Genomic DNA, 55894 nt, shown 5'->3' with positions numbered 1-55894 from the left:
AGCGGCGAGCTGTCCGCCAGCCTCGACGCCCAGCGGTTCAAGGGCCGCGTGCAGAACGGCGGCGGCCTGGACGCCACGATCGACCTGGGCAACGCGGCGGACCGGGGGCTGAGCCTCGCCGCGCGCCTGCCGGAATTCTTCCTGGGCAGCGGCAATCCGCTGGAGAAGTCCCTGGCCGACTGGCCGGGGGTGCTCAGCCTGAACAACGGCCGGGCGAGCCTCGAACTGGACTGGCGCCAGCCGCCGGGCGGCGCGCCGCAAAGCCTCGAGCTGCGGCTGCGCGGGCAGGGGCTGGACGGCGTCTACGACCGCAGCGAAGTCCACGGCCTGGACCTGCAGGCGACGGTTGCGCTGAAGGGCTCGCAACTGGAGCTGCAACTGCCGCAGCTGAAGGTCGCCGCGCTGAACCCGGGGGTGACGCTCGGGCCGCTGTCGTTGCAGGGCAGCTACAAGGCCGCGCTGGGCGCGCCGATGGCCGGCCGCGTCGACTGGCGGCAGGCGGAGCTGGCGCTGTTCGACGGCCGTGCCTGGTTGCCGGCCGGAGCGCTGGATCTTTCCGCGGCGGACCAGGGTCAGACACTGAAGCTGGAAGGGCTGTCGCTGGCGGCGATCCTCCGGGCCTATCCGGCGGAAGGGCTGTCCGGCAGCGGGACCCTCGACGGCACGCTGCCGCTGCGCCTGGAGAAGGGCCGGCTGGCCATCCGGGGCGGCGAGGTGGCGGCGCGCGGACCGGGCGTGCTGCAGTTCCGCTCGGAGAAGATCCGCTCCCTGGGCCGCAGCAACCCGGCGATGCAACTGGTGGCCAGCGCCATCGACGATTTCCGCTACGACAAGCTGAGCAGCCGCGTGGATTATGATGGATCGGGCAGGCTGCTCCTCGCCCTGAGCCTGAGCGGGAGCAACCCCGCGCTGGAGCAGGGCCGGCCGATCAACCTCAACGTCAACCTGGAGGAGAACGTGCCCAAGCTGCTCACCAGCCTGCAACTGAGCGACCGGGTCAGCGAAACCATCCGCAAGCGCGTGCAGGAACGCCTGCGCAATGACCCGGCCGCCGCGCCCTGACCGCAAGGAGAACCCCCGATGCGCCTCCGCGCCTTACTCCCGTTCCTGCTCCTGGCCGGCCTGGCCCAGGGCTGCACGCCCACCGTGCAGCTCGCGGCGCCCAAGGAGCCGATCAACATCAACCTCAACGTGAAGATCGAGCACGAGATCTATATCAAGGTCGACAAGGCGCTCGACGGCATCATCAACGAGAACAGCGGGCTGTTCTGAGAAGGAGCCTATCCATGAGATTGCACCGCAAACTGGGCGTCGCGCTGGTCGCCTTCTGCCTCAGCCTGCCGGTCATGGCGATGAGCCTGGAGCAGGCCATGTCCGCCCTCGGCGGCGCCAAGGCCCAGGGCCTGGTCGGCGAGCAGACCGACGGCTACCTGGGCGTCGTCGACAACAGCGGGCAGGCCGCCGACATCGCCGCGCAGATCAACGCCGCGCGCCGCGCCCAGTACCAGAAGGTCGCCAGCCAGAGCGGCGCCACGCTCGGCGACGTGGAAGCCCTGGCCGGCCGGAAGGCCATCGAGCGCACGCCGGCCGGGCAGTTCGTGCAGGTCAACGGCCGGTGGGTGCGCAAGTAGGCATCCAAGGGGATTTCCCTGCCTGCCGCCCTGTGCGGCGGCGGGCGGGGAGTGGATCGGCGCGGGCAGGTAAGTCGTGTCGGAATGGCTTCTGGCGAGAGAAGTTCCGGCAGACTGTTCGTTGTTCGATATTTCTTCCTGTTCCGGTGAAATTTTCGCCAAATACTCGACCATCCGGTCTTGGTCGGAAATCGCCATATTCTGGTGGATGTCCCTCCGCTGTTGCGGCTTTTGCCAGGATTTTTCGTCAAATACAGCTTTTTAAATAGTGAATATCGCTGACGCCGACTTCCTATACTGCGCGCATCTACGTTCAGAATAAGAAACGTCCGCGCCCCCGCGCGGCGTAGGAGGCAAGAATGCGTGTTCTGGTGCTTGGCAGCGGTGTGATCGGTACCGCCAGTGCTTACTATCTCGCCCGTGCCGGCTTCGAAGTGGTCGTGGTCGACCGCCAGCCCGGCCCGGCCCTGGAAACCAGCTTCGCCAACGCCGGCCAGGTGTCCCCCGGCTACGCCTCGCCCTGGGCTGCCCCGGGCATCCCGCTCAAGGCCATGAAGTGGCTGATGCAGACCCACGCACCGCTGGCCATCAAGCTGACCGGCGACCCGAGCCAGTACGCCTGGATGTGGCAGATGCTGCGCAACTGCAATTCCAAGAGCTACGCGGTGAACAAGGAGCGCATGGTGCGCCTGTCCGAGTACAGCCGCGACTGCCTCGACGAACTGCGCGCCGAGACCGGCATTTCCTACGAAGGCCGCTCCCTGGGCACCACCCAGCTGTTCCGCACCCAGGCCCAGCTGGATTCCGCCGCCAAGGACATCGCCGTGCTGGAGAGCACCGGCGTGCCCTATGAAGTCCTCGACCGCGCCGGCATCGCCCGCGTCGAGCCGGCCCTGGCCAAGGTGGCCGACAAGCTGGTCGGCGCCCTGCGCCTGCCGAACGACCAGACCGGCGACTGCCAGATGTTCACCACCAAGCTGGCCGAGATGGCCAAGGCCCTGGGCGTGGAATTCCGCTTCGGCCAGGACATCCAGCGCCTGGACTTCGCCGGCGACCGCATCAACGGCGTCTGGGTCGATGGCCAGCTGGTCACCGCCGACCGCTACGTGCTGGCGCTGGGCAGCTACTCGCCGCAGATGCTCAAGCCGCTGGGCATCAACGCCCCGGTCTACCCGCTCAAGGGCTACTCGCTGACTGTGCCGATCACCAACCCGGACATGGCGCCGACCTCGACCATCCTCGACGAGACCTACAAGGTCGCGATCACCCGCTTCGACCAGCGCATCCGCGTTGGCGGCATGGCGGAAATCGCCGGCTTCGACCTGTCGCTGAACCCGCGTCGCCGCGCCACCCTGGAAATGATCACCACCGACCTGTATCCGGAAGGCGGCGACGTCAGCAAGGCCGAGTTCTGGACCGGCCTGCGCCCGGCGACCCCGGACGGCACCCCGATCGTCGGCGCCACCCGCTACCGCAACCTGTTCCTCAACACCGGCCACGGCACCCTGGGCTGGACCATGGCCTGTGGCTCGGGCCGCTACCTCGCCGACCTGATGGCGAAGAAGCACCCGCAGATCAGCACCGAGGGCCTGGACATTTCCCGCTACGGCGACGCATCGGAGGTCCAGAATGGCGATCCTGCGCCTGCACACTAACCAGCGGATGAGCCAGGTCGTCGTCCACAACGGCACGGCGTACCTCGCCGGCCAGGTGGCGAGCGATCTCTCCGGCGGCATCGAGCAGCAGACCCGCGAGGTCCTGGCCAGCATCGAGCGTCTGCTCGAAGAGGCCGGCACCGACGTCTCGCGGCTGCTCTCGGTGACCATCTACCTGAAGGACGTCGCCGCCGATTTCGCCGGCATGAACAGCGTCTGGGACCAGTGGCTGCCGCAGGGCGTCGCCCCGGCCCGCGCCACCGTCGAGGCCCGGCTGTGCTACCCGGAGATCCTCGTCGAGATGTCGGTGGTCGCCGCGCTGCCCTGATCCTTCCCGCGTAGCCCGGCCGTGGCGCCGGGCTTTCCCGCCCGTTCCACCCGTGCACCGTTCCAGCCAAGAAGAGAGTCCCGCCATGCGTCCCGCCCGTGCCCTGATCGATCTTGCCGCCCTGCGCCACAACTACCGTCTAGCCCGCGAAGTCAGCGGCGCGCGAGCGCTGGCGGTGGTCAAGGCCGACGCCTACGGCCACGGCGCCGTGGTTTGCGCCCGCGCGCTGGAAGCCGAGGCCGACGGTTTCGCCGTGGCCTGCATCGAGGAGGCCCTGGAGCTGCGCGAAGCCGGCATCCGCGCGCCGATCCTGCTGCTGGAAGGCTTCTTCGAGGCCAGCGAGCTGGAACTGATCGACGCCCATGACCTGTGGTGCGTGGTGCACTCGGCCTGGCAGCTGGAAGCCATCGAGCGCGCCCGTCCGTCGCGGCCGCTGACCGTCTGGCTGAAGATGGACTCGGGCATGCACCGCGTCGGTTTCTTCCCGCAGGACTACGCCGCCGCCCTGGCGCGCCTGAAGGCGCTGCCGCAGGTGGCCAAGGTCGTGCTGATGAGCCACTTCGCCCGTGCCGACGAGCTGGGCTGCGCACGCACCGAGGAGCAGGTCGCCGCCTTCCAGGCCGTGCGCGAAGTCGCCGGCGCGGGCCACGAAGTCAGCCTGCGCAACTCCCCCGGCATCCTCGGCTGGCCGAGCGTGCCCAGCGACTGGGTACGTCCGGGCATCATGCTCTACGGCTCCACGCCATTCGAACAGGCACATCCGCTGGCCGACCAGATGCGCCCGGTGATGACCCTGGAATCCAAGGTCATCAGCCTGCGCGAACTGCCGGCCGGCGAGCCGGTGGGCTATGGCGCGCGCTTCGTCGCCGAGCGTCCGGTGCGCGTCGGCGTGGTCGCCATGGGTTACGCCGACGGCTATCCGCGCCATGCGCCGGACGGCACCCCGGTATTCATCGACGGCAAGCCGAGCCGCATCATCGGCCGGGTCTCGATGGACATGCTCACCGTCGATCTGACCGACCTGCCGGCCGCCGGCCTGGGCAGCCGCGTCGAACTGTGGGGGCCGAACGTCCCCGCCAGCGAGCTCGCCGCGCTCTGCGGCAGCATTCCCTACCAGCTGTTCTGCAACCTCAAGCGGGTCCCGAGGGTCTACTGCGGCGAGTGACGGATACCATCCGTAAAGTTTGCGCAGGATCGACAGGCGATCTGTTGTAAATACTGAACGGTGTTGCCATGATACGTGGCACTTGGAACCCGCTCGGCTCTAGCCGTTGGCGGGTTCTGCCTTTCAGAGCCTGTTCACGATCTCGCGAGCTAGAGCAGAACAAGGCGAAAACGTCCGAGGGAGCGGAATTTACTTTTGTAAATGAGCATCCCGAGAACGTTTTCAACGCGGTTATGCCGAAGCGCAGCAGATCATGAACAGGCTCTTGAGCCTGCCTGAACACAAGAATAAGGAGGACCCCACCCTTGGACGTCGGTGCTCGTCTGCAAGCCATCCGTAAGCTCAAAGGATTGTCCCAGCGCGAACTCGCCAAACGGGCGGGTGTGACCAACAGCACGATCTCGATGATCGAGAAGAACAGCGTCAGTCCCTCCATCAGCTCGCTGAAGAAAGTGCTGGGTGGTATTCCGATGTCCCTGGTCGAGTTCTTCTCCCTGGACCTGGAGCAGAACAGCAACACCCCGGTGGTCTACAAGGCGGACGAGCTCAGCGACCTGTCCAGCGGCTCGATCATCATGAAGCTGGTCGGCAAGGACTATCCCAGCCGCGCCATCACCCTGCTCGACGAGACCTACCCCCCGGGTTCCGACACCGGCGACGACATGTATGCCCACGAAGGCGAAGAGACCGGTGTGCTGGTCGAAGGGCGCCTGGAGCTGACCGTCGGCGACGAGACCTTCGTGCTCGAACGCGGCGACAGCTACTACTTCGACAGCACCAAGCCCCACCGTTTCCGCAATCCGTTCGATGCCCCGGCGCGATTGATCAGCGCCACCACGCCGGCAAATTTTTGAGCAGCCGGTAGGACCGGCCAGACCAGCTGCGACCTAATGCCGCAAGGCCCGGCAAGGTGGCGCAATTGTTTCGAGCTTGCGGGCTTTGCCGTTATACTGCGCCCGCCCGCGCGGCCCGAGACTGTGATGACTGCTACCGCGCCTGGGTGTGATAAGCCACGATGAGGGTGAAAGGGTGAACCTGATTAGAAAAATGCTGGCAGCCCAAGCTGCCGTGCTGGCCCTGTGGGCTGTAAGCGCTCAGGCCGCAACCAACGATGACGCCATTGCCAAGCGTCTTGAGCCAGTGGGGAAAGTCTGCGTGCAGGGTCAGGAGTGCGCGGGTGTTGGCGCCGTGGCTTCGGCCGGCGGCGGCGGTGCTCCGCGTTCGGGCGAAGAGATCGTCGGCAAGGTCTGCACCAACTGCCACGGCACCGGCCTGCTGAACTCGCCGAAAGTCGGTGACAAGGCTGAGTGGAGCAAGCGTGCGCAGGCACAGGGCGGTATCGACGGTCTGCTGGCCCACGCCATCTCCGGCTTCAACGCCATGCCGCCGAAAGGCACCTGCGCCGACTGCTCGGATGACGAGCTGAAAGCCGCGATTAAACACATGTCCGGCCTGTAATAGCCGACCTGTGTGGAAAGAGCCGCCTCCGGGCGGCTTTTTCATGCCTGCGATTCGCCCTGCGCCCGATGCGCGGGCATGAAAAAAGGCGGGCCCTTGCGGCGCCCGCCTTTTTCACGCGTGGGGCGATCAGTCCTCGAGGAACTCGACCTGACCGCTGGCCAGGGACTTCACCCGGGCCAGGGATTCCACCCGGTAGCCTTCGCTTTCCAGCAGGGCGCGGCCCTCCTGGAAGGACTTCTCGATGACGATGCCCAGGCCGGCGATGCTCGCGCCCGCCTGCTGGATCAGGTCGATCAGCGCCTTGGCGGCGTGGCCGTTGGCGAGGAAGTCGTCCACCACCAGCACGTGGTCGGCGCTGGTCAGGTGCTTGGCGGAGATGGCGATGGTGCTTTCGGTCTGCTTGGTGAAGGAGAACACCTTGGAGATCAGCAGGTCGTTCTTCAGCGTCAGCGACTGGAACTTGCGGGCGAAGATCACCGGGACGCCCAGCTCCAGGCCGGCCATGACCGCCGGGGCGATGCCCGAGGCTTCGATGGTGACGATCTTGGTGATGCCCTGGTTCTTGAAGCGCTCGGCGAACTCGTGGCCGATCTGCTTCATCAGCGCGGGGTCGATCTGGTGGTTGAGGAAGGCGTCTACCTTGAGGACCTGTTCGGAGAGAACAACGCCTTCGCTGCGAATTTTGTCTTTGAGAGTGTTCACGGGGGTGCTTCCGGAGCGGCTGCCGCTGATGAAGCGCGTAATTCTACAATGCCAGTGGCCTTCTGCGCGACGGTCCGACCAATGCAATTGCTGATCGAATGGACAGTTTTTCGATGGGCGGAGAGTAACAGGCTTCCGTAGGAGCGGACAAAGTCCGCGATAGCCGTCAGGCAGCGGCCTGCCGGCCGGATCGCGGATGAGTCCGCTCCTGCGCAAAGTCAGGGGGAGGGGTGCTTGATCTTGTAGGAGCGGAGCTTCTCCGCGATCCGCCGGTAGGCGGCCGCGCAGCCTGCATGATTCGCGGACAAGGTCCGCTCCTACAGAGAGCGGTCTAGCGCTTGAGCATCGCCCGGATATCCGCCAGCGCGGAATTGCCCTTGGCCACCTTCACCTCCTGCGGCTCGTCTTCCTGGCCTTCCCAGACCAGGTCCTCGGGCGGCAGTTCGTCGAGGAAGCGGCTGGGCGAGCAATCGATGATCTCGCCGTACTGCTTGCGCTTGGCGGCGAAGGTCATGGCCAGGTTCTTCTTCGCCCGGGTGATGCCCACGTAGGCCAGTCGGCGCTCTTCCTCGATGGTATCGGCCTCGATGCTGGAGCGGTGCGGGAGGATTTCCTCCTCCACGCCGAGAATGAACACGTAGGGGAATTCCAGCCCCTTGGAGGCATGCAGGGTCATCATCTGCACGCCCTCGGCGCCTTCTTCCTCTTCCTGCTGGCGCTCCAGCATGTCGCGCAGGACCAGCTTGGCGATGGCCTGTTCGATGGTCATGTCGCCTTCTTCGTCGCGCTCCAGGGTGTTCTTCAGCGCGTCGATGAGGAACCAGACGTTGCCCATGCGGAAGTCGGCGACCTTGTCGCTGGAGGCGTTCTGCCGCAGCCAGTTTTCGTAGTCGATGTCCATCACCATGCTGCGCAGCGCGCCGATCGGGTCGTTGCCGGCGCACTGCTCGCGGACCTTGTCGATGAAGCGCTTGAAGCGCTGCAGGCGCTCGATGTAGCGCGTATCCAGATGCTCGGCCAGGCCCATTTCGTCGATGGCGTTGAACATCGAGGCGCCGCGCTCGGTGGCGTAGTTGCCGAGCTTTTCCAGGGTGGTGGAGCCGATCTCCCGGCGCGGCACGTTGATCACGCGGAGGAAGGCGTTGTCGTCGTCCGGGTTCACCAGCAGGCGGAAGTAGGACATCAGGTCCTTCACCTCCTGGCGTCCGAAGAAGCTGGTGCCGCCCGACAGGCGATAGGGAATCTGGTGGTGCTGGAGTTTCAGCTCGATCAGCTTCGCCTGATAGTTGCCCCGGTAGAGGATGGCGAACTCGCTGTAGGGCCGCTGCGTCTTCAGGTGGATGGTGAGGATTTCCATGGCCACCCGTTCGGCCTCGGACTCCTCGTTGCGGCAGCGGATCACCCGGATCGGGTCGCCTTCGCCCATCTCGCTCCACAGCTGCTTCTCGAACACGTGGGGGTTGTTGGCGATGAGGATGTTGGCGCATTTCAGGATGCGGCTGGTGGAGCGGTAGTTCTGCTCCAGCATCACCACCTTCAGCGAGGGGAAGTCTTCCTTCAGCTGCATCAGGTTTTCCGGCCGCGCGCCGCGCCAGGCGTAGATCGACTGGTCGTCGTCGCCCACCACGGTGAAGTGCGCGCGCTGCTGCACCAGCATCTTCACCAGCAGGTACTGGCTGGCGTTGGTGTCCTGGTATTCGTCCACCAGCATGTAGCGCACGCGGTTGCGCCACTTGTCGAGGATTTCCGGGTGCTCCTGGAACAGCTTCACCGGCTGCAGGATGAGGTCGTCGAAATCCACCGCGTTGTACGCCTTGAGCGTGCGCTGGTAGTGCAGGTAGACCATCGCGGCGGTCTGTTCCTTGGGATTGCGCGCCTTTTCCAGCGCCTCTTCCGGAAGGATCAGGTCGTTCTTCCAGCTGCCGATCAGGTTCTTGATCTCGTCCAGACCGTCATCGCCGGAATACTCCTTCTGCATGATGTCGGTCATCAGCGCCTTCACGTCGCCCTCGTCGAAGATCGAGAAGCCGGGCTTGTAGCCCAGGGCCGCGTGTTCCTTGCGGATGATGTTCAGGCCCAGGTTGTGGAAGGTCGAGACGGTCAGGCCCTTGCCCTCGCCGGGACGCAGCAGGGTGCTGACGCGCTCCTTCATCTCGCGGGCGGCCTTGTTGGTGAAGGTCACGGCGACGATGTACTGCGCGCGGATGCCGCACTGCTGCACGAGGTAGGCGATCTTGCGGGTGATCACGCTGGTCTTGCCGGAGCCGGCGCCGGCCAGCACCAGGAGCGGGCCGCCGACGTAGTTCACGGCCTCTTGCTGCCGGGGATTGAGTCGGGACATGAAGGGCGGGGGAGTCTGTGGCGAAGCGGGCGCGTATTCTAGCAGGCCGTGCCGGGAGGCGGGGCGCCGCTGGGAATCGCGGCGATCTGTGACGGGATCGTGTTTCCTGGTTTTGGATAAATCCGTACATGTATTAGGCTTGTGTGAGCAATACTTGAAGAAAACTCTTAAGAGTTTCTCTGAAGTTTCGTCTGTATCCGGGGAGCCGGGTCCGGCGGAGCCTTCAAAACCGGGAGAGCGGGCACAGGGACGGCGCCAGGTTTCTTCCCATCGCATGGACACGGGGGTCGCGTGGCAGCGTCGGTCGAACCAGCGCGCCTGCTCCTGCTGGCGGAAGCGCCACAGTGGGCCCAGCTACTTCGCGGACACCTGGCCGCGTTGGGGCAGGGCTATTCGCTGATCACCGCGCCGTCCTGGCAGGCCGCCAGCAGCCTGTTCGACGAAGACCAGGTCGGCCTGGTCCTGGCCACGCCCGGCAAGCTGCCGCCCGCCCATCAGTGCCACCTGCCAGTGATCCTGCTGCTCGAACGCGAGCCCGCGCAGGAGCCGGCGGGCGTCGCCGACTGGCTGGCGGCGGAAAGCCTCAACGCCGAAGTGCTGCGCCGCTGCCTGCGCTACGTGCGCGAGCGCGCCTCGCTGCAGCACACCCTGCAGAGCCTGGCCGAGCAGGACCCGCTGACCGGCATCGCCAACCGCCAGGGCTTCCAGACCCTGCTCGCCGCCCGCCTGAGCGAATGCGGCGGCCATGGCCTGGCGCTGGGGCACCTGGACTTGGACAACTTCCGCCACGTCAACGACGCCCTCGGCCACCAGGCCGGCGACCGGCTGATCCTGCAGGTGGTCGGCCGCCTCCGGGCGCAGTTGGACAGCGGCGACCACATCGCCCGCCTGGGCAGCGACGAATTCGCCCTGCTGCTGGATACCCGGCGCGACCCGGCGCGGGTGGAGCGGATCGCCGAACGCATCGTCGAGGCCCTCGGCGAGCCCTACTGGGTCGAGGGCGAAAGCCTGCTGCTGGGCTGCAGCCTGGGCATGGCCAACGCCCGCCCCGGCGACAGCGCCGACCCGCTGCTGTGGCATGCGCACATCGCCATGCAGCAGGCCAAGGCCCGCCAGGGCTGCACCTTCCATGTGTTCGACGAACGCATCAACCGCGGCGCGCGCAGCCTCGCCGACCTTGAAAGCGAACTGCGCCGCGCCTTGCGCCGCGACGAGCTGGAACTGCACTACCAGCCGCGCCTGGACCTGCACGACGGACGCATCGTCGGCCTGGAAGCGCTGGTGCGCTGGCGCCACCCCGAACGCGGCCTGCTCACGCCGGGGGACTTCGTGCCGCTGGCGGAGGAGAGCGGGCTGATCGTGCCGCTCGGCTACTGGGTGATCTCCCGCGCCCTGCGCGACATGCAGTGGCTGCGCGGGCGCGGCCTGCCGCCGCTGCACATGGCGATCAACCTGTCGTTCCGCCAGTTCCAGGACAGCCAGCTGCTGCCGACCCTGGAGCGCCTGATCCGCGAGCGCGGCGTGGACGCCCGCTGGCTGGAATTCGAACTCACCGAAACCGCCGTGATGCGCCGCAGCGACCAGGTGCTGCAGACCATGCAGACCCTCGGCCGGCTGGGCGTGCGCTTCTCGCTGGACGACTTCGGCACCGGCTTCTCCTCCTTCGTGCACCTCAACAGCCTGCCGATCACCCTGCTGAAGATCGACAAGAGCTTCGTCGGCGGCATGCACGAGCGCCCGGAAAACCTGCAACTGGTGCGGGCGATGATCAACCTGGCGCACAACCTCAAGCTCGAGGTGGTGGCCGAGGGGGTCGAGACCGGCGAGCAGCAGAAGCAGCTGAGCCAGTTCGGCTGCGACCAGGTCCAGGGTTACCTGATCAGCCGGCCGCTGCCGCTGGCGGAGCTGGCGCGCTTCCTGGTGTTCGGCGGCAGCCGGGCGCTGCGCCTGCAGGATTCGATCAACAGCTAGCAGGCGCCGAGGGCAGCTTCAGCCTCCTGCGGCCGCAGCAACCGGGCGGTCCTGGCCTCGAACGCCAGGCACAGGCCGATCGCCGCGCAGGCCAGGCCCGAGGCCAGCCCCCACCACACGCCGCCGGGCCCCCAGCCGAGCGGGAAGGCCAGCAGCAGCGCCATCGGCACGCCGACCAGCCAGTAACCGGCCAGCCCGACCAGGAAGGTGGTGCGCGCATCCTTCAATCCCCGGATCGCGCCCATGGCGATGCTCTGGGTGCCGTCGAACAACTCGAACCAGGCGGCGATCGCCAGCAGGCTGACGGCCAGCTCCACCACGTCCCGGTTGGTCGGGTCGCGTTGGTCGATGAACAGGCCGATGACCGCTTCCGGCGCCAGCCAGAACAGCGCGGCGAAGGCGAACATGCAGGCGCCGCCGAAGCCGATCCCCAGCCGCCCGGCGCGGCGCGCCTCGACCAGCCGGCCGGCGCCGTAGTGCTGGCCGATGCGGAAGGTCACCGCGTAGGAAATCCCCACCGGCACCATGAAGGCCACGTACACCGACTGGATGGCGATCTGGTGCGCGGCCAGCGCGGTGCTGCCGATGGCGCCCATGCACAGCGTGGCCACGGTGAACATCCCCGATTCCACCGCGTAGGTGCCGCCGATGGACAGGCCCAGGCGCAGGGATTCGCCGATCACCGCGAAGTCCGGCCGCCACAGCCCGCGCAACAGCGGATAGGCGTCGTAGGCCGGGTGCCAGCGCAGGTACAGCGCGAAGATCACCGGCAGGGCGTTCATCACCAGCGTGGTCACCAGGCCGATCCCCGCCAGCCCCAGGCGCGGCAGGCCGAACAGGCCCTCGATGAAGGCGTAGTTCAGGGCGAAGTTGGCCAGCGCGCCGATCACGCTGATCGCCATCACCGGGCCGGCGCGCTCGATGGCGCTGGTGAAGCCGCGCAGCACCATGAACAGCATGTAGCCGGGCAGGGCGAAGACGATGCTGCGCAGGAAACTCATGGTCCCGGCAACGGTTTCCGGCGCCTGGCCGAAGCTCAGCAGGACAGGCTCCAGGTTCCACAGCAGCAGCCCCGCCAGCAGCGACAGGGCGAGGCCGATCCACAGGCCGGCGCGGGTCGCCTGGACTACGCCAGCGACGTCCCGCGCGCCGTGGCGGATGGCGACCAGATTGCCGGTGGCCGCCACCACGCCGACGCAGACGGTGGAGACCAGCGCGTAGCTGGACGCGCCCAGGCCGCCGCTGGCCAGCGCCTCGCGGCCGAGCCTGCCCATCATCACGGTGTCGGTGAACACCATCGCCACGTACGCCAGTTGGGCGGCAATCAGCGGGCCGGCCAGGCGCAGGATGGCGGTGAGTTCGTCGCGGTAGAGGCGTTTCATGAGTCAGGCTCAGTCAGCGGCGGCCCGCAGAGGGGCCGTCCGGATGGAAAGGTGCCCATTCTGTGGCGTCCAGCCGGCCGGGCACAAAAGGAAAAAAGCGATGCGCTTCATGAGTCATACTCATGCCTGGAAAGCCCCGGAGCCCGCGATGAACCGCCAGTTGCCGCCCCTCTATGCCCTGCGTGCCTTCGAGGCCGCCGCCCGCCATGCATCCTTCACCCGCGCCGCCGAGGAACTGGCGATCACCCAGAGCGCGGTGAGCCGGCACATCCGCACCCTGGAGGAGCACTTCGCCTGCCGCCTGTTCCAGCGCCGCGGCCGGCAACTGGCGCTGACCGAGCCGGCGCGCCTGCTGCTGCCCGGCCTGCGCGACGGCTTCGATGCGCTGGAGCGCGCCTGTTCCAGCCTGCGCGCGGAGGACGGCGTGCTGCGCCTGAAGGCGCCCTCGACCCTGACCATGCGCTGGCTGCTGGCGCGGCTGAGCAACTTCCGCCTGCGCAACAGCGACGTCGAGGTGCAGCTGACCAGCGCCTGGATGGACGTCGACCAGGTGGACTTCGTCAACGAACCCTTCGACTGCGCGGTGCTGCTCAGCGCCGGGCACTTCCCGCCGGACTGGGAAGCCACCCTGCTGTTCCCCGAGTGGCTGATCCCGGTGGGCTCGCCGGCGCTGCTCGATGACGGCCCGTGGGACGCCGGGCGGCTGGCCGGCGCCGAGCTGCTGCACCCGACGCCGGACCGCCGCGACTGGCGCCGCTGGCTGCAGCGCATGGGCCTGAGCGAGCGGATTTCGCTCAAGGGCGGCCAGGTCTTCGACACCCTGGAGCTGGGCATCGTCGCCGCGGCGCGGGGCTATGGGGTGTCCATCGGCGACCTGGTGATGGTCGCCGAAGACGCCAACCAGGGCCGGCTGGCGCTGCCCTGGCCGAGCGCGGTGGCCAGCGGCGAAAGCTACTACCTGGTCTGGCTGCGGGCGCGCCGGCAGCAGGAGCGTCTGTGCCGGCTGCGCGACTTCCTGCTGGCCGAGGTGCAGGCCATGCAGCTGCCGCCGGTCGAGCTGCTCGACTAGCGCGGGCGCGCACGGATATGTCCTGCCGCGCACGGATACGTTCTGGCGCGGATGCGATGTTCCGCGTCGACATCGGTCGTCGAGCTGCAACATGGCTTTGCTAGGGTCGGCTCTGGACTAGTCCAGGGAGAGGCCCGCCGCGGATTTGTCCCCAACCCAAACGACCACCTCGGGGGAACCCCATGAAGCCCATGCGTACTCTGCTCGCCGGCCTGCTGCTGGCCGGCCTTGCCACCACCGCCCATGCCGCCACGGAACTCAAGCACTGGCCGGAAGCGGCCGCCAAACAGCTCGACGCCCTGATCGCCGCCAACGCCAACAAGGGCGCCTTCGCGGTCTTCGACATGGACAACACCACCTACCGCTACGACCTCGAAGAGTCGCTGCTGCCCTTCCTGGAAATGAAGGGCGTGCTGACCCGCGAAAAACTCGACCCCTCGCTCAAGCTGATCCCCTTCAAGGACGTCAACGGCCACAAGGAGAGCCTCTACAGCTACTACAACCGGCTCTGCGAAGTCGACGACATGGTCTGCTACCCGTGGGTCGCCCAGGTGTTCTCCGGCTTCACCCTCAAGGAACTCAAGGGCTACGTCGACGAACTGATGGCCTACGGCAAGCCGATCCCCGGCACCTACTACGAGGGGGATGCGCTGAAGACCGCCGAGATCAGCCCGCCGAAGGTCTTCACCGGCCAGCAGGAGCTGTACAACAAGCTGATGGAGAACGGCATCGAGGTCTACGTGATGAGCGCCGCCCACGAGGAACTGGTGCGCATGGTCGCCAGCGATCCGAAGTACGGCTACAACGTCAAGCCGCAGAACGTCATCGGCGTCACCACCCTGCTGAAGGACCGCCAGAGCGGCGCGCTGACCACCGCGCGCAAGCAGATCGCCGAAGGCAAGTACGATCCCGGGGCCAACCTGGACCTGGAAGTCACGCCCTACCTGTGGACCCCGGCGACCTGGATGGCCGGCAAGCAGGCGGCGATCCTCACCTACATCGACCAGTGGAAGAAGCCCATCCTGGTCGGCGGCGACACCCCCAGCAGCGACGGCTACATGCTGTTCAACGGCACCGCCGAGAACGGCGTGCACCTGTGGATCAACCGCAAGGCCAAGTACATGGACCAGCTCAACGGCATGATCAAGCAGAACGCCGAGGCCCAGGCCAAACTGGGCCAGACGGTCACCGCCGACAGGAACTGGGTGATCGTGACGCCCGAGCAGATTCAATAACCCCAAGCCGCTCCTCGGCCAGACGCGCTCCGAGTGCGTCTGGCCAACGGAAGTCGATTGAAGTTCGAATATTTCTGACATTCAGATAAGAAATTGCCTTGGGTATTCCCGGCCATCTGCCAGGGAACTGTTTATTAGCTTCGCCCTTGATCCATCCGGCCAGGAGGTTCTGGCCGGGTATTCAGAATCAAGGAGAAGCCTTTGGTCAGCAGACGCATAATTGTCGTTGCCTGGATATCGTGCCTTGCCGGTTCGCAATATCTGGCTGCCGCAGAAGAGTTCAATAACGCAGCCGTGGGGTCATATCAGGATCCAGGCTTCAATACAGATCGAAGTTATGCGGGTAACAACCAGGTAGATAGCGTCGACCCATTCAGCGGGGCGCTCAAGATACTGGTCAGGGACTTGGTCATTCCCGGTAATGGCGGCCTTGATATCGATGTGTTGCGTAACTACCAGAGCGTCACTAACAGCGTCGGTCCCTATAGCAACGGTTATGCGGAGCGTACGCCATTCGGTACTGGTTGGGATCTGCACTTTGGCAGGGTATGGGTCTCGGACACGTACAAGACACTCAATCAGGCGGATAACAACCGTGGCTGCCAGATTGCCCAGTCTGCCTCCAACCTCAATCCGATTCTTGAGTTACCGGATGGCTCACGACAGGTATTGGCCAATGGTGATGGCAATGACTATGCCTTCATCACCAAGTCACGCTGGATCGGCCGCTGCTTGCCGAGTAGCCAGAATAAGGGGGACGGTGGCCTTCTGGTGTTTTCACCCGAAGGGAGAAAATATGTCTTCGACCTGAAAGGTACCGTTTCTCCCGATCAGCAATTGCATAGTTACTTCGTTACCCGCATCGAAGATGCGGATGGCAATGCCCTGAACTTCAGCTACAACATCACTTCCTCCAACAAGCTTGCGCCGCATCATCTGTTAAAACGAATCAGCGCATCGGATGGTCGTTCGGTCGACTTTTCATACCGCGACGAAAATGGACCTCGTGCGGTCCTGAGCAGGATTGCCGCCAATGGCCGTTACATAGACTTCGATTATGTCGATGCGAACTGGAACGCAGGGGCGAAGCCGCACTATCTGTCGACGGTCAAATACCCGGACGGTACCCGCTGGACCTACACCTATAACAATACGAACTCGCTGGTGGGAACGGTGCCGGGACGATTCTCCATGACGGCCATGACCAGTCCCTCCGGGCTGAAGACGAGCTATGACTATGACGTCCTGCAGATGGGCGTGGACGTGGCGGAAAAGCTCAATGTCATCAAACGTCGGACATTGTCGGGGGTTACCGGTGTACAGCCCTCCACTCTGGTATGGAATTACCAGTACACCAAGGGTTACTCCCCCAGGAATGACCAGACGGTGGAAAACGGTCCCTTGCAGTGCATCACCTATGAACACGTGGGCAGTAACACCATCGCCAATGGTGCCTCGGGAGTGGATCAGGGGCTCTGGAAGGTTGGCAACCTGGTACGCAAGACTGTCGCCCGCCGCTCTGGAAGCACATGCGGTGCCGCCTTGCGCACGGAGACATATACCTGGGATCGCCAGGAACTCTCCACCCAGAAGGAAATGCGTCGCTACAACCTGCTGGTTGAGAACAGCACACGGGCACCGATCCTCAAGCAGCGGGTGATTACCCAGGACGGGGGCAGATACACCACGAATTACACCTACGACAGTTATGGACAGCCCTTGACTGTCTCGGAGCAGGGCGAGGCAAACCGCACCACCAGTTACACCTACACCCGCCCTGGTGGGGCATGGATGCTGGGCAAGGTTGCAAGCAAGTCTGTATCCGGTATCCCGGGCTCGATCAGTAGCAATTATACGAACGCTGGCCGCCTGTCCCAGATGTCCCGGTATGGCGTCGTCACTCGCTACACCTATACATCCAGGGGGGATCTCGCCAGAGAAACCGACGCCAACGGAAGGGTCACCCAACATTCCGATTACTACAGGGGCATTGCGCGGCAGACGGTACAGCCCGACGGTGGGATCATTGCGCGCGCTGTCAATGCAACCGGCACCCTGGCTTCGCTGACTGATCCCTTAGGGCGGGTGACCAGCTATGCCTACGACGCGATGAACCGCGTCACCATGATCCAGCTTCCCAAGAGCAGCTTTACCCGCTACGACATCCGCTACGACTTTTCCTCGTCAGGCGTTACGGAAACGTCCACCCGGGTGGGCTATACCCGGATTCGTCAATACAACCCCCTGGGCTTTCTGACCAACCAGCAAGAGCAAGGTGGCCCTTCACCTATCGTGACGAGTGCGACCTACCAGGCCGATGGGCAAAAAGTGTTTCTCTCCCTGCCGGGGTACGGCGCTGTGAGTGACACGGGCGAGCGTTTCGAATACGACGGCCTGGGGCGCCGAAAGGCCGTTCGGCATGCGGACGGATCGGCTCGTACCCTTGCGTACGGTGGTAGCAACCTGCAAACGGAGCGTGACGAAAGAGGTAACGAGACACGGCGATACCATGTGTCGTTCGGTGATCCGGATGAGCGCAGCCTTGCGCGAATCGAACAACCGAATGGCGTCACCACCGTTGTTACCCGGGATAACCTCGGTCGCGTTACAGCCCTCGAACAGGGCGGTTTGAGGCGTACCTATAGCTATGACTCCCGGGGCTTCCTCACCAGCGAATTCAACCCGGAAACCCAGACCACCACCTACGGCTACGATGCGACGGGCAATCGCATCAGCCAGACAGTGGGGGCTGCGACCACAGATGCGTATAGCTATGACGCGATGAACCGCCTCACCGCCAAGAATCTTTCGGGCGGTCAGACGTTCACGTTCTCATATGACCTCGGTGGCCGTCTGCTGAGGCAAACGTCCTATCAGGGCACTGCCTGGACTTTCACCTACAACGCCCATGACCAGATCATCCAGGAAACCCTGACGCTATCCAGTCCACAGCGCAGCTTCAGCATTGGCTATGGCTACAACTCGCTGGATCAACTGCACACCATTACCTACCCCAGCGGCCTCCAGGTGTTCTACAACCCTGATGTCTATGGCCGTCCCACCCAGGTCGGCAGTTTTGCCAGCAACGTGACTTTCCATCCCAATGGCGCGCTGAAGTCCCTGACCTTCGCCAACGGGCGGACATTGACGATCGGGCAGGACTCGCAGCGGTTGCGTCCTACGGATCGCCGGGTAGGCGGGCTCCCCCAACTCTTCGTCCCGATGGCCCAGCGTTATACCTACGACACGGCCGGCAACCTGACGCAACTGGTGGACGAAGTCGATGGCCGCTACAACCAGACAATGAGCTACGACGGGCTTGATCGTCTGACTGGCGCCAACGGCATCTGGGGCAACGCGACCTTCGCCTACAACACCCGCAATGACCTGACGGCGCAGAGTATCGGTGGTCGCCAACTGACCTATGGCTACGACGGCCAGGGCCGTCTCTCCACTCTCAGTGGTTCACTCAACCTCGCGCTGACCTACAACAATCGCGGTAACCTCACCCAGGGCCGCTCGCGTTACGCCTATAACAACGTCAACCAGATGATGCAATTCTGCATCGATCCGCAATGGAACTGCTCCTCCCCGACCGAGAGTTACATCTACGACCCTCGCGGATACCGCAGCGTCACCACCTTCGCCAACGGCATTCAGGAACTGGCCTTGTATGGCCAGGACGGTCGGCTGCTGCGCGAGGACTTCCCCGCCGACGGAGGCTTCGTCGAGCACATCTACCTGGCCGGTGAACGCATCGCCTCGCGAATGCAGTGCGAGTTCGTCGACAGCAATGGCAACGGCGTTTCCAACTGCCAGGAGCGCCGCTATCCGGTCGGCGGACGCTCAGGGATCGCTTTCTGAACAGGGAGAACAATCATGCGTCAATGGATGAAGCTGCTTGGCCTGGGGTTGTTGCTGATCAGCGGCGCGGCCCGCTCCGCCGAAGTCTTAGTGACCTATTACCACAACGACCTGCTCGGCTCGCCCGTCGCGGCGACCGACGAAGGGGGAAATATTCTCTGGCGGGAGCACTTCCGCCCCTATGGTGAGCGGCAGGATACGCCAGCCTATCGCGGCTACGGCTCGGTGGGCTTCACCGGACATGTGCAAAGCCAGTCCAGCGAACTGGTCTACATGGGAGCGCGCTATTACGACCCGGTGATTGGGCGGTTTTTGTCGGTGGATCCGGTGAGTAGTAATCCCCAGTCGCCTATGACATTTAATAGATATTCTTATGCAAATAATAATCCGCATGGATATCTTGATCCAAACGGAGCGGAAGTTATTTCGGTTGAATCTCGCAATAATGTCAAGTTGGCGGAGATGATAAACTCCCGTGCAAATATGACTTTTAGATTTAACGGAAAAAATAAGCTAGAGGTAACGGGTGCGGCGGCGAATGGTGGGTCAGGATACTACTCGGAACGGCTTGTGCAAGCCATAAATAGTGACAAGAAAATTTACTTAGATATTCGGAGCGAGTACGTCTCTCCGACTGGGGCAAGATATAAGGTTGATGAGGAGGCGAAAGGAGGGATGACACACTATACGTATCGTGATGGTAGTAATACGGTTGTAGTTTCCGGAGGCTCGTATAATGGTCTTAAAAGTGAGGATGGCAAAGTTCTACAGGATAATGCTGCCGATATACTGGCACATGAGTTAGTCGGGCACTCCATACCTAGGGTTGTTGGTGGTGATACGGGGAATGCTGTTTCAAACGAGAATAAGGTTAGGGCTCAGAATAATATCCCGTTACGAAGATCAGAACCTATGCACTTGGAGAACTAGTATATGGCTGGCCGGTTGGTGGTGGCTTTTGTCCTTTTCTGGTTGGTTGAATGTGCTTCTGGAAATCAAGTAGAAGAGTATCGCCTTGATGAGAAGATCGATAGGTCGGAAGCTATATTAATTGGTCGTGTTGTCTCGACGTCTAGACTCCCTGTTCCTGATAAATCTTATGCTGATGTTGAATTTGCAAATGTAGAGGTTCTGCGGAGTTTTGGTGGCTTTAATGTTAGTGAAATAATTAAGGTGGCTTTCCGGTTTGGGATTTCAGAGCTGGAGCCGCACTGTTGCACAGTTGGAAGGGGTTATCTTTTCTTTGTTTCAAAGAGAGAGGATGGTTTGTACTACTCGGTGAACGGTCCTTATGGAATATATGAGGTCGGAGCTGCCGATTAGACGTTTGTTGCTGTGGCCGGCAAAATGGTGGATTTATTTTTCTATTCTAAGCTTGGTCGGTAGATCAGAATTAGATTGCAGAAATTAAACCTGCCTTTTTTTGGATGCACGGTCTCAATGGGGACCTCGAATGAACAAGATGATTATGGCGGTTATAGTGGTCTGCGGAGCTTTAGCTTCTAGCACGGGTTGGGCGTATTTGTTGAAGCATCTTTCACTGGATGAAATGGTGTCAAAGTCAGACACTGTTTTTATAGGTGGGGTTGAATTATTGCAGTCGGATGGGGATAAAAAATTGCCCTATTTAAAATTGTTCACTCTCTGAAGGGCGGGGCGGCTGAGAAGGGGTTTATTTATAAAGGTAGTGGCGTGTCAGAGAATGATGTAATTTTATGTTGTGAGGTTGGAGGAGTTTACTTGGTCTTAGGCGTAAGCGGTACGGATGGGTATTTGTATGGGGCAAACGGCCCTTACAGTACTTATAGGGCTAAGTGATAGGAAAAAAGAAGCAGATTTATTTTTCTACTCTGAATCTAGTTGGCGGGTCAGGATTAGAGTGTGAAAAATAAATCTGTCCCGAATGGCACTTACTTAACCCGCCTGGGATGTCCACTTCTCCGAATCTCCGCACGCGCAGCTTGGCGCGTTCGGGTCAGTAAGGGGTAGGGTTTCGGCCTTCGCTTGAGCGCACGCGGCTCCACTCGGCCGGCACGGTTGCCAACACGTTGCTGGGCGATCAGGAGCAACAGACCATGTAGGTTTTCGGGTTGGCTCGCATCCGCCTCCAATTGCCGCCAGATCAGCCAGAGCTGGAGGCTGTGCTTGAAGCTCAGTTCCCGAGGCAAGCAATCCGCCATTGAGGCCGATTGCGCCATGATCAAACGGATCAGGTTGTGTGCCAGCAGGTAAATCCAGAGTTCCTTGGTCGCCATCGCGGGCGTTTTACAACTCAGTCGCTCGAGCCCCATCGTGGACTTGAGGTTGCGCAGGTCCAGTTCGACGTGCCAACGGCTTTTGAATAGGGCTTTCAGGGCCGCCTTGGGCGTTTGACTGGCGCAACTCAGTGTCGTGACCAAAACCTTGTCACCGGCTTTTAACTCCCGAACTTCCAGCCGGTCCGGCATCTGCTCGTAGTCCGTCAGGCCCATCCAGGGCGGACGCTTCCGAGGTTTCTCCAGGACAATCAGATGGTCGCGCGAGCCCAGACGTTTGCCGCGCCTAAAATCGGTACTGCGCCGACGCGCACCATATTGCTCGAACACGCCATCAATGCCGCGGCGCTGCAATTCGCACAGCAGAAAGTAGGTGGCATAATAGGCATCACCCACCAGAACATCGCCGGCGTTCAACGTATCGAGTATCGAGCGCAGCAGGGTTTGTTCGTCGCCACCCTTACCGCGAAAACGCCCCAGCGCCGCGTTCAGCACCGCACCACTGGAAAGGCAGACAATGCCCACCAGCCGGAAAAGCGGAAAACCAAGGCCTGGCTTTTGCCCACGCGATTGCGGATAGGCCGCCTGATTGGCAGCCGTATCCGGCAACGAGACCGTCGTACCATCCACGAGGCGCACCGGCCGCCCCATCCATTGCCAGGTCTTGGCTGCATAGCTGCTGATCAGGCTGCCGCTATTGCGGACCAGGGTGGACACCATCTCCACGGGAAGCCGCTGTCGCGCTCGGCAGTAGCCACCGGTGTGTGTGCTGCACGGTTTCAAACCGCCGAGCAATTGCTTGACCGCCAGGTCATTGACGGCTTTCTGGCAGGAACCATCGGCGCTTAACGCCTGGGCCATGAACATGGACAGCGTCTCCGTTGGCGGGAACAGGCGTTCCCGATGATCCGGCAGCAATGACTCCACGCAGTCGAACAAGTCGGGACCGGTCAGCAGGTTGAAGAACGCGTAGGCATCCGCGTTCGAGGCTTGTCGGCGGACACGCCGCTGTTGATGAAGGATGGCTTGGCGCCTAGGATTCATATGGGCTGCTCCTTGGGCTCGGTGTGTGCTCGCAACTATCACCGTAGACCAAGAGCGGCCTTTCTTTTTCTAATCAATCAGTTAGCACTAAGTAAGTGCCATTCAAATCTGTCCCCTTTTTAGTCCGTTGCTGATCAGCGGCGCGGCCCGCTCCGCCGAAGTCTTAGTGACCTATTACCACAACGACCTGCTCGGCTCGCCCGTCGCGGCGACCGACGAAGGGGGCAACATCCTCTGGCGGGAGCACTTCCGCCCCTATGGCGAGCGACAGGATACGCCAGCCTATCGCGGCTACGGCTCGGTGGGCTTCACCGGGCATGTGCAAAGCCAGTCCAGCGAACTGGTCTACATGGGAGCGCGCTATTACGACCCGGTGATCGGGCGGTTTTTGTCGGTGGATCCGGTGGGAGCGGAAGAGGAAATACCAGGTAGTTTTAATCGATATGCTTATGTACAGAACAACCCCCTTAAATTTTACGATCCAGATGGGCGCTGGTGGCATATCGTTGGCGGTGCGATTTCTGGTGCTATAGGGGGCGGCATCACCGGGTATGCAGCGAGCGGTGGGAGTGGAGCGGCAAAAGGCGCTGTATTGGGTGCTACTGCAGGTGCGGGAGTTGCAGCAGCATTTCAGCCACTAGCTTCTTACGCTGCTGGATCTTCCGCTGGGGCTTTTGTCGTGGCAGCTGGTAGTAATGCTGTGGCCAATGCTACTGGACAGTTTGTGGGGAATATAACTAATGGCAAAAAGACAACCGATAACTTAAACATGCCATCTATTATTGGAGCTTCGATAGGTGGGGCATTTGGTGCTGTAGGTGGAAAGGTTGTTGGAACATTTGGTCCACAGTATGCGCCAAGAGTTATAGGCTCAAATATGGCAGAAAGCTCATCCCCTGTTCCTTTGATTCCTTTGATTATTAAGTCGGGTATCGAGGGCGGCGCCTCTGCGTATGGGGAGCTAGGAGCCAATAGTAAAAGCTGGACATCACCTGTTGATCCTTCGCTGAAACAATCCGAAAGGAAGTAGGGATTTATGAGTTTTTATAGAGCGAAGAGTTTATTTGTTTTTTTTGGAGCTTCTGTATGTGTGGCGGGTTTTTTGATTCTTGTTGGGGCAATTTCCTCTGCTTTTGTCACATTGCCCTGGTATTTTGATAAGCTTTTCGTGGCTCTAGTGGTTATAGTTCTAGTGGGTGGAGGGGGCCAGTTTTTCTTGGTGTTTATTATAAGGTGTCCGTTTTGTGGGGCTCGCATGGCATCATTTGGGGTAGATGGGACCTGGCGATACGATTGGGTCAGGATTATGAATAAATCACGGAAAAAAGAGCCTCTTGTTTGTGGCGTGTGTGGCAGGGAGAGCTAGAAAAGCGTTTTCTCAGGTAAAGGGGACAGATACGGGAAAAGACAGATTTATTTTTCTACTCTGAATCTAGTTGGCGGGTCAGGATTAGAGTGTGAAAAAGAAATTTGTCCCTTTTTTAGGTCCTTTTTAGGCTTTTTAGTCGTCCAACAGCGAACAGCGTCAGGTGAGGTGGTCGCCGACCTGGCGCAGACCGTGTGCGAGTTGGACACCCTGGCCGCCGGCTTGCGCGACGAGGTCGGAGGCTTTCGCTGAAGCGCCGGTTGGGTCGGTCTTGCCACTGAACCGGCCAGAGCTACGGACAAGGCGGTGTCGGAGATAAGGACGTTTCCGTCAGCGGTTACAGTCCCTGGAAAGAACCATGTGCTTATCCTGAGTCGCTCATCGCCATTCCCTGCATGAGTGATCTCCCGATGACGCAACGCGGTTCAACCGATTCTTTCGACTATCTACTGATGCTGCGCGGCGCCTGCGCCGTCGCCGTGGTCTTGCGGCATTACCCGTTCAACCTCGCGCAACTGCCGGGCTGCGCTGGTTTGGGGTGGCTGCTGCGTCCATTCGGCTACGTGCCCGTGCTGCTGTTCTTCTGCCTGAGCGGCTACCTGATCACCCGTGGTTTCGCGAGCAGGCGCTATGACGTCCGTTCACCTGCCGGGCTGCTCAGCTACTACCGCAATCGCGTCCTGCGTGTAGTGCCACTCTATTACCTGTCCATTCTCTTGTGCCTGGCGATCTACTGGCCGCTCGCGCGGGAGCGAATGACAGAGGTGGCAGCGCTTTTCTGGTTTGCCGGCGCCTACAAGTTGACGGGCGAGGTAGTGCTCAATCACGTCTACTGGAGCCTACCGGTGGAGGTGGTATTTTTCCTGCTGGCGCCGATCGTTTTCCTGGCGTGCCATTGGCTTCATGGTAAAGCCGGGTTGGTGGGCTCCACAGGCTTGGTCAGCGTTGCGTATGGCTGTTTCGTGGTCGCGCGGTTTCATCATTTCCCGCATGCGTATGGCGTGCAGATGAGCCGCGAGACATGGAATCTGCTGGCGCACCAGGACATCGTTTACAACTTCGAAGTCTTTCTGCTGGGTGCGCTCGCCGCGATTCATCACAATCATGCGCCCGGCCCCGTTGCACGACCGACGCCGTGGTTCAGTGGGCTCTGTCTGGCGCTGCTCATGCTCCTAGTGCTGCTGCGCACCGGGATGGTTGGCGACGCGATGTTCATTGTCGGACGTGTAGACCCCTTCACGCTCTATTTGCTTCTACCTTTGCTGGGATTGTGGTTTCTCGTTTTTGTGCAGCGCTATGGCAATGAACAGCGGCTTGCCGTGGGATTTGTCGGGCGGACATTTCGTCGCGCACTGGAGCGGTTGGGGCACTGGTCCTACGGACTGTATCTGCTCCACATGCCGATGCTGTCGGCTCTGGAGCATTGGGTGCCACCGCCGGCCCAGGGTTTACTGTTCAGCGGCGTCACGCTGCTGGCGGCGCTGCTGGCATCGGCGGCGGCGTATCGTTTCGTGGAGATTCCCGTTATGAAATGGCGAGCGCGGGGGATTCCCATCTACCCGCGTGAGGACACAGAAACGGCCGGACGAAGAGCCGGGCGGGTCAGTCCCTGATCCGGCCCAACCCGTACTCCAGGCTGGCGGCGGAGAGTTCGCCCATCTGGCTGTGCCGCAGGCGCCCCTTGGCGTCGTAGAACAGCGTGGTGGGCAGGCCGTAGGAGCCGGTGGCCTGGCCCAGGCGGGTGCCGCTGTCGAGCAGCACCGCCGCATCGCTCAGGCCGCGCTCGTGCAGGAAGCGCTGCACCGTTTCGGCGTCATCGCCCTGGTTGACCAGCAGGAAGCGCACATCGCTGCGCTGTTTCTGCGCCGCCTCCAGCACCGGCATCTCGCGCCGGCACGGCGGGCACCAGGTGGCCCAGAGATTGACCACCAGGGGCCGGCCATCCAGCGCGCGCAGGTCGACCGGCTGGCCGCGCAGGTCCATCACCGTCAGCTCGGGAATCTGCTGGCTGCGGTCCAGCGCCGAGACCAGCGCCTTGCCGCCTCCCCAGAGACTCACGCCGACCACCGCCGCCACCGCCAGCGGGCGGCGCAGCCCGGGCTTGCGCCAGGCCAGCACGGTGCCGATCAGCGCGGCGGCGATGGCCCCCGGCAGCGCAAGAAAGCCGCCGTCGCGGATATCCACGATGCCCAGCGGCGTCGCCGCGTACTGCTCGAAGTAGCGCGCGACGAAGGCCAGCCGCGCCACCAGCAGGCCGCCGAGGAGCATGGCGAACAGCGCGCCTTCCGGATTGGCGCCGCGCTTGCGCCCGGTCAGCCAGCCGGCCAGCAGCGCGCCGAAGAAGCCGAGGTAGAGCAGGACCTGGGGCAGGGGGATGGCCAGCGGGCCGAGGGTGAGACTGGTCAAGGGAGGCGCCTTGCAAAAGAACAACAAGGTACAGCAGCACGGTGCGTTGCGGCAGCACCGGGCTGTGGATGTTCAGGCCGGCAGCAGCTCCTCGTCCTGCGCGCGCAGCTCGGCGGTCAGCCGCGTGGCGCAGGCGCCGACCTTGCGCACCGCGTCCTCGATCCGCGCCAGCTCGCGGCTGGAGTAGTTCATGCGCAGGCAGTTGCGGTACTTGCCCGAGGCGGAAAAGATGCTGCCCGCCGCCACCTGCACGTTGTCGCGGCGCAGCTCCTGGTTCAGCCGCAGGCTGTCGAACTGCGCGTCCAGCTCGACCCAGAGCATGAAGCCGCCGCGCGGCCGGCTGGCCAGGGTGCCTTCGGGGAAGTAGCGGCCGACCCACTCGCTCATCAGGTCGCGGTGGCGCTGGTACTGCGCGCGCATGCGGCGGATGTGCGGCTCGTAGTGGCCGCCGCCGACGAACTCGGCCAGCGCCGCCTGCGGCTGCGGCGCGCAGGTGCCGCTGGCGATGTACTTGAGGTGCAGGATGCGGTCCAGGTAGCGCCCCGGCACCACCCAGCCGGTGCGCAGGCCCGGCGCCACGGTCTTGGAGAAGGAACCGGCGAGCAGCACGCGGTCGTCGGCGTCGAAGGACTTGATGCTGCGCGGCCGCGGGAAGGCGTAGGCCAGCTCGCCGTAGACGTCGTCTTCGAGGATCGGCACGTCGTAGCGCGCCGCCAGAGTCAACAGGGCGCGCTTGCGCGTGTCGGGCATGATGTAGCCCAGCGGGTTGTTGCAATTGGGGGTGAGCAGGATCAGCTTCACCGGCCACTGCTCCATGGCCAGCTCCAGCGCCTCCAGGCTAACGCCGTTGATCGGGTCGGTGGGGATTTCCAGCGCCTTGAGCCCGTACGCCTTGAGCGCCTGCATGGCACCGTGGAAGCTCGGCGAGTCGATGGCGACGATATCCCCCGGCTGGCAGATGGCGCGCAGGGTGATGGCCAGCGCCTCCTGGCAACCGGTGGTGACGACGATTTCGCTGGGCGGCACCTGGCAGCCGGAATCCAGCATCAGCCGGGCGATCTGCTCGCGCAGCGCCAGCGAGCCCTGCAGGCCCTCGTAGCCCAGGCTGTAGACATCGGCGCGGCGCGCGGCGCGGACCATGGCGCGCTGCAGCGGCTTGAGCGACGGGCTGGAGATATCCGGCGTGCCGCGCCCGAGCTGGACGAACTCACCGCCCGGCGCGCGGCGTACCTGCTCCAGCACCTGGTCCCACTGCGAGACGTCCACCGGCCGCTGCGCCGGACGGGTCATCGCCGGCAGCGGCGGCAGATGGCGCCGCTCGGGGACGAAGTAGCCGGATTTCGGCCGCGGCTCCACCAGCCCGGAATCCTCCAGCACGCGGTAGGCCTGCTGCACGGTGCTGATGCTGACGCCGTGCTCGTCGCTCAGGGCGCGCACCGAGGGCAGGCGGTCGCCGGGGCGGTACAGGCCCTGCTCGATGCGTTCGCCAAGGGTGGCGGCAAGCTGCGCGTAGCGTTTCATGACAGATCTCCGCTGCCGGGCCGATCCGGCTGGATACAGTACAGATCAGGAAAAAATACGCCATTCAGAGGGGATTTGCTGGTCTCTGTATGGAAAAAACTCTTCCGCGTTGAATCTGTGATGCTTTTCGCCGATTCGTCACGCTATCTCCACGCCCGATGAACCCGGAAGAGGAGGAGCGACGACATGAGCGGCATGAGCGATGTACGCCTGACCCTGTATCAGCAGGAACTGCTGGGGCTTCGGGAGGCCACCGTGGCCCCGCGCGGCCACGGTGAGAGCCGCTGGCAGCAGTTCTGGCGCCGGGTGCGCACCCGCAAGCAGTTGCTGGAGTTGAGCGACGAGCAATTGCGCGACATCGGCGTCACCCGCGAACAGGCGCGGCTGGAGGCGCTGCGGCCGTTCTGGCGCTGCTGAAGAAAGGCCCCCGAAGTAAGAAAGACCCTCAGGTCCGGGGGCTGCTGAGGAGCCCGGCTGAAAGACAGTTCCGGGATGTTTGCCAGAAGAGTTCCCACGGCCTGGGCGTGCCTACCCGTTAACAAACGTGCCGATCGCAGGTTGCTTCACTCGGTCTCCCCTGACCCCGGAGAAGTGACCATGAACCTGCGTATTCTCATTGGCCTGGTGCTGTTTCTAGCCCTGCAAACATCCCAGGCCGAGTTCCGTTGGCGCGACAGTTCCAACAGCTATTGGCCAAGTGACCAGGCCGCCTGCGAGCAAGGCGAGGGCCTGCGGAAACTGGAGCAGAAGCGTTCCCAGAGCCCGAATGTCCAGTGGCGCATCAACAATCTGTCGGTCGCAGACATCGACGGCAGCGAATCCCTGTGCCGTTTCACCATCGAGCGACAGCTCTTTGGCATGTGGTTGCCCGACACCCTCAACGATTCCTCGGTCTACCTTTCCGGCCAGCCCGACCTGTGCCCCAGCGGCGTGCTGGACGCCAGCGGCCAATGCTGCGCCGAGTGCGCCAGCAATGAATGCAATGGCAGCAATCCGATCCTCGGTGCCACCGGCCAGAAGGTTCAGCTCGAAACCGACCTGAGCGTGCCGGGTTCGCTGCTGGGTTTGCACCGCAATTACTGGAGCAGCCGCAACCAGTCCGGCCCGCTGGGGCTTGGCTGGGTTCACGAATGGGACCTGCGCGTCGCCAAACTGGGCGCGAACCAGCTGAAACTCTATCGACCCGATGGCCGGGCGATCGGATTCAAGCTCAGCGGCAAGCTCTGGAGCGCTGCTCCCGAGGAACACTTGAGCCTGGTCGAACTGCCGAACCAGGCCGGCTGGAGCCTGACGACCGCGCAAGGCAACGTCGAGACCTACAACGCGCTGGGCATGCTCAGCCGTCTGCAACCGCGCGACGGACTTCCCCTCACGTTCAGCTGGCGCGCCGACGGTCTTCTGCAGCAGATCGTCGAGTCAGGCGGGCGCTCGCTCGCGTTCAACTACAACGGCAGCCAGTTGTCCCGCGTGGATTTCGGCAACCTGCACATCACCTACGGCTATGACGACCAAGGGCGTCTCACCAGCGTCGACCGTGCGGGTGCCAAGCGCCTCTACCACTACGAGGTAGCCGCTCGCCCGCATCTGCTGACAGGCATAACCGACGAGAACGGCGTGCGCTATGCCACCTGGGCGTATGACGAGGCCGGGCGTGCCATTTCCAGCAGCCATGCCGGCGACGTTGGCCTGGTGCGTTTCGACTATCTCGATGCCAATCGCACCCGGATCACCAACCCGCTGGGCAAGGCGACCGTCTTCCATTACCTGACCATCGGCGAGCGCCGGCTGATCTCGCAACGCGAGGGCGAGGCCAGCACCAACTGTGCCGCCGCCAGCAGGCAAGTGACCTACCGGGCGGATGGGTTGCCCGCCAGTCGCATCGACGCCAACGGCAACGTCACCACCTACGAGTACGACGCCCGTGGCCTCGAAGTGAGCCGCACCGAGGCGTCCGGCACCCCGCAGGCCCGCACCATCACCACCGAGTGGCACCCCACGCTGTACCTGAAAACCAAGGTCACCGAACCCGGCCGCGTCACCACCTACCAGTACGACGCGCAAGGCCGCCAGACCAGCCAAGCCACCACCAGCCTCTGAGCAAGGACGTCACCATGCAGATAAACACCCTGTACCGGCTGGGCGCGCTTGCCCTGGCCTGCGGCCTCGCCGTATCCGCAACCGCCGCCGAACGCCGCTGGAGCTACACCTACACCGCCCAGGGCCAGATCGAAACCGCCGACGGCCCGCGCACCGATGTCCAGGACATCACCCGCTACGCCTACGACGGCAAGGGCAACCTGATCAAGGTCAGCAACGCCCTCGGCCAGGAAACCCTGCTCGGCAACTACGACGATCGCGGCAACCCCGGCACCCTCACCGACGCCAACGGCGTGGTCAGCACGCTCACCTACAGCGGCGTCGACCCGCGGCTGGCCAGCATCACCACGGCCGGCAGCACCACCCGTTTCGACTACGACGCCGTGGGCCAGCTCATCCAGCTCACCCGTGGCGACGGCAGTTGGCTGAAGTACCGCTACGACCCGGCCCGGCGCCTGATCGGCATCGGCAACAACCTCGGCGAAAGCCTGGAATACGACGTCGACGCCAAGGGCAACCGCACCGCGCAACGCCTGAAAGACGCCAGCGGCACCCTGACCCGGCAGCAGACCTGGGCCTACGACGAACTCGGACGCCTGTTGCGCGCGGTAGGCGCCGCCGGCCAGACCAGACGCTACCAGTACGACCTCAACGACAACCCCACCGGCCGCACCAATCCCCGCCAGTACGGCAGCACCCAGAGCTTCGACGCGCTGGATCGCATGGTCAGCCAGACCGATGCACTCGATGGCGTGACCCGCCTGAGCTACGACGCCCAGGACCACCTCACCGCAGTCAGCGCCCCCAACGGCGCCACCACGCGCTACGCGTACGACGGCCTGGGCAACCTGACCACCCGCATCAGCCCGGACAGCGGCACCACCACCTTCGAGCACGACGCCGCCGGCAACGTGATCAGGCAGATCGACGCCCGCGGCGTCGTCGTCGAGTTCAGCTACGACGCACTCAATCGCCTGACCCAGCGGCATTACCCGGCCACGCCGGCGCTGGACGCCCAGTTCAGCTACGACGCCAACGCCAACGGCAACTTCGGCGTGGGGCGGCTGACAGGCGTGCGGGACGGCAGCGGCAGCCTCGCCTACCGCTACGACGCCCGGGGCAACCTCGTTGACCAGACCCGCACCCTGAGCATCAACGGCCAGAGCCTGACCGAAACGCTCACCTACCAGTACGACCCGGCCAATCAACTGACCGGCATCGGCTATCCCCGGAACATCCAGGCCGCCTACCTGCGCAATCCCGGCGGACAGGTCGGCCGCGTAACCTTGAGCGTCGACGGCGGCGCCAGCAGCGACCTCGCCAGCCAGATCGCCTACCTGCCCTTCGGTCCACTCAAGCAACTGACCTGGGGCAACGGCATCCAGCTCACACGCCACTACGACCAGGACTACCAACTGGCCGGGCAGCAAGCCGGCCCCTGGCACAGCGACTACCAGCGCGACGCCAACGGCAACATCACCCAACTGGCCAACAACCTCTGGGGCACGCTGGGCTACAGCTATGACGCACTGGACCGCCTGACCCGTGAACAAGGCGGCGACAGCAAACTGGAGTACAGCTACGACGCCAATGGCAACCGCATCGGCAAGGTCCGGCGCTATGGCGACACCGCCATCGCCACCGACTACCGCTACGCAAGCGCCAGCAATCGCCTGCAACTGGTCGGCAACCAGCCCATCAGCCTCGACGCCAACGGCAACCTGACCCAGGACCGCACCAGCCGCCTGCTCGGCTATGACGCGCAGAACCGTCTGGTCAATGTGCGCATCGACGGGCAACTGGCTGCCGAGTACCGCTACAACGGCCTCGGCCAGCGAGTCGCCAAGGTCACCCCGAGCGGCACCAGCACCTACCTCTACAGCCCCGACGGCCAGCTACTCGGCGAAAGCCTCTACGACACCACCGGCGCCATCCAGAAGAGCCACTACTACTTCTGGCTCGACGACCTGCCCCTGGCCACCCTGCAAATCCGCGTCGACGCCGGCGGCACCCTCGGCACGCAACTGCTCTACCTGCACAGCGACCACCTGAACACCCCGCGCCTGGCCACCACCGCCAACCAGCAGATCGCCTGGCAATGGCCGTCGGACGCCTTCGGCAACGGCGCCCCCGACCAGGACCCGCAAGGCAGCGGCCGGCAAACGGTGATCAACCTGCGCTTCCCGGGGCAGTACTACGACGCCGAAAGCGGGCTGCACTACAACTACTTCAGGGATTACGACCCGGAGGCGGGACGGTATGTAGAGAGTGATCCGATTGGGCTGGATGGTGGGCTGAACACCTATGGATATGTCGGTGCGAATCCTGTCGGCAATATCGATCCGTTAGGATTGCAGACAACCATTCTTTGCCCCCGGGTGACTATTGGGTTCGAAGGTATGACCGCCGGCTGCCCAGGTTCTGGCAGTACTCCCTCGCCAGTTGGAGGGGCTGTGAATACTGGAGGTATGGGGCTTTGGTGCGTATTAACAGGAACGTGTTCGGCGAATGAGTCAGAACCCGAAAATTGTCCTCCTACCCTCCCTGATGCCGGGAGCACAGATCATGCGGACCAGCGATCCGAAGAGGCAAAATCGGATGCTCATAGGCAGGTAGGTGATACAAATAAAATCATAGAAAACGGTAAGAAATATTATGACAATGACACAGGTAATACCGTGCATGTCGATGGAGACCGTGTTGTAGTTACAGATTCAAACGGTACAAAAGTCACGCAGTTCAAGAACACAAGAGCCAATACCGACGCAAGAGTTAGAGCCGGCCGATGGACCCCACTTTAAGAGGGAAGGCTAATGAAACTATTTGAAGAAGTAATCGTTTGGGGCAGAACCGATGATGACCTATTGGTTAAATATCGCTGCTTCAGAGACTTATCTAACAATTTGTTCAGCGTACAAAGTGCTGACTTCTTTAGGGGTACTACGAACCCAAAACAAATTCTTGATTCAGAGGCTCAATCTATTGAGCTATTTCTCGAGGAGTCACCTGAAACTCGCTGCACTTGGCATGGTTCTCTCCTAGAAGCCATCAAGAATCATACGGATGAATTCGATGCGGGCTGACAGTGCCATATAAATAGAAGCTAAAAGTGGAGATGGCTTTATTTCACAAGCTCTAACTCGGGCACGCCTGCGAAAAGGGGCGGATTTATTTTTCTACTCTAAATCTAGCCGGAGGGTCGGGTTAGAGTTCAGAAAATAAATTTGCCCCCTTTCTGTAGTGGATTCTGATAAATGAATGGATTTTCATTGGTCATCATGGTTTTGGTGTTAACGCTTTCTGGGATGACTCGCGCCGACTGCGTAAGTACGTATTGGATACCTTTTGATGCGGAGCTTTATGTGCCTGAGTCCGAGTCGTCAATTGAGTCGCGAGCATTTGAGAGGAATTCAATTCCTGTGACTTTGGCAAGATCATTAAGCCCTAGTGGTCTCCAAGATAAGAAAGGCAACTATAACCCTGGCAATGTGCGGGCTGTCATTCGTATGCCGGGGGTGTCTATTTATATAGACCGATTCGGCTGGACTCGTCAGGGGGATGCTTATGGAAAAGCAAGCATCCCTGAGATTGAGGAGAAGCTTTCCACCTCATGTGTGGATGATTGATTTTCAAAAAAACTCAGCGGATAGAAGAGACGAAAAGGGGCGGATTTTGGTGGTGCTTATGTAAGTGCCATCCAAAAATTGTCCCCTTTTTCTTGCGCTACGAAAAACTCTTGGGCATCTAAATGATCAGATCAATTTTGGTATCAATTCTCTCGATTATTGGTGTGCTTCTCTCGTTTGTGCCAAGTGCCACAAATGGAAATGAGATTATAGTCGTCGCAATATCAGTTTCAGGGGCATCAGAAGCATGGGCTCTTATAAATGTAGCAAGAATCAAAAAATGGATTATGGTCTTGCTGTCAATAGCAAATGCATACGTAATTCTTGATGGAGCGCTAAGGATGTACGAAAGTCATAGAGTGTTAGATGTCATCTAACTAAGGGTGATATTCAGAAGGGGGATGGATTTATTTTTCTGCTCTAAATCTAACCGGTGGGTGCAGTATTAGAGTACAGAAAATAAATCTGTCCCCTTTTTTTGTCCCTTTTTTGTCCTTTTTTGACGGAGACTGGCAAAGCGGAAAACCTAGAAATGGCACCTACGATGTAAACGGTAACAGGCTAAGAGATTAAGTCATGAATGCTTCAGTGTGTATAAATAAAATATCAACAAATTTTGACGAGAACTTTATTTTTGAGGCGTCGCTTAATCTATTTAAAGAGAAAGGGTCAAGCCGCCTAGTCAAGCAAGAAGAAAACTTAGTTTATGCGATTTATAGCGATCTTGAAGATGCCATTTTTGATACTCGCTCCGCTGCTGATAGCGTCGAGCGCGTACATTTTCTAGAATTGCTAGAAATTATGCTGTGGGCCGTTTATAAATATTGGAAGCCGCTGGCTGAGCAAGCTATTTCTTGCGGGAGTTTTGAGATTGATGAAAATTTGCTTAACAAAGAAGGGGTTTTTAAAGATTTTCGAGAAAATTTGAACTGCGAGGAGGGTGCGGTTTTACGAAAATACATCAACCCCTAAACTCAGCAAGGCGGATCAAGTGATCCGCCTTGTGCAAAACACTGTTGAAGCCCAATCCGTTGGCCAAAAAATCAATCGATACAGCCGAAGTGCAAAAAGTTCAGAAAATAAATCTGTCATTTTTTCTTTGGGGGATAAATATCCAGGAGAAAAATACCCGACAGGCCCTGGCTCTGAGCACAATAAAATCAAGAAATATGGCGATAGATCCTTTGAGTGATTGGTGAGATTATGAATGTCTATCTTCTGCAGCATGTCACTGATCGCCCGAGTGGCGAAGATGTGAAGGTAATTGGTATTTACTCATCTCTTGAGCTGGCGGAGAAAGCCGAGGCGGAAATCGCACAAGCCTCGGGATTTATAGATTATTCCGAAAGTTTTTATATCGACTCATATGAGCTTGATAAGACTTTCTGGGAAAGCGGCTTCTGATTGCAGTTCATGAAAGTTTGATTCTGCCTTGCGAAAAGGGGGCGGATTTATTCTTCTACTCTAAATCTAGCCGAGGGCCGGGTTAGAGTGCAGAAAATAAATCTGTTCCCTTTTTTGTTTACTAAGGAGCGCTTGAATTGACTATTAGGGTGTTGCTAAAGAAAGCAATGCAGGACAAACGCATTGTGTCAGTTTATACATCAGATGACTGGAGCAGCTATTCCGTTGGGTATGTGGCCGGTATTGACGATACTCATATATGCCTGGAGTCAATCACCGGTTCGGGAGAGTCCATTGGCTTCGAGATTCGATCTCTAGAGGAAATAACAAAGGTTGAGATCTCTGGAAAGTACGAAAAGAAAATCGAGATGCTGGCAAGTCACCAAGGGGAGATCATTCGCCCTGTTAAGCTTCCAGTTTCGAACGGCGGGATTATTCACAAAACTCTAGAGTTGGCTCTGCGCCGTAAATGCGTAATAACTATATGGCCTGAAGGCTCTGAGAGCTCTATTAGTGGATATGTCTCTTCAATTGAAAATGACGCTATTGTCATCCGGATTGTAGATGAATACGGTGGCGATGATGGAGTTTCAGTAATTCTACGAGTGGAGATATCGAGCATAGATTTTTGCACTAAGGAAGAACAGCTCCGCGAGTTCCTTAATAAAGAATCAAGCAGTATTCAGAAGCCCTGAGCATGTAGCTCTAAAAACACAAACCTACACCAGAGTATCTATGTGCGAAAAGGGGAAGGATTTATTTTTCTACTCTAAATCTAGCCGGAGGGTCGGGTTAGAGTTCAGAAAATAAATCTGCCCTTTTTTCGTTGAAGAGGTGCGATATGGAAAATAAGGAACAGATTTTTCGTCTATGGTCGCCCATCGAAAATATCCCGGATCGACTAGTTCTTGAGTCTATTGCGGATGGGAGAAATGGTCTGGTAATTGTGCTGGCTGAAAATATTATCTCTAACGTACGATTGATCATCCACTTTTACCTCAAAGATATAGCTGGATATAAAGTCTCGAATGATAGTTATACGTGGCGAAGTGATAGTGTCCGCCTAAGAGAAAAAATATGCGCTCTTAATCTTGTTGAAAACTCTAATTATTTGAGTTGGTTCATTGAAGAGACTTATGGAGCTGTGGATTTTCGTGAGGCTAAGCATTACTGCTTGCTTTTGGCAGAGGAAACTATAGATATAGTTGCTGTGGGTTCACCAAAAGTCTACTTTGTAACAATTTAAGGCGAAAAGAGATTTGAAAAGGGGCGGATTTATATTTCTATTCTAAGCTTGGTCGGTAGGCCGGAGTTAGAGTGCAGAAAGTAAATCTGCACCTTTTTTATTGGGGTGAAAATTATAATTGGACTCTCTTTCATAGCCTTGCTGCTGGTTGGGTCTTGGGGGTTGATAAAATGCCTGTCGATAAAGGGCGAGCTGGAAAGTACTCTCAAAGAGTCAAACTTGACAGGGCACGAATTTTACTCCTCTGTTCTGCTGCAAATTAATCTATATAGAGATGCAGCATCAAAAGGGATAAGCTCTGATAGAGAATTGGTAATCAAGAGTTACATTCGTGCTGAAGTGATCTCGGTTGCAGCATTTTCTTGTCTTGTTATTTTGCTTGCGGTGATAAAGTAACTTTGCTCTGAAGGTACAAGGGGCGGATTTGTTTTTCTACTCTAAATCTAACTGGAGGGCCAGGATTAGAGTGCAGGAAATAAATCTGTCTCCTTTTTCCTAATGCCCGGCGCGGTATTGCAGCGCTTCAGCAAGGTGCGGGCGGCCGATGGCCTCCGCCTGCTGCAGGTCGGCCAGGGTGCGGGCCACCTTGAGAATCCGGTGCAGGGCGCGCAGCGACAGGTTCAGGCGCTCGCCGGCCTTCTCCAGCCAGGCCTGGTCTTCCGGGCTCAGTGCACAATGTTGGTGCATCTTCTTCAGGTCGAGGAAGGCATTCGCGCAGCCCTGGCGGTTCAGCTGGCGCTGGCGCGCGGCGGCGACCTGCACGGCCAGTTCCGCGCTGCTGATGCTGGGCCCGCTGGGCGCGAGGCTGGTGCTTTCGCGGCTGACGGTGAGGTGCAGGTCAATGCGGTCCAGCAACGGCCCGGAGAGCTTGGCGCGGTAGCGTTGGACCTGCTCCGGCGAGCAGCGGCAGCGCCCGCTGGGGTCGCCGAGATATCCACAGGGGCAGGGGTTCATCGCGGCGACCAACTGGAAGCGCGCGGGAAAGCGTACGCGGCCGCTGGCGCGGGCGATGACGATCTCGCCGCCTTCCAGGGGCTCGCGCAGAACCTCCAGAACCTTGCGGTCGAACTCGGGCAGTTCGTCGAGGAACAGCACACCTTCGTGGGCCAGGGTGATTTCGCCGGGCTGCGGACGGCTGCCGCCACCGACCAGCGCCGGTGCGGAAGCCGTGTGGTGGGGCTGGCGGAAGGGCCGCTGCGGCCAATGGGTCAGCGGCCCGCGTCCGGCCACGGAGTGGATCGCCGCCACCTGTAGCGCTTCGTCCTCGTCCAGCGGTGGCATCAGGCCGGGCAGGCGGCTGGCCAGCAGGGTCTTGCCGGTGCCGGGCGGTCCGCTGAACAGCAGGTTGTGCGCGCCGGCGGCGGCCACCAGCAGAGCGCGCTTGGCGGCGGCCTGGCCCTGGACTTCGGCGAGGTCGGGGTAGGGCGGAGTGCTGCGCAGCAGGCCGTTCGCCTCGTAGGGCCGCAGGCGCTCCTGGCCGCTGAAGTGCGCGGCCAGCTCCAGCAGGTGGCCGACCGCGTAGACGGTCAGGCCGCTGGCGAGGCTGGCTTCCTCGGCATTCTCCTTCGGCACCACCAGCGCCCGCCCGGCGGCGCGGGCGGCCAGCGCGGCGGGCAACACGCCCGGCACCGGGCGCAGGGTGCCGGAGAGCGCCAGCTCGCCCAGGCATTCCAGGTCGTCCAGGCCGCTCGCGTCGGCGAGTTGCCCGCTGGCAGCGAGGATGCCCAGGGCGATGGCGAGGTCGAAGCGGCCGCCGTCCTTCGGCAGATCGGCGGGGGCGAGATTGAGGGTGATGCGGCGGGCGGGGAAGTCGAAGCCGGCGTTGAGCAGGGCGCTGCGCACGCGGTCCTTGCTCTCTTTCACGGCGCCTTCGGGCAGGCCGACCAGGGTCAGCGACGGCAGGCCGTTGGCCAGGTGCGCCTCGACGGTGACACCGGGGGCCTCGACGCCGACCTGGGCGCGGCTGTGGACGATGGCCAGGGACATGGATCACTCCTTGATCGCATGCCGCCCGCGTGGCGGCTTATTCGCCGTCGGCGGGCGGCGAGAGTTTGCTTTCCAGTTCCGCGACCTTGGCTTCCAGCGCTTCGAGGCGGGCGCGGGTGCGGGCGAGCACGACCATCTGGCTGTCGAATTCGTCGCGGCTGACCAGGTCGAGCTTGCTGAAGGCGCTCTGCATCAGAACCTTGAACTGGGCTTCCAGCTCGGCCTTCGGCAGGGGCGATTCGCCGCCGAACAGGCGTCCGGCTTGTTGGCTGATGGCGTCGAGGAAGGCTTTGGGCGGCAGCATGGTGGGAAGGTTCCGGATTGAATCAGGCGCGAAGTCTATCACGCGGCCAGCGCCGGCTGCGGCGCGGCGCAAGGTGAAGGGTTGCACGCTTTTTGAGCGATGTGCCCGTCCGGCGTGCGCTCTTTCGGTGCGGTCGCTGCCGGCTGGCCAATGGCCGGAACCGGCGGATTTCAACCAAGTGCCTGAAAGCAGGGGCATTTCACCGAGCTGGCAAGGTTCATGCTTTGGGGCATGCATGGCGTGCACCGATGCAGTACCGGTGCGGCAGGCGAAGCGGAAATCGCGACGCATGAGGCGGCTGGATAAGAGCTGGTGTGCCGAGGTAGGGCGGCCGGCGCATTACAAAAGCCAGACACTGCGCTTAGACTTGTCTCGGGTTCGTTCTTCCTGGGGCGGGTCCACCAAAACACGGGAGAGAGTTACATGAAGCTAGTCACAGCCATCATCAAGCCGTTCAAGCTGGACGACGTCCGTGAGTCGCTGTCCGAGATCGGCGTGCAGGGCATCACTGTGACCGAAGTCAAGGGCTTCGGCCGGCAGAAGGGCCACACCGAGCTGTACCGTGGCGCGGAATACGTCGTCGATTTCCTGCCCAAGGTGAAGATCGACGTCGCCATCGCCGATGACCAGCTGGATCGTGTTATCGAAGCCATCACCAAGGCCGCCAATACCGGGAAGATCGGTGACGGCAAGATCTTCGTCGTAAACCTGGAACAGGCCATTCGTATCCGTACCGGCGAAACCGGCACCGACGCGATCTAAGCCCAGCCCACACCGAACCCCCACGCCCCAGGAGAAACAACAATGACTCTGCGCAGATACGCAGGGCTAGGCGCCCTATTGCCTCTCGCAATGCCCGGACTGGCCCTGGCCGACGAGGCCGCGGCCCCCGCCCTGAACAGCGGCGACACCGCCTGGATGCTGATTTCCAGCGCGCTGGTGCTGCTGATGACCATCCCCGGCCTGGCGCTGTTCTACGGCGGCATGGTGCGCGCCAAGAACGTGCTGTCGATCATGATGCAGTGCTTCGCGATCACCGCGCTGGTCAGCATCCTCTGGGTCGTCTACGGCTACAGCCTGGCCTTCGACACCGTGGGCATGGAAAAGGGCGTGATCAACTTCGCCTCCTTCGTCGGCGGCCTGGACAAGGCGTTCCTCGCCGGGCTGACCAGCACCGGCCTGACCTCCGCCACCGCGCTGTTCCCCGAAAGCGTGTTCGTGATGTTCCAGATGACCTTCGCGATCATCACCCCGGCGCTGATCGTCGGCGCCTTCGCCGAGCGCATGAAGTTCTCCGCGCTGCTGATCTTCACCGCGCTGTGGTTCACCATCGTCTACGCGCCGATCGCCCACATGGTCTGGAGCGGTGACGGCGGCCTGCTGTGGGACTGGGGCGTGCTGGACTTCGCCGGTGGCACCGTGGTGCACATCAACGCCGGTGTCGCGGGCCTGGTCGCCGCGCTGGTGCTGGGCAAGCGCAAGGGCTACCCGAACGCCGCCATGGCGCCGCACAACCTGGGCTACACCCTGATCGGCGCCGCCCTGCTGTGGATCGGCTGGTTCGGCTTCAATGCCGGCTCCGCCGCCGCCGCCAACGGCACCGCCGGCATGGCCATGCTGGTCACCCAGATCGCCACCGCCGCCGCCGCCCTGGGCTGGATGTTCGCCGAGTGGATCACCCACGGTAAGCCGAGCGCCCTGGGCATCGCCTCCGGCGTGGTCGCAGGACTTGTGGCCGTCACCCCGGCCGCCGGCACCTGCGGGCCGATGGGCGCCATCGTGATCGGCTTGGCCGCCGGCGTGATCTGCTTCTTCGCCGCCACCAGCCTCAAGCGCGCCGTCGGCTACGACGATTCCCTGGACGCCTTCGGCGTGCACGCGGTCGGCGGCATCGTCGGCGCCCTGCTCACCGGTGTGTTCGCCGCGCCCGCCCTGGGCGGCTTCGGCACCGTCACCGAGATCGGCGCCCAGCTGTTCACCCAGTTCAAGGGCGTGGCCTTCACCATCGTCTACACCGCGATCGCCAGCTTCGTGATCCTCAAGGTGCTGGACCTGGTCATCGGCCTGCGCGTCAGCGAGGAGGAGGAAACCATGGGTCTGGACCTCTCCCTGCACAACGAGCGCGGCTACAACCTGTAAGGGTTCGCGCGAGTTCGACGAAGGGCGCCATCGGGCGCCCTTTGTTTTTTTCTGCATCACGCTAGAATGCGCGCGCGTCACCGTTCCGGACGGAGGAGGGCCCGCCATGTGGCAGCAGAAATCCATCACCCTGCGCCCGCGTTCGCGCGGCTTCCACCTGGTCACCGACGAGGTCCTGGCGGCGTTGCCGGAGCTCGCGAAATGCCGCGTCGGCCTGCTGCACCTGCTGTTGCAGCACACCTCGGCATCGCTGACGCTGAACGAGAATGCCGACCCCTCGGTGCGCCGCGACTTCGAGCGATTCTTCAATCGCCTGGTGCCGCAGGGCGAGGGCGGTTACGAACATGATTACGAAGGCCCGGACGATCTGCCGGCGCACTTCAAGGCCAGCCTGCTGGGCTGCCAGCTGACCCTGCCGATACAGGATGGCCACTTGGCAATGGGCACCTGGCAGGGTATCTATCTCGGCGAGCACCGTGACCACGGAGGCCCGCGCAGGATACTGGCGACCTGGCAGGGCGAGCTTGTGTGAATTTTTTCCGGCGGCGTTCGTCAAAGCGCGCAGCTGGGCTATAACTAACCTGCTTTGCAGCACCACGAGGTAGAACAATGAGCGACGAAGAACTGGAACAGGACGAGCTGGACGGCGCCGACGAGGACGATGGCGAGGAACTTGCCGCGGCTGACGATGGCGATACCGGAGCAGACAGCGGCGATGGGGATGAAGCCCCTTCTTCCAAGGGCAGTGGCAAGAAAGCCAAGGCCGCGGTAGAGGAAGAGGAACTGCCCTCGGTCGAAGCCAAGCAGAAGGAGCGCGATGCCCTGGCCAAGGCGATGGAGGACTTCCTCACTCGCGGTGGCAAGGTGCAGGAGATCGAACCCAACGTGGTCGCCGATCCGCCCAAGAAGCCGGATAGCAAATACGGCAGCCGCCCTATCTGATATCTGACGCGACATGAAAAAGCCCCGCCGCTCCGTTGGGAGCGGCGGGGCTTTTTCATGTCCGCTTGCTGCGTCGTCTCATGGGCGTAGGAGCGGACTCTGTCCGCGATCAGCCGTGCCCCTGCGCGATTCGCGGATAAGATCCGCTCCTACAACAGCCAATCCCGCGCCGCTCTGCTCTACGTAGGAGCGGACTCCGTCCGCGATCGACATCCGGCGCGCGCAACTCAGCGCGGATGAATCCGCTCCGACAAGAGCGTTTCCCCGCCAGCGGGAGACCTCACAGCTTCGCCAGCACCCCCGGCAACTCCGTCAGGTTGTGGATGATCGCGCTGGGCGCTTCTTCCCCCTCCCACGCCTTGCGCCCCGGGTTGAACCAGACCGCCTTCATCCCCGCGCGCCGCGCGCCGGCGATGTCGTCGCTGGGATGGTCGCCGATGTGCACCGCGTTTTCCGCCGCCACACCGCCGCGCCGCAGGGCTTCCCGGAACGGATGCGGGTCGGGCTTGCCGACGCCCAGCTCCTCCGCGCACAGGGCGAACTGGAAATAGTCGGCCAGCCCCAGCCGGCGCACGTCGGCGTTGCCGTTGGTGAGCACGCCGAGGATGAACTGGTTGGCCAGCCGCTCCAGCGTCGGATGCACCTCGGGGAACAGCGCCACCTGATGCCGCGCCTGGAGGAAGGTCTGGAAACCGGCCTCGGCCAGGTCGGCGGCCTCGGCCTGTGGATAACCGGCGTCGAGCAGCGCATGGAGCAGGATGCGCCGGCGCAGTTCGCTCAGCCGGTGGCGGAGCATCGGGTCCTGCCCGAGCAGGCGCGCGCGGATCGCCCACAGGTGCTCGATGGGCACCGGGCCGAGCCGTGCGGCGTTCACCGCCAGCCATTCGCGCAGGGTGGCTTCCGCGCTGTTCATCACCGGGGCGACGTCCCACAGCGTGTCATCGAGGTCGAAGGTGACCAGACGGATACTCATTCTTCAGCTCCCGGCTCGCCGTCTTTCTTGCGGTGGGCCCGCGGGTGCGCCTGGTCGTAGACCGTGGCGAGGTGTTGGAAATCCAGGTGGGTGTAGATCTGCGTGGTGGCGATGTCGGCGTGGCCGAGCAGCTCCTGCACGGCGCGCAGGTCCTGCGACGACTCCAGCATATGGCTGGCGAAGGAGTGCCGCAGCATGTGCGGGTGCAGGTGCTGGCCGAGCTCGCGCACGCCGGCCTGGCGCACCCGCAGCTGGATGGCGCGCGGGGTCAGGCGCTTGCCGCCGCGGCCGATGAATACCGCGTTGTCCTGCGGTGCGGCCAGCGCGCGCAGGGGCAGCCAGGCCTCGATGGCCTGCCGCGCCGCGCGGCCCACCGGCAACTCGCGGACCTTGTTGCCCTTGCCGTGCACGCGCACCAGGCCTTCCTTGAGGTCGAGCCATTCCAGGTCGAGGCCGACCAGCTCGGACAGGCGCAGGCCGGAGGAATAGAACAGCTCCAGCACGGCCTGGTCGCGGCGGGCGATGAAATCGTCCTCGACGCCGCCGTCGAGCAGCTGCGCGGTGCGGTCGGTGTCGAGGGTGCGCGGCAGCTTGCGCGCGCCCTTGGGCGCGGACAGCCCGTCGGCCGGATTGTGCCGGCACTGGCCCTCGCGGATCAGGTACTGGAACAGCCCGCGGGTGGCCGACAGCAGGCGCGCCAGGCTGCGGCTGGCCAGGCCCTGCTGGTGCAGGCGGGCGACGAACAGGCGCAGGTCGCGCACCTGCAGCGCCGGCCAGTCGCCGAGCGCGGCCTTCTCGCAGAGCGCGGCGAGACGCGTCAGGTCGCGGCGGTAGCCGTCGAGCGTGTGGACGGACACCTGGCGCTCGTTGCGCAGGTGTTCCAGGTAGGCATTGATGCCAGCTTCAAGCTCCAAGCGACAAGCTCCAAGTGAAAAGCGCCGGGTACCGCGACCGCTTACGGCTTGCAGCTTATAGCTTGCGGCTTCGCGTTAGCGCACCGAGCGCAGCGGCGTGGCGAAGCGCGGCATGACCCGCGCGAGGACTTCGGCGACGTAGCCGAGGAACAGGGTGCCCAGCGAGCTCTTGTAGTGCTGCGGATCGGGGCTGCCGATCGCCAGTACGCCGTGCAGGCCCTGGAAGGTCAGCGGCACCACGGCGGCGGAGCTGACCTGTTCGCGCTCGTTCTCGCAGAACAGGAAGGCCAGCTCGTGGGGGCGCAGCACGCCGCAGACGGTCTTGCCGCCGGACAGCAGGCCGCCGATGGCCTGGTGCGCCTCGGCGCTGCTCACCGAGCGGCCCACCGGCAGGTTGTTGTCGCTGAACAGGATCAGGCTGACGAAGGGCACCTGGAATTCGTGGCGCAGGCTGTCCTCGACGGTGCTGACCACGTCTTCCAGGCTGGTGGCGTCGAGCAGGTCGAGCACCAGGCGGCGGGTCTTGTCGAACAGCCGGTCGTTGTCGCGGGCCACGTCCATCAACTGCGACAGCCGATGGCGCATCTCGATGTTGCGCTCGCGCAGCAGGCGCACCTGGCGCTCCACCAGCGACACGGCGTCACCCGGCTGGTGCGGGATGCGCATCTCCGGGATCAGCTCGTCATGGTCGACGAAGAATTCCGGGTGCCGGCGGAGATAGTCGGCGACCTGGTCGGCTTCGAGGGTAACGGTCGGGTCCTGCGGGGTATCGGTCATAAGCGTACCGGTTCAGCGCCTGTCCAATGTCTGCCTGCGCTTTGCTCATGTGGCGTTGGAAACAGGCTCAAAATGCTCATCTACATTCGTAAACTGCGCTTTCTGCCTGTTTCCGCCTTGTCCGAGCTGCGCTCGGCAAGACCTGGAACAGGCTCTATAGACGTACCTGGCCTTCAAAGACCCGCACCGCGGGCCCGGTCATCATAACGGGCTGACCCGGTCCTGCCCACTCGATGGACAACCGGCCGCCGGGAAGCTCGATCTGCACCGGCGATTGCAGCCAGCCCTGGCGGATGCCGGCCACCGCCGCCGCGCAGGCGCCGGTGCCGCAGGCGAGGGTCTCGCCGGTGCCGCGCTCCCAGACGCGCAGGCGCGCCTGGTGCGGATTGACCACCTGCAGGAAGCCGATGTTGGCCTTCTGCGGGAAGCGCGGGTGGACTTCCAGCTGCGGGCCGAGGGTGCGCACCGGGGCGCTGTCCACGTCGTCGACGCGCAGCACGCCGTGCGGGTTGCCCATGGAGATCGCCGCCAGCTCGACGCTCTGGCCATCCACCTCGACCGTGTAGCTCAGCGCTTCGGCGTCGGCCTGGAACGGCACCTGCGCGGGCTGCAGGCGCGGTGCGCCCATGTTGACGGTGACCTGGCCATCGTTGGTCAGGATCAGCTCGATCATGCCGCCCTTGGTTTCCACGCGGATGTTCTTCTTCGTGGTCAGGCGCTTGTCGACGACGAAGCGCGCGAAGCAGCGCGCGCCATTGCCGCACTGTTCGACCTCGGAACCGTCGCAGTTGAAGATGCGGTAGCGGAAATCCGCCTCCGGCGTGCTCGGCGGTTCGACGATCAGCAGTTGATCGAAACCGACCCCGAAATTGCGGTCGCCCCACTGTTTCACGTGGCGCGGTTGTACGTGGGCGTGCTGGCTGACCAGGTCCAGGACCATGAAGTCATTGCCCAGCCCGTGCATCTTGGTAAAGCGCAGAAGCATCGTCGTCTCGGCCTCAGTCCGGCAGCAGGCTTTCGCCGGCGAACAGCTCTTCGATCGTCTCGCGGCGACGCACCAGGTGCGCCGCCGAGCCATCCACCAGCACCTCGGCGGCGCGGCCCCGGGTGTTGTAGTTGGAACTCATCACGAAACCATAGGCGCCGGCCGAACGAACGGCCAGCAGGTCACCTTCTTCCAGGGCGAGGCTGCGGTCCCTGGCGAGGAAGTCGCCGGTTTCGCAGATCGGCCCGACCAGGTCGTAGGTGCGCGCTTCGCCAGCGCGGGCGACGACCGGGGTGACGTCCATCCAGGCCTGGTACAGCGCCGGGCGGATCAGGTCGTTCATCGCTGCGTCGACGATGGCGAAGTCTTTGTCTTCGGTGTGTTTCAGGTACTCGACGCGGGTCAGCAGCACGCCGGCGTTGGCGGCGATGTTGCGGCCCGGCTCGAACACCAGCGCCAGCGGGCGGTTGCCCAGGCGCTCGCGCAGGGCGCGGATGTATTGCGCCGGCTCCGGCGGGGTTTCGTCGCGGTAGCGCACGCCCAGTCCGCCGCCCAGGTCCAGGTGGCGGATGGCGATGCCGCGCGCGGCGAGGCGGTCGACCAGCGCCAGCAGGCGGTCGAGGGCGTCGAGGAAGGGGTCCAGGCTGGTCAGCTGCGAGCCGATATGGCAATCGACGCCGATCACTTCCAGGTTCGGCAGCTGCGCGGCGCGGGCGTAGACCGCCTCGGCGGCGTCGATGGCGATGCCGAACTTGTTTTCCTTGAGGCCCGTGGCGATGTACGGGTGGGTCTGCGCGTCGACGTCGGGGTTCACCCGCAGGGACACCGGCGCCTTCACGCCCAGTCCGGCGGCGACCGCCTGCAGGCGCTCCAGCTCGACGTCGGATTCGACGTTGAAGCAGTGCACGCCGACTTCCAGCGCGCGGCGCATGTCCTCGCGGGTCTTGCCGACGCCGGAGAACACCACTTTCGAAGGATCACCGCCGGCGGCCAGCACGCGCTCCAGCTCGCCGCGGGAGACGATGTCGAACCCCGCGCCCAGGCGCGCCAGCACGTTCAGCACGGCGAGGTTGGAATTGGCCTTGACCGCGAAGCACACCCGATGCGGCACGCCCGCCAGGGCATCGGCGTAGGCGCGGTACTGTTGCGTGAGGTGCGCGCGGGAATAGACGTAGGTCGGCGTGCCGAAGCGCTCGGCGATCGCCGACAACGGCACATCCTCCGCGAACAGTTGCCCGTCGCGGACGGAGAAGGCGTCCATGGGAGTTGCCCTCAGAGACCGTAGCGGTCCTTGCTGTGCTCGCTCTTGGCCTTCTCGTCGTCCGGCAGGTACAGCGGTCCTTTCTGGCCGCAGCCGGCCAGCGCGGCGGTAAGCACGGCGAGCGCGACGAAGGGAAGCAGCAGTCGCTTCATGGCGGAATCCTTGTAATAAAGCGTCAATTGGACCGGAGTATACCGACCCCCCGCCGCCTTGCCTATTCGAGCGGGCTCCCGTCCGGCGGGGCTTGCGGGTAGGATTGCGATAAAAAAACGGAATGGCCGATGGACTATCGCGATCCCCTGCCCAGCTCGGTGTCGGTGGCCTACCTGAAGGGCCTCGTGGAGCATCTGCAGCGCCTGGGCGTCGATCCGGCGCGGCTGCTGGCGACGGTGCATCTGCAGCCCTCGATCCTCACCCTGCGCGATCAGCGCATCGCCGCCAGCGCCTACCTGGAACTGGTCGGCGCCGGCGTGCGCCTGAGCGGCGACGACAACCTCGGCCTGCACCTGGGCGAGGCGGTGCGTCCCGGTTACTACGGGGTGCTCGGCTACCTGGCGATGAGCTGCGCGACCCTCGCCGACGCCCTCCACCGCCAGGCCCGCTACGCCGCGCTGGTGGGCAACCTGGGCCGCGTGAAACTGGCCGACGAGCCGCCCCGCGCGGGTTGCGAGCCGTTGGTGCAGCACAGCTGGGAGCCGCTGCTGCCACAACAGCAGCGGCAGATGAGCGAGGAGACGCTGGCCGGCTGGGTCAGCTTCGGCCATTGGCTCAGCGGGGTGGACGAGGCGCCTTTCGAGGTGCGCTTCCGCCACGCCGCGCCGGCCGACATCAGCGAACATGCGCGCATCTTCCGCTGCCCGGTGCTGTTCGATCAGCCGGACAACGCCCTGGTCTTCCCCCGGCGCCTGCTGGCCCTGCCGCTGGGCCAGGCCGACGCCGAGGTGCACCGCACCCTGGACGCCTACGCCGAACGCCTGCTGGCGGCGCTCAACCGGGGCGACAGCGTGCTCGACCGCGCGCGCCTGGCGCTGGCGCGCCAGCTGCCGGAGCAGGGCGCGGACCTCGAACGCCTGGCGCAGGGCCTCGCCCTGAGCCCGCGCACCCTGCAGCGCCGCCTGCGCGACACCGGGTTGTCGTTCAGCCGGCTGGTGGACGAAACCCGCCAGCAGATGGTGCTGCACTACCTGCGCGACCCGGCGCTGGACCTCGCCGACATCGCCTATCTGCTGGGCTTCAGCGAGGCCGGCTCGCTCGCCCGCGCATTTCGGCGCTGGACGGGGCAGAGTCTGGGCGAATACCGGCGTAGACTGAGCCCTTTGACCGACCCCGAGGACGATGCATGAGCACCTTGAGCGAAGCCCGCTTCCATGACCTGGTGGACGCCGTACAGGTAACGGTGGAGGACGCCTTCGATGACAGCGACCTGGACGTGGACCTGGAGAATTCCAGCGGCGTGCTGAGCGTGCGCTTCGAGAACGGCACCCAGCTGATCCTCAGCCGCCAGCCGGCCCTGCGCCAGCTGTGGGTGGCGGCGCGTTCCGGCGGCTTCCACTTCGACTACGACGAATCCGGCGCCCTGTGGGTCTGCGACAGCACCCGCGAACCGCTGGGCGCGCTGCTCAACCGCACGACCCTGGAACAGGCGGGCGAGGATGTCGAGTTCCCCGGCATCTGAACCGCGGGCGAGCGTCGCCTCGCCCTGCTGCCGGCGCTGCTGCCTGGACGAGGCGGACGTCTGCGTCGGCTGCGGCCGCACCCTGGGCGAGATCCTGGAGTGGAACGAGGCCGACGGCGAGCGGCGCCGGGCGATCCTGGCGGAGTGTGAAAAGCGCCGAAACAACCGCTCGCCCGAGTGGTGAGCGGCCGGTGTTGCTTATTTTTCGTGCTGTGTTAGTGTCCGGAAAAACCCCGCCTTAGGGCGGGGTTTTTCATTTTTCGAATACCGGGAGCGTCACCCCCCGATCGCTCCCGATGCCAGAGAACCAGGGCCCCGAACGCGTGAGCGTCCGGGGCTCTCCTGTAAGGAGACTGCCAACCATCATGACCACTTCGCCGTCCATCACCGTTACCCGGCTCGACCTGCAACGTCTGGAGCGCCTGCTCGACAGTCTGGATGAGTACGGTCCCGCAGCCGAGGCGCTGGAGGCCGAACTGGCCCGCGCCACGGTCGTCGGCCACGACGAGGTGCCGCCGGGCGTGGTCACGATGAATTCCAGCGTGCGCTGCCGCGAGGAAGGCAGCGGCAAGGAATACCACCTGACGCTGGTCTACCCGGCCGACGCCGGCGCCGAGGGCAAGGTGTCGGTCCTCGCGCCGGTGGGCACCGCGCTGCTGGGCCTGACCACCGGCCAGACCATCGACTGGCCGGCCCCCGGCGGCAAGCTGCTGAAGCTGACCCTGCTGGAAGTGGAATACCAGCCTGAGGCGGCCGGCGACTTCGATCGCTGATCCGTCGATCTCCGGGGACGCGCTCCCCGGAGCCCCGCCACCGGGCGCTTCGCGCCGCGGCCGTTCAGGCCTCGGCCAGCGCCCGGTTCAGAGCCAGCTCCAGGCTCTGCTTGTAACGCAGGAAATGCACCGTCTGCAGCTCGCCGCCTTCCTGCATCGCCGACAGGTCGAGGTCGGTGATGTAGCAGGGGTAGCGCTCCTGGCCGCTGCGCTGGCCGAGGATGTGCCGAGCCACCGCGTGGAACAGTCCGTCGCCGTATTCCAGCTCGGAGAACTCGCGGTGGTTGCAGTACAGCGTGGTGCGCGCGCGTTGCCCGTCGCCGGGCTCGATGATCGCCTGCACGTTGTAGTACGACAGCGCTTCCAGCGCCTGCGGCGCGTTGCGCCGTTCGATCCGCTGTGCGCGCTGGCGGCCGTTGGGCAGCACCTCGTAGAAGAGTATCTCCGCGCCTACCGGGCCCTGGCCCTCCAGCAGCGGCAGCAGCGCGTTGCGCCGGTACTGCACCGATTGCAGGAAGCGTTGCAGCGGCAGCAGCAGGCTTTCCTCGCTGTCGCAGGTCTGGCGACGGCGCCAGAGCGCGTTGCGTTCGTCGAGGACGCTGATCTCGGCGTTGCCCTCGTCCAGGCGGTAGAACACCTGCACGGTGTTGGCGCGGCCCAGCGGCAGGATCAGCGCCAGGTCCTCGCCTTCCAGGGCGTGCCGGTCCAGTTGCAGGAAGCCGTTGTCCTGCTGGCTGTCGCCCAGGTGCTCGATCAGCGCCGGCAGGCCTTCGACCACGCGGTGGCTGACCTCGCCGGGGGTCAGCCGCAACAGGTGGAAGTGCTGGCGCACCTGCAGCAGGTAGCGCCCGCCGCGCCCGCCGGCGAGCTGCCCATGGGCATCGCGGAACAGGTCTTCCACGCGCTGGGCGATGGCGACGGCGCGGTTGCGGCAGAAACAGCGCACCAGCAGGCGCGGCGGCGGGGCGTCGGTGGGCAGGCCGTTGAGGAAGTCGCGCAGGCAGTCGAGCAGCGCGTGGGGCCCGGCGAAGCGGCTGACCACCAGCTCGTTCCAGCTGTTCAGGGTGATCTGGTCGAGGGTCAGCACCAGGTTGTCGCGCACCCCGGAGTAGCCGAGCGAGTCGGTGCGCTCGGTGGTCATGTGCACGTTCATGTGGCTGTGCTGGCGCAGCGGATCGAGGCCGACGTTCACCAGGATCAGCGTCTGCACCGGCACGCTGCTGCGCAGCAGGGCGCTTTCCGGCACCTCGGCGAGCGGCAGCGGGAAGGCCTGTTGCAGGCTGCCCAGAAGGTTCTGCACCTCGTATTCGCTGAGGTCGCTGCTGCCCGGTTGCAGCGACAGCCGGGTGCTGGCGTCGATCACCCCGTTGCGGTGACTCCAGGCCAGCAGCTCCATCAGGTCGCGGGCCCGGCGCAGCGGGGCGAAGTCGGCCATTTCCTGGAGTGACAGGTTGCCGCTGAACAGCGCCCAGTAGGGCGGCTTGCCGGCTTCCGCGGCGCTCTGCTGGGCGAGGGTGAGGATGTCCTCGGCGAGGTCCGGGGCGATGCCCGGGTTGATGAACTCGACCTTGCCCGCCTTGCGCTCGAAGGCGGCGTACAGGCGCCGGCCGAGGACGCCCAGGTCGCGCGGGTTGATGCCGCTGGCGGCGTGCTGCAGGCGGGCGAACTGGGAGAGGAAGCGGTAGCTGTGGGTCAGTTCGTTGACCAGCGCGCGGCGCTCCAGCAGCACCTGGCGGACCTTCCACTGGCTGCGGCTGTCGAGCAGCCCGTAGGCGCGGCTGTCCCAGTTCCACTCGGCGCACAGGCGCTCCATCAGCTTGCGCTGCCAACTCTTGCTGCCCTGGCGCGGCGGGCGGCTGAGCTTCTTGCCGACCTTCAGGTACAGGCAGCGGCGGATCAGCTCCAGGCGTTCGCGTTCGCCGCGCGCCGTCAGGTATTCCTCCAGGCGGCGGTAGAGCATCACGTAGGGGTCGAGCTCCTCCTCGTCCAGCCGCCCGGCGTAGATCGCCTGCTTGTAGCGCAGGCTCAGGCAGCCGACGTTCGGGTGCTCGCTGGCGTAGACCTCGGTGAGCAGCAGCTTGAGCACCGACTTGTAGGGCGACTCGATGCCCTTGAACAGCTGCCACATGCCCGCGCCGATGAACTCGCCGGGCGGGATGCGCGCCAGGTGGCCGAGGTCGAGGACTTCCTCGGCGCGGATGAAGCGCTTGCTCAGCAGGGTTTCGCAGTACTGCGCGTAGCGGCCTTCCTCGTAGACCGGCACCAGCCACCACAGCGGCGTGCGCCCGCCGAGCCAGATGGCGGTGCGGTAGAACTCGTCGAGCAGCAGGTAGTGCTGGCTGGTGCCGCAGTCGTCGGAGGTCAGGCGGGCGTCGCGCGCGCCCTGGGTGAAACGCTGCGGCTCGACGAGGAAGCAGTGCGCCTCGGCGCCCTGGGTGGCGGCCCACTGTTCCAGCAGGTCGCACTTGCGGCGCAGCTCGGCCAGCGCCTGCGCGGAAAGGTCGGCGGCGTGGCAGACCCACAGGTCCAGGTCGCTGCGCTCGTCCTGGGCGACGGTGCCCAGGCTGCCCATCAGGAACAGGCCGTGGATCGGCAGCGGCGGGTTGCCGCGGCGCGGCTTGTAGCTGAAGGAGCGGGTCAGGCGCTGGGCTTCGGCGAGCAGTTCGTCGTCCGGGACGAAGTTGGCCAGCCCGGCCGGCGTTGCCGCCGAGACATAGCCGGGGAGCAGCGGATGGTTGACGTCCAGCAGCAGCGGCAACAGCTTCAGCACCAGTTGCTGGCGCGTGGACAGCGCCTCGCTGGCGCGCCGCAGGCGGCCGGCATTGACCTTGAGGAAGCGCTGGCGCAGCTGCGCCAGCACCTTGCGGTCGATGCCGTCGTCGATATCCGGGCGAATCTCGGGGGTGAGCGTCATGGCGTACTGCTGCCTGGCCAGCGGCGCCGCATCAGGTGCTGCGGCGCCCGGAAATTTGCCAGGTTATCGCCTGCTCGTGACGATTCTTGAGGTCAGCCGCGCAGGATGTTCAGCAGGACCTGGGCGTGCTCGGCGGCGTCGAGTCCCAGGCTGGTCAGGTAGCCGCCGTCGGGGGCGTCGATCAGGCCCTTGGCGTGCAGCCGCTCGGCGGCGGCGACCGCCTCCCGCGAGGCGTCATGGTGGACTTTCAGGCCCGCCTGGTTGTTCTCCAGATCGAAGAGCGCCAGCAGGTCCAGTTCCGCAACCATTTCTTTGGTGAAGGTCATACACGCAGCTCCCAATGATCAGTGAGGCCCCAGTGTAGTCCGAAGTCCTGCCCGTTCGGCAAGCGCCGTCACGCGTCCTCGCCGGGCAGGGTCGGCAGCGCGCGCAGGGCCTGCTCGTACCACTCGCCGTCGAAGGCGCGGTCCCCGGCCAGCATGGCTTCGATCTCGTGGGCGAGCACCAGGGCCATCAGGTGCAGGGCGTCCTCGCGCTCGTAGCCGACCAGGGTGAGCTTGTTGAACACCGCGCGGGCGGCCGGCGGGCTGTCGCTCTCGATCTGGTTCTCGATGGCCTGGATCAGGGTTTCTTCGGCGAAGGATTCTTCGCCATCGTCTTGCTCGGTCATCGCGTTGTTCTCCGCTGGACTTGTGAAGCCGCCGGAAGTTGGCCAACCTGCGGGCAACTTCCGGCTGTAGAAGGATTGTCGGGCGACATGATCACCTATTACACCCTCGTCGGCGACCGCCTGGTGCGCCACAACGCCAGCGACTGCCACGGCATGCCCAGCGACACCCTGTGGATCGACCTGTTCCAGCCCACCGCCGAGGAGGAGAAGCTGCTGGAGTCGATCATCGCGGTGGACATCCCGACCCGCGAGGAAATGGCCGAGATCGAGGATTCCTCGCGGTTCTACGAGAGCAACGGCGCGCTGTACCTGACCACCACGGTGGTCGGCGGCATCCGCGAGCACAAGCCGAGCACCTCGGAGGTCACCTGCGTGCTGACCCCGCACTGGCTGGTGACGGTGCGCTACACCGACCTGCTGGCCTTCCGCACCTTCGAGGCGCGCAGCCAGCGCGGCGGCTGCCGGGGCGGCAGCGACCAGCTCTTCGTGACCCTGATGGACAGCGTGGTGGACCGCATCGCCGACGTGCTGGAGACGGTGCAGCAGCAGCTGGATTCGCTGTCCAGCGGCATCTTCCACGAGGGCCGGGCCGCCGGCGGCAAGGCCGACCTGCAGGGCATCGTCAAGCAGCTGGGGCGCAGCAATTCGCTGCTGTCCAAGCTCAACGAGAGCCTCCTGAGCATCAGCCGGCCGCTGTCCTACTTCCGCCAGGGCAGCAACGGCTGGATCAGCGAGGAGGTGAAGCAGGGCATGAAGTCGGTGGAACGCGACGTGCGCTCGCTGAGCGAGTACCAGTCGAAGATGTCCGCGGAGATCACCTTCCTGCTGGACGCCACCCTCGGCCTGATCAACATCGAGCAGAACAGCATCATCAAGGTGTTCTCCATCGCCGCCGTGCTGTTCCTGCCGCCGACCCTGGTGGGCACCGTGTACGGCATGAACTTCCAGCACATGCCCGAGCTGGCCTGGCTGGCCGGCTACCCGATGGCGCTGGTGGCGATGGTGATCTCGGCGACCATTCCCTACTACTGGTTCAAGTACAAGGGCTGGCTGTAAGGCGTTGATGCGGGTCAACGAGGGCCCGCGACGCGGACTGCACAGTGGTGGGCCCACTTCGTCTCACAGGAGGAGACCATGCCGCAGTCCGACGCCCACAAGCTCATTCACTCCCGCACCCCCACCGCGGGCGGCGAGGACATCCGCGCGCAGAGCCAGGGCGCGGTGGCGCTGACCGTCGCCATGGCCCCGCCCGGCAGCAACGAGGATTCCACCTCCGCCGACCTGCCCGCCGGCTATCCCTACCGCAGCCGCCTGCAGCGCCGGGAGTACGAGGCGCAGAAGGCGCTGCTGCAAGTCGAGCTGCTGAAGGTGCAGAGCTGGGTGAAGGAGACCGGCCAGCGCATCGTGGTGCTCTTCGAGGGTCGCGACGCCGCCGGCAAGGGCGGCACCATCAAGCGCTTCATGGAACACCTCAACCCGCGCGGCGCGCGGGTCGTGGCGCTGGAGAAGCCCAGCGACGCCGAACACGGCCAGTGGTACTTCCAGCGCTACATCCAGCACCTGCCCACCGCTGGCGAGATCGTCTTCTTCGACCGCTCCTGGTACAACCGCGCCGGCGTCGAGCGGGTCATGGGCTTCTGCACGCCGCGCCAGTACCTGGAGTTCATGCAGCAGACGCCGGAACTGGAACGCATGCTGGTGCGCAACGGCATCCACCTGATCAAGTACTGGTTCTCGGTGAGCCGCGAGGAACAGCTGCGCCGCTTCGTCTCGCGCCGCGACGACCCGCTCAAGCACTGGAAGCTGTCGCCCATCGACATCCAGTCGCTGGACCGCTGGGACGAATACACCCAGGCCAAGGAGGCGATGTTCTTCCACACCGACACCGCCGATGCGCCCTGGGTGGTGATCAAGTCCGACGACAAGAAGCGCGCGCGGCTGAACTGCCTGCTGCACTTCCTGCACGCGCTGGACTACCCCGGCAAGGACCCGAAGATCGCCCGCGCGCCGGACCGCCTGCTGGTGGGCCGGGCCGCCGAGCTGGACCGCGACGAGCTGGACCGCCCGGCGCAGGCACTGGCCCTGCGCGGGGCGGCGGTCCCGGCCTGAGCCTTATTGCTGGCTGATCTGCATCAGCTGGCCGGACACCGCCCGGGCGTTGCGCTCGACGATGATCGGCGCCCAGGGCCGGCCCGAGGCGCTGACCACGCTGTTGCTCTTGCTGTTCATGTCCTGCAGCGCCTTGCTCAGGTACTCCCAGCGGGTGCGCAGCTTCTGGGTCGCGTCGCCCTCCGGCAGCTGGGCGATGCGCTGCGAGAGCAGCGGCAGCAGCACGCTCTCGTCCTGCCCGAGGTAGACCTGGGGCTGCTCGCGCGCCAGCTCCAGGCCGCTCATGTAGGCGCGGCCCAGGTACTGGGTGGCGAGGTATTCGACCCGCACCGGCAGCTCCCACAGCGGAATCTGGCTGGCATCGGCGCTGGCCGGGACGAAGCGCTCGATCCGCTCCAGCAGCCCGCGCAGGGCGCGGCTGAGGTCCTGGTTGTAGCGCCAGGGCAGGTCTTCTTCTTTGGGGCCGTAGGAAACGCCGTTGCGTATCTGGGTAACGAAGTCCGCGTGGGCCTTCTTCAGCGCCTCGTCGGATCTGGCGTAGGCCTTGATCGTCTGGTCCAGCGCGGCCAGGTCGTTTTCCAGTTGGACGGCGTGTTTTTCCTGGAAGCCTTCGCCGCGCAGCAGCAACAGGCTGTTGATCGAGCGGCAGGTGTTGACCTGCATGCCCTGCAATTGCAGTTCGTCGGTGGGCAGGTTGGCCTGGGCGGCGAGGGCGAGGAGTCCGAAACAGCACAGCAGGATACCGCGAAGCACATCGAGCTTTCGGAACATGGCTGGAGTTTCCTTATTGTTATTGTGTGCCGCGCCGGGCGCCGTCCGACGCCAGGGCTGCGACTCTCCCAAGGCTAGCGCCGAACGCCGCCCGTGCAACCGTCCGAAAGAGTGATTCACCGGGCTCGGGCGCGGGATGCGCTGGGCCTCCAGGCCCTTGAGGATCTGGTCGGTGGTCTGCCGCGACAGCGGGAGCATCGCCGCCAGCTGCAATGGAAACCCCCGTCGATCACCTTGCCCCGGCCGCCCGCTAGCCGGCGCCGTTGAGCTGGCGCAGGATTCGCGCGCTGTCGGGGTCGGCGGGGAAGAAGGTTTCCAGCGCCAGTTCCGACAGCGTCACGTCCACCGGCGTGCCGAACACCGTGATGGTGCCGATCAGGCTGCAGACGCCCAGGTCGGTCTGCAGCTGCACCGGGATCAGCACCATGTCGCCACTGGCCGCCTCGTCGCAGGGCGGCGCCGGATAGGCCGCGAGCTCCTCGCGCAGCGCCTGCAAGGCCGGGTCGCCGCTGGTTTCGAAGTCGCGTTGCAGACGCTCCAGCACATGCGCCTTCCACGGCCCGAGGTTGAGGATGCGCGGCGCCAGCCCGGCGGGGTGCAGGCTCATGCGCAGCACGTTGACCGGCGGCTGCAGCAGCTCCGGGGCCACGCCGACCAGGAAGATGCCCACCGTGCGGTTGGAGGCCAGCAGGTTCCAGTGGCGGTCCACCAGCATCGCCGGGTTCGGCTCGTGGGCCTTGAGCAACTGGTCGATGGCCTGTTTCGCCACGGTCAGCGCCGGGTCGTCCAGCTCGCGCTCGGCGTACACCGGCGCGTAGCCGGCGGCGCTGAGCAGGCGGTTGCGCTCGCGCAGCGGGATGTCCAGCTGTTCGGCGAGGTGCAGGAGCATCTCGCGGCTGGGCAGGGCGCGGCCGGTCTCGACGAAGCTCAGG

56 protein-coding genes and 1 pseudogene (2 of these 57 only partly in view) are annotated in these 55894 nt (G+C 63.4%); 37 read left to right on the top strand and 20 right to left on the bottom strand.

Annotated features, from left to right (window positions below; all coding sequences use genetic code 11):
- The 8 genes from AC3B6A_RS26475 to AC3B6A_RS26440 all read left to right on the top strand — a co-directional run.
- Positions 1–1062, top strand: the 3' end of a protein-coding gene (locus AC3B6A_RS26475) for an intermembrane phospholipid transport YdbH family protein (protein WP_488400065.1). Its footprint begins 1497 nt before the window's first position; the window shows 1062 of its 2559 coding nt (coding positions 1498–2559); its start codon lies off the left edge, out of view; the stop codon is at positions 1060–1062.
- Between the two features lie 18 nt (positions 1063–1080).
- The gene (locus tag AC3B6A_RS26470) at positions 1081–1272 is read left to right on the top strand and encodes a YnbE family lipoprotein (protein WP_015479537.1); all 192 of its coding nucleotides are present in this window, start codon (positions 1081–1083) and stop codon (positions 1270–1272) included.
- Positions 1273–1286: 14 nt separating this feature from the next.
- Complete coding sequence (locus AC3B6A_RS26465) at positions 1287–1631, top strand: YdbL family probable chaperone protein (protein ID WP_488400064.1); 345 nt, start codon at positions 1287–1289, stop codon at positions 1629–1631.
- Between the two features lie 359 nt (positions 1632–1990).
- Positions 1991–3286: a D-amino acid dehydrogenase gene (gene dadA / locus AC3B6A_RS26460; protein ID WP_488400063.1), complete on the top strand. Its 1296-nt coding sequence runs from the start codon at positions 1991–1993 to the stop codon at positions 3284–3286.
- A complete protein-coding gene (locus AC3B6A_RS26455; protein ID WP_488400062.1) occupies positions 3261–3614 on the top strand; it encodes a RidA family protein in 354 nt (117 codons plus the stop codon). The genes dadA and AC3B6A_RS26455 overlap by 26 nt, the downstream gene beginning before the upstream one ends.
- An 85-nt stretch (positions 3615–3699) precedes the next feature.
- Positions 3700–4779 (top strand): alanine racemase, encoded by a 1080-nt coding sequence (gene alr / locus AC3B6A_RS26450; protein WP_488400061.1) that lies wholly within the window; start codon positions 3700–3702, stop codon positions 4777–4779.
- 305 nt (positions 4780–5084) lie between these two features.
- On the top strand, positions 5085–5633 hold the full coding sequence (relB, locus tag AC3B6A_RS26445) for a type II toxin-antitoxin system RelB family anti-toxin (RefSeq protein WP_207886750.1): 549 nt from the start codon (positions 5085–5087) through the stop codon (positions 5631–5633).
- Between the two features lie 175 nt (positions 5634–5808).
- Complete coding sequence (locus tag AC3B6A_RS26440; protein WP_488400060.1) at positions 5809–6237, top strand: c-type cytochrome; 429 nt, start codon at positions 5809–5811, stop codon at positions 6235–6237.
- A 129-nt stretch (positions 6238–6366) separates the two neighbouring features.
- Here the strand turns inward: AC3B6A_RS26440 and AC3B6A_RS26435 are convergent, their stop codons facing one another.
- Both AC3B6A_RS26435 and rep read right to left on the bottom strand, forming a co-directional pair.
- Complete coding sequence (locus tag AC3B6A_RS26435) at positions 6367–6942, bottom strand: xanthine phosphoribosyltransferase (protein ID WP_488400059.1); 576 nt, start codon at positions 6940–6942, stop codon at positions 6367–6369.
- A 331-nt stretch (positions 6943–7273) separates the two neighbouring features.
- Positions 7274–9283, bottom strand: a complete 2010-nt coding sequence (rep, locus tag AC3B6A_RS26430; protein WP_488400058.1) for a DNA helicase Rep — start codon at positions 9281–9283, stop codon at positions 7274–7276.
- A 291-nt stretch (positions 9284–9574) separates the two neighbouring features.
- Here rep and AC3B6A_RS26425 point away from each other — a divergent pair, with 291 nt between their 5' ends.
- Positions 9575–11254: a putative bifunctional diguanylate cyclase/phosphodiesterase gene (locus AC3B6A_RS26425; protein ID WP_488400057.1), complete on the top strand. Its 1680-nt coding sequence runs from the start codon at positions 9575–9577 to the stop codon at positions 11252–11254.
- Here AC3B6A_RS26425 and AC3B6A_RS26420 read toward each other — a convergent pair.
- A complete protein-coding gene (locus AC3B6A_RS26420) occupies positions 11251–12636 on the bottom strand; it encodes a NorM family multidrug efflux MATE transporter (protein ID WP_488400056.1) in 1386 nt (461 codons plus the stop codon). The genes AC3B6A_RS26425 and AC3B6A_RS26420 overlap by 4 nt on opposite strands.
- A gap of 148 nt (positions 12637–12784) precedes the next feature.
- Here AC3B6A_RS26420 and AC3B6A_RS26415 point away from each other — a divergent pair, with 148 nt between their 5' ends.
- From AC3B6A_RS26415 to AC3B6A_RS26390, 6 genes are all read left to right on the top strand, one after another.
- A complete protein-coding gene (locus AC3B6A_RS26415) occupies positions 12785–13705 on the top strand; it encodes a LysR substrate-binding domain-containing protein (RefSeq protein ID WP_488403724.1) in 921 nt (306 codons plus the stop codon).
- Between the two features lie 182 nt (positions 13706–13887).
- Positions 13888–14940, top strand: coding sequence for a phosphorylcholine phosphatase PcpP (pchP, locus tag AC3B6A_RS26410; RefSeq protein WP_488400055.1), 1053 nt, complete (start codon positions 13888–13890; stop codon positions 14938–14940).
- 201 nt (positions 14941–15141) lie between these two features.
- A complete protein-coding gene (locus tag AC3B6A_RS26405; RefSeq protein WP_488400054.1) occupies positions 15142–18804 on the top strand; it encodes an RHS repeat protein in 3663 nt (1220 codons plus the stop codon).
- A gap of 15 nt (positions 18805–18819) precedes the next feature.
- Complete coding sequence (locus AC3B6A_RS26400; RefSeq protein WP_488400053.1) at positions 18820–19734, top strand: RHS repeat domain-containing protein; 915 nt, start codon at positions 18820–18822, stop codon at positions 19732–19734.
- A 3-nt stretch (positions 19735–19737) separates the two neighbouring features.
- Positions 19738–20127 (top strand): hypothetical protein, encoded by a 390-nt coding sequence (locus AC3B6A_RS26395; protein WP_488400052.1) that lies wholly within the window; start codon positions 19738–19740, stop codon positions 20125–20127.
- A 130-nt stretch (positions 20128–20257) separates the two neighbouring features.
- Complete coding sequence (locus AC3B6A_RS26390; RefSeq protein WP_488400051.1) at positions 20258–20452, top strand: hypothetical protein; 195 nt, start codon at positions 20258–20260, stop codon at positions 20450–20452.
- A gap of 262 nt (positions 20453–20714) precedes the next feature.
- Here the strand turns inward: AC3B6A_RS26390 and AC3B6A_RS26385 are convergent, their stop codons facing one another.
- Complete coding sequence (locus AC3B6A_RS26385) at positions 20715–22103, bottom strand: IS4 family transposase (RefSeq protein WP_488400050.1); 1389 nt, start codon at positions 22101–22103, stop codon at positions 20715–20717.
- Between the two features lie 166 nt (positions 22104–22269).
- On the opposite strand from AC3B6A_RS26385, the gene AC3B6A_RS26380 reads away from it, so the two are divergent.
- Positions 22270–23133 carry an RHS repeat domain-containing protein gene (locus AC3B6A_RS26380; RefSeq protein WP_488400049.1) on the top strand — a complete coding sequence of 288 codons (864 nt, stop codon included), beginning with the start codon at positions 22270–22272 and terminating at the stop codon, positions 23131–23133.
- A 746-nt stretch (positions 23134–23879) separates the two neighbouring features.
- Complete coding sequence (locus tag AC3B6A_RS26375) at positions 23880–25082, top strand: acyltransferase family protein (RefSeq protein WP_488400048.1); 1203 nt, start codon at positions 23880–23882, stop codon at positions 25080–25082.
- On the opposite strand, the gene AC3B6A_RS26370 is transcribed toward AC3B6A_RS26375, so the two are convergent.
- Together AC3B6A_RS26370 and AC3B6A_RS26365 are read right to left on the bottom strand one after the other, a co-directional pair.
- Positions 25072–25875: a redoxin family protein gene (locus AC3B6A_RS26370; RefSeq protein WP_488400047.1), complete on the bottom strand. Its 804-nt coding sequence runs from the start codon at positions 25873–25875 to the stop codon at positions 25072–25074. The genes AC3B6A_RS26375 and AC3B6A_RS26370 overlap by 11 nt on opposite strands.
- A gap of 72 nt (positions 25876–25947) precedes the next feature.
- Positions 25948–27396: an aminotransferase-like domain-containing protein gene (locus AC3B6A_RS26365; protein ID WP_488400046.1), complete on the bottom strand. Its 1449-nt coding sequence runs from the start codon at positions 27394–27396 to the stop codon at positions 25948–25950.
- A gap of 186 nt (positions 27397–27582) precedes the next feature.
- Here AC3B6A_RS26365 and AC3B6A_RS26360 point away from each other — a divergent pair, with 186 nt between their 5' ends.
- The 10 genes from AC3B6A_RS26360 (at position 27583) to AC3B6A_RS26315 (ending at position 35769) form a co-directional block, all read left to right on the top strand.
- Positions 27583–27813: a DUF1127 domain-containing protein gene (locus AC3B6A_RS26360; RefSeq protein WP_488400045.1), complete on the top strand. Its 231-nt coding sequence runs from the start codon at positions 27583–27585 to the stop codon at positions 27811–27813.
- A 180-nt stretch (positions 27814–27993) separates the two neighbouring features.
- A complete protein-coding gene (locus tag AC3B6A_RS26355; protein WP_488400044.1) occupies positions 27994–29493 on the top strand; it encodes a DUF6531 domain-containing protein in 1500 nt (499 codons plus the stop codon).
- Between the two features lie 14 nt (positions 29494–29507).
- Positions 29508–32294, top strand: a complete 2787-nt coding sequence (locus AC3B6A_RS26350) for an RHS repeat-associated core domain-containing protein (RefSeq protein WP_488400043.1) — start codon at positions 29508–29510, stop codon at positions 32292–32294.
- A 12-nt stretch (positions 32295–32306) separates the two neighbouring features.
- Entirely contained in the window at positions 32307–32576 is a 270-nt protein-coding gene (locus tag AC3B6A_RS26345) for a hypothetical protein (protein WP_488400042.1), read from the top strand.
- Positions 32577–32747: 171 nt separating this feature from the next.
- Positions 32748–33119, top strand: coding sequence for a hypothetical protein (locus AC3B6A_RS26340; protein ID WP_488400041.1), 372 nt, complete (start codon positions 32748–32750; stop codon positions 33117–33119).
- A gap of 576 nt (positions 33120–33695) precedes the next feature.
- Positions 33696–34091 (top strand): hypothetical protein, encoded by a 396-nt coding sequence (locus tag AC3B6A_RS26335; protein WP_488400040.1) that lies wholly within the window; start codon positions 33696–33698, stop codon positions 34089–34091.
- A 19-nt stretch (positions 34092–34110) separates the two neighbouring features.
- On the top strand, positions 34111–34311 hold the full coding sequence (locus tag AC3B6A_RS26330) for a hypothetical protein (RefSeq protein WP_488400039.1): 201 nt from the start codon (positions 34111–34113) through the stop codon (positions 34309–34311).
- 11 nt (positions 34312–34322) lie between these two features.
- Positions 34323–34523 carry a DUF7336 domain-containing protein gene (locus tag AC3B6A_RS26325; protein WP_488400038.1) on the top strand — a complete coding sequence of 67 codons (201 nt, stop codon included), beginning with the start codon at positions 34323–34325 and terminating at the stop codon, positions 34521–34523.
- A 137-nt stretch (positions 34524–34660) separates the two neighbouring features.
- Positions 34661–35218, top strand: a complete 558-nt coding sequence (locus AC3B6A_RS26320; RefSeq protein ID WP_488400037.1) for a hypothetical protein — start codon at positions 34661–34663, stop codon at positions 35216–35218.
- A 146-nt stretch (positions 35219–35364) separates the two neighbouring features.
- Positions 35365–35769: a hypothetical protein gene (locus AC3B6A_RS26315; protein ID WP_488400036.1), complete on the top strand. Its 405-nt coding sequence runs from the start codon at positions 35365–35367 to the stop codon at positions 35767–35769.
- 495 nt (positions 35770–36264) lie between these two features.
- Here AC3B6A_RS26315 and AC3B6A_RS26310 read toward each other — a convergent pair whose 3' ends face one another.
- Together AC3B6A_RS26310 and AC3B6A_RS26305 are read right to left on the bottom strand one after the other, a co-directional pair.
- The gene (locus AC3B6A_RS26310; RefSeq protein ID WP_488400035.1) at positions 36265–37755 is read right to left on the bottom strand and encodes a YifB family Mg chelatase-like AAA ATPase; all 1491 of its coding nucleotides are present in this window, start codon (positions 37753–37755) and stop codon (positions 36265–36267) included.
- A 37-nt stretch (positions 37756–37792) separates the two neighbouring features.
- Complete coding sequence (locus AC3B6A_RS26305; RefSeq protein WP_488400034.1) at positions 37793–38059, bottom strand: accessory factor UbiK family protein; 267 nt, start codon at positions 38057–38059, stop codon at positions 37793–37795.
- A gap of 423 nt (positions 38060–38482) precedes the next feature.
- On the opposite strand from AC3B6A_RS26305, the gene glnK reads away from it, so the two are divergent.
- The 4 genes from glnK to sutA all read left to right on the top strand — a co-directional run bounded on the left by glnK (position 38483) and on the right by sutA (position 41140).
- The gene (glnK, locus tag AC3B6A_RS26300; RefSeq protein ID WP_003457590.1) at positions 38483–38821 is read left to right on the top strand and encodes a P-II family nitrogen regulator; all 339 of its coding nucleotides are present in this window, start codon (positions 38483–38485) and stop codon (positions 38819–38821) included.
- Between the two features lie 42 nt (positions 38822–38863).
- Positions 38864–40198, top strand: coding sequence for an ammonium transporter (locus AC3B6A_RS26295; RefSeq protein ID WP_488400033.1), 1335 nt, complete (start codon positions 38864–38866; stop codon positions 40196–40198).
- A 106-nt stretch (positions 40199–40304) separates the two neighbouring features.
- Positions 40305–40730, top strand: coding sequence for a secondary thiamine-phosphate synthase enzyme YjbQ (locus AC3B6A_RS26290; protein WP_488400032.1), 426 nt, complete (start codon positions 40305–40307; stop codon positions 40728–40730).
- Between the two features lie 77 nt (positions 40731–40807).
- The gene (gene sutA / locus AC3B6A_RS26285; protein WP_488400031.1) at positions 40808–41140 is read left to right on the top strand and encodes a transcriptional regulator SutA; all 333 of its coding nucleotides are present in this window, start codon (positions 40808–40810) and stop codon (positions 41138–41140) included.
- A 280-nt stretch (positions 41141–41420) separates the two neighbouring features.
- Here sutA and AC3B6A_RS26280 read toward each other — a convergent pair whose 3' ends face one another.
- The 6 genes from AC3B6A_RS26280 to lptM all read right to left on the bottom strand — a co-directional run bounded on the left by AC3B6A_RS26280 (position 41421) and on the right by lptM (position 46202).
- Positions 41421–42113, bottom strand: coding sequence for an HAD family hydrolase (locus tag AC3B6A_RS26280; RefSeq protein ID WP_488400030.1), 693 nt, complete (start codon positions 42111–42113; stop codon positions 41421–41423).
- Positions 42110–43027 carry a tyrosine recombinase XerC gene (gene xerC / locus AC3B6A_RS26275; protein WP_488400029.1) on the bottom strand — a complete coding sequence of 306 codons (918 nt, stop codon included), beginning with the start codon at positions 43025–43027 and terminating at the stop codon, positions 42110–42112. The genes AC3B6A_RS26280 and xerC overlap by 4 nt, the downstream gene beginning before the upstream one ends.
- A gap of 75 nt (positions 43028–43102) precedes the next feature.
- A complete protein-coding gene (locus AC3B6A_RS26270; RefSeq protein ID WP_488400028.1) occupies positions 43103–43804 on the bottom strand; it encodes a DUF484 family protein in 702 nt (233 codons plus the stop codon).
- 154 nt (positions 43805–43958) lie between these two features.
- Positions 43959–44789, bottom strand: a complete 831-nt coding sequence (dapF, locus tag AC3B6A_RS26265) for a diaminopimelate epimerase (protein WP_488400027.1) — start codon at positions 44787–44789, stop codon at positions 43959–43961.
- A 13-nt stretch (positions 44790–44802) separates the two neighbouring features.
- Positions 44803–46050, bottom strand: a complete 1248-nt coding sequence (lysA, locus tag AC3B6A_RS26260) for a diaminopimelate decarboxylase (RefSeq protein WP_488400026.1) — start codon at positions 46048–46050, stop codon at positions 44803–44805.
- An 11-nt stretch (positions 46051–46061) separates the two neighbouring features.
- Positions 46062–46202 (bottom strand): LPS translocon maturation chaperone LptM, encoded by a 141-nt coding sequence (gene lptM / locus AC3B6A_RS26255; protein ID WP_015479508.1) that lies wholly within the window; start codon positions 46200–46202, stop codon positions 46062–46064.
- Positions 46203–46331: 129 nt separating this feature from the next.
- Between lptM and AC3B6A_RS26250 the strand changes: the two genes are divergently transcribed.
- The 4 genes from AC3B6A_RS26250 (at position 46332) to rnk (ending at position 48498) form a co-directional block, all read left to right on the top strand.
- A complete protein-coding gene (locus AC3B6A_RS26250; protein ID WP_488400025.1) occupies positions 46332–47393 on the top strand; it encodes an AraC family transcriptional regulator in 1062 nt (353 codons plus the stop codon).
- Complete coding sequence (gene cyaY / locus AC3B6A_RS26245; protein ID WP_488400024.1) at positions 47390–47725, top strand: iron donor protein CyaY; 336 nt, start codon at positions 47390–47392, stop codon at positions 47723–47725. The genes AC3B6A_RS26250 and cyaY overlap by 4 nt, the downstream gene beginning before the upstream one ends.
- Positions 47703–47909 (top strand): DUF1289 domain-containing protein, encoded by a 207-nt coding sequence (locus AC3B6A_RS26240; RefSeq protein WP_488400023.1) that lies wholly within the window; start codon positions 47703–47705, stop codon positions 47907–47909. The genes cyaY and AC3B6A_RS26240 overlap by 23 nt, the downstream gene beginning before the upstream one ends.
- 181 nt (positions 47910–48090) lie before the next feature.
- Positions 48091–48498, top strand: coding sequence for a nucleoside diphosphate kinase regulator (rnk, locus tag AC3B6A_RS26235; protein ID WP_488400022.1), 408 nt, complete (start codon positions 48091–48093; stop codon positions 48496–48498).
- A gap of 64 nt (positions 48499–48562) precedes the next feature.
- Here the strand turns inward: rnk and AC3B6A_RS26230 are convergent, their stop codons facing one another.
- The 3 genes from AC3B6A_RS26230 to AC3B6A_RS26220 form a co-directional block, all read right to left on the bottom strand.
- Positions 48563–51412 carry a class I adenylate cyclase gene (locus AC3B6A_RS26230; RefSeq protein WP_488400020.1) on the bottom strand — a complete coding sequence of 950 codons (2850 nt, stop codon included), beginning with the start codon at positions 51410–51412 and terminating at the stop codon, positions 48563–48565.
- A gap of 92 nt (positions 51413–51504) precedes the next feature.
- Positions 51505–51738 carry a TIGR02647 family protein gene (locus tag AC3B6A_RS26225; protein WP_488400019.1) on the bottom strand — a complete coding sequence of 78 codons (234 nt, stop codon included), beginning with the start codon at positions 51736–51738 and terminating at the stop codon, positions 51505–51507.
- Positions 51739–51806: 68 nt separating this feature from the next.
- The gene (locus AC3B6A_RS26220; protein WP_488400018.1) at positions 51807–52082 is read right to left on the bottom strand and encodes a hypothetical protein; all 276 of its coding nucleotides are present in this window, start codon (positions 52080–52082) and stop codon (positions 51807–51809) included.
- An 87-nt stretch (positions 52083–52169) separates the two neighbouring features.
- On the opposite strand from AC3B6A_RS26220, the gene AC3B6A_RS26215 reads away from it, so the two are divergent.
- Positions 52170–53138, top strand: coding sequence for a magnesium transporter CorA family protein (locus AC3B6A_RS26215; RefSeq protein WP_488400017.1), 969 nt, complete (start codon positions 52170–52172; stop codon positions 53136–53138).
- A gap of 165 nt (positions 53139–53303) precedes the next feature.
- Complete coding sequence (gene ppk2, locus AC3B6A_RS26210; protein WP_488403723.1) at positions 53304–54191, top strand: polyphosphate kinase 2; 888 nt, start codon at positions 53304–53306, stop codon at positions 54189–54191.
- Between the two features lie 3 nt (positions 54192–54194).
- Here the strand turns inward: ppk2 and AC3B6A_RS26205 are convergent, their stop codons facing one another.
- From AC3B6A_RS26205 to AC3B6A_RS26195, 3 genes and pseudogenes are all read right to left on the bottom strand, one after another.
- On the bottom strand, positions 54195–54962 hold the full coding sequence (locus AC3B6A_RS26205) for a hypothetical protein (protein ID WP_488403722.1): 768 nt from the start codon (positions 54960–54962) through the stop codon (positions 54195–54197).
- A 135-nt stretch (positions 54963–55097) separates the two neighbouring features.
- Positions 55098–55172, bottom strand: a pseudogene (locus AC3B6A_RS26200) (Crp/Fnr family transcriptional regulator); the annotation flags it as partial.
- A 40-nt stretch (positions 55173–55212) separates the two neighbouring features.
- Positions 55213–55894 carry the 3' portion of an MmyB family transcriptional regulator gene (locus AC3B6A_RS26195; RefSeq protein ID WP_488400016.1) on the bottom strand. It continues 107 nt past the right edge of the window, so only the last 682 of its 789 coding nucleotides appear in the window; its start codon lies off the right edge, out of view — the gene reads right to left on this strand; it ends in the stop codon at positions 55213–55215.

This window comes from Pseudomonas sp. B12(2026), assembly GCF_057767015.1.
This window is presented reverse-complemented; position numbering and strand designations above follow the sequence as displayed.

Excerpts from the sequence above, each read along its gene's own strand:
- AC3B6A_RS26470 (WP_015479537.1), top strand. The coding sequence starts at position 1,081 with ATGCGCCTCCGCGCCTTACTCCCGTTCCTGCTCCTGGCCGGCCTGGCC.
- AC3B6A_RS26465 (WP_488400064.1), top strand. The coding sequence starts at position 1,287 with ATGAGATTGCACCGCAAACTGGGCGTCGCGCTGGTCGCCTTCTGCCTC.
- dadA (WP_488400063.1), top strand. The coding sequence starts at position 1,991 with ATGCGTGTTCTGGTGCTTGGCAGCGGTGTGATCGGTACCGCCAGTGCT.
- AC3B6A_RS26455 (WP_488400062.1), top strand. The coding sequence starts at position 3,261 with ATGGCGATCCTGCGCCTGCACACTAACCAGCGGATGAGCCAGGTCGTC.
- alr (WP_488400061.1), top strand. The coding sequence starts at position 3,700 with ATGCGTCCCGCCCGTGCCCTGATCGATCTTGCCGCCCTGCGCCACAAC.
- rep (WP_488400058.1), bottom strand. The coding sequence starts at position 9,283 with ATGTCCCGACTCAATCCCCGGCAGCAAGAGGCCGTGAACTACGTCGGC.
- AC3B6A_RS26420 (WP_488400056.1), bottom strand. The coding sequence starts at position 12,636 with ATGAAACGCCTCTACCGCGACGAACTCACCGCCATCCTGCGCCTGGCC.
- AC3B6A_RS26415 (WP_488403724.1), top strand. The coding sequence starts at position 12,785 with ATGAACCGCCAGTTGCCGCCCCTCTATGCCCTGCGTGCCTTCGAGGCC.
- pchP (WP_488400055.1), top strand. The coding sequence starts at position 13,888 with ATGAAGCCCATGCGTACTCTGCTCGCCGGCCTGCTGCTGGCCGGCCTT.
- AC3B6A_RS26400 (WP_488400053.1), top strand. The coding sequence starts at position 18,820 with ATGCGTCAATGGATGAAGCTGCTTGGCCTGGGGTTGTTGCTGATCAGC.
- AC3B6A_RS26395 (WP_488400052.1), top strand. The coding sequence starts at position 19,738 with ATGGCTGGCCGGTTGGTGGTGGCTTTTGTCCTTTTCTGGTTGGTTGAA.
- AC3B6A_RS26390 (WP_488400051.1), top strand. The coding sequence starts at position 20,258 with ATGAACAAGATGATTATGGCGGTTATAGTGGTCTGCGGAGCTTTAGCT.
- AC3B6A_RS26385 (WP_488400050.1), bottom strand. The coding sequence starts at position 22,103 with ATGAATCCTAGGCGCCAAGCCATCCTTCATCAACAGCGGCGTGTCCGC.
- AC3B6A_RS26375 (WP_488400048.1), top strand. The coding sequence starts at position 23,880 with ATGACGCAACGCGGTTCAACCGATTCTTTCGACTATCTACTGATGCTG.
- AC3B6A_RS26365 (WP_488400046.1), bottom strand. The coding sequence starts at position 27,396 with ATGAAACGCTACGCGCAGCTTGCCGCCACCCTTGGCGAACGCATCGAG.
- AC3B6A_RS26360 (WP_488400045.1), top strand. The coding sequence starts at position 27,583 with ATGAGCGGCATGAGCGATGTACGCCTGACCCTGTATCAGCAGGAACTG.
- AC3B6A_RS26355 (WP_488400044.1), top strand. The coding sequence starts at position 27,994 with ATGAACCTGCGTATTCTCATTGGCCTGGTGCTGTTTCTAGCCCTGCAA.
- AC3B6A_RS26350 (WP_488400043.1), top strand. The coding sequence starts at position 29,508 with ATGCAGATAAACACCCTGTACCGGCTGGGCGCGCTTGCCCTGGCCTGC.
- AC3B6A_RS26345 (WP_488400042.1), top strand. The coding sequence starts at position 32,307 with ATGAAACTATTTGAAGAAGTAATCGTTTGGGGCAGAACCGATGATGAC.
- AC3B6A_RS26340 (WP_488400041.1), top strand. The coding sequence starts at position 32,748 with ATGAATGGATTTTCATTGGTCATCATGGTTTTGGTGTTAACGCTTTCT.
- AC3B6A_RS26335 (WP_488400040.1), top strand. The coding sequence starts at position 33,696 with ATGAATGCTTCAGTGTGTATAAATAAAATATCAACAAATTTTGACGAG.
- AC3B6A_RS26325 (WP_488400038.1), top strand. The coding sequence starts at position 34,323 with ATGAATGTCTATCTTCTGCAGCATGTCACTGATCGCCCGAGTGGCGAA.
- AC3B6A_RS26315 (WP_488400036.1), top strand. The coding sequence starts at position 35,365 with ATGGAAAATAAGGAACAGATTTTTCGTCTATGGTCGCCCATCGAAAAT.
- AC3B6A_RS26310 (WP_488400035.1), bottom strand. The coding sequence starts at position 37,755 with ATGTCCCTGGCCATCGTCCACAGCCGCGCCCAGGTCGGCGTCGAGGCC.
- AC3B6A_RS26305 (WP_488400034.1), bottom strand. The coding sequence starts at position 38,059 with ATGCTGCCGCCCAAAGCCTTCCTCGACGCCATCAGCCAACAAGCCGGA.
- glnK (WP_003457590.1), top strand. The coding sequence starts at position 38,483 with ATGAAGCTAGTCACAGCCATCATCAAGCCGTTCAAGCTGGACGACGTC.
- AC3B6A_RS26295 (WP_488400033.1), top strand. The coding sequence starts at position 38,864 with ATGACTCTGCGCAGATACGCAGGGCTAGGCGCCCTATTGCCTCTCGCA.
- AC3B6A_RS26290 (WP_488400032.1), top strand. The coding sequence starts at position 40,305 with ATGTGGCAGCAGAAATCCATCACCCTGCGCCCGCGTTCGCGCGGCTTC.
- sutA (WP_488400031.1), top strand. The coding sequence starts at position 40,808 with ATGAGCGACGAAGAACTGGAACAGGACGAGCTGGACGGCGCCGACGAG.
- AC3B6A_RS26280 (WP_488400030.1), bottom strand. The coding sequence starts at position 42,113 with ATGAGTATCCGTCTGGTCACCTTCGACCTCGATGACACGCTGTGGGAC.
- AC3B6A_RS26270 (WP_488400028.1), bottom strand. The coding sequence starts at position 43,804 with ATGACCGATACCCCGCAGGACCCGACCGTTACCCTCGAAGCCGACCAG.
- dapF (WP_488400027.1), bottom strand. The coding sequence starts at position 44,789 with ATGCTTCTGCGCTTTACCAAGATGCACGGGCTGGGCAATGACTTCATG.
- lysA (WP_488400026.1), bottom strand. The coding sequence starts at position 46,050 with ATGGACGCCTTCTCCGTCCGCGACGGGCAACTGTTCGCGGAGGATGTG.
- lptM (WP_015479508.1), bottom strand. The coding sequence starts at position 46,202 with ATGAAGCGACTGCTGCTTCCCTTCGTCGCGCTCGCCGTGCTTACCGCC.
- AC3B6A_RS26250 (WP_488400025.1), top strand. The coding sequence starts at position 46,332 with ATGGACTATCGCGATCCCCTGCCCAGCTCGGTGTCGGTGGCCTACCTG.
- cyaY (WP_488400024.1), top strand. The coding sequence starts at position 47,390 with ATGAGCACCTTGAGCGAAGCCCGCTTCCATGACCTGGTGGACGCCGTA.
- AC3B6A_RS26240 (WP_488400023.1), top strand. The coding sequence starts at position 47,703 with ATGTCGAGTTCCCCGGCATCTGAACCGCGGGCGAGCGTCGCCTCGCCC.
- rnk (WP_488400022.1), top strand. The coding sequence starts at position 48,091 with ATGACCACTTCGCCGTCCATCACCGTTACCCGGCTCGACCTGCAACGT.
- AC3B6A_RS26230 (WP_488400020.1), bottom strand. The coding sequence starts at position 51,412 with ATGACGCTCACCCCCGAGATTCGCCCGGATATCGACGACGGCATCGAC.
- AC3B6A_RS26225 (WP_488400019.1), bottom strand. The coding sequence starts at position 51,738 with ATGACCTTCACCAAAGAAATGGTTGCGGAACTGGACCTGCTGGCGCTC.
- AC3B6A_RS26220 (WP_488400018.1), bottom strand. The coding sequence starts at position 52,082 with ATGACCGAGCAAGACGATGGCGAAGAATCCTTCGCCGAAGAAACCCTG.
- AC3B6A_RS26215 (WP_488400017.1), top strand. The coding sequence starts at position 52,170 with ATGATCACCTATTACACCCTCGTCGGCGACCGCCTGGTGCGCCACAAC.
- AC3B6A_RS26205 (WP_488403722.1), bottom strand. The coding sequence starts at position 54,962 with ATGTTCCGAAAGCTCGATGTGCTTCGCGGTATCCTGCTGTGCTGTTTC.